Annotated in this window: 55 protein-coding genes, 6 tRNA genes, 3 rRNA genes and 2 pseudogenes (2 of these 66 cut by a window edge); 27 read left to right on the forward strand and 39 right to left on the reverse strand. The window is 43.0% G+C overall.

The features are described from left to right. Together MN200_RS13720 and mnmC are read left to right on the forward strand one after the other, a co-directional pair. Positions 1-294, forward strand: the 3' portion of a protein-coding gene (locus MN200_RS13720) for a hypothetical protein (RefSeq protein ID WP_242759657.1). The gene continues 210 nt to the left of window position 1, outside the view; only the last 294 of its 504 coding nucleotides appear in the window; its start codon lies beyond the left edge, outside the window; its stop codon occupies positions 292-294. 36 nt (positions 295-330) lie between these two features. Further along, complete coding sequence (gene mnmC / locus MN200_RS13725) at positions 331-2,238, forward strand: FAD-dependent 5-carboxymethylaminomethyl-2-thiouridine(34) oxidoreductase MnmC (RefSeq protein WP_242759658.1); 1,908 nt, start codon at positions 331-333, stop codon at positions 2,236-2,238. A 101-nt stretch (positions 2,239-2,339) separates the two neighbouring features. Here mnmC and MN200_RS13730 read toward each other — a convergent pair whose 3' ends face one another. After that, positions 2,340-2,654: a rhodanese-like domain-containing protein gene (locus tag MN200_RS13730; protein ID WP_242759660.1), complete on the reverse strand. Its 315-nt coding sequence runs from the start codon at positions 2,652-2,654 to the stop codon at positions 2,340-2,342. A gap of 91 nt (positions 2,655-2,745) precedes the next feature. On the opposite strand from MN200_RS13730, the gene MN200_RS13735 reads away from it, so the two are divergent. From MN200_RS13735 to MN200_RS13745, 3 genes are all read left to right on the forward strand, one after another. After that, positions 2,746-3,234, forward strand: coding sequence for a YajQ family cyclic di-GMP-binding protein (locus MN200_RS13735; protein ID WP_004697619.1), 489 nt, complete (start codon positions 2,746-2,748; stop codon positions 3,232-3,234). A 28-nt stretch (positions 3,235-3,262) separates the two neighbouring features. Continuing rightward, positions 3,263-3,763 carry a DUF4442 domain-containing protein gene (locus tag MN200_RS13740; RefSeq protein WP_010327555.1) on the forward strand — a complete coding sequence of 167 codons (501 nt, stop codon included), beginning with the start codon at positions 3,263-3,265 and terminating at the stop codon, positions 3,761-3,763. A gap of 137 nt (positions 3,764-3,900) precedes the next feature. After that, positions 3,901-4,398, forward strand: a complete 498-nt coding sequence (locus MN200_RS13745) for an ester cyclase (protein WP_078425652.1) — start codon at positions 3,901-3,903, stop codon at positions 4,396-4,398. Positions 4,399-4,472: 74 nt separating this feature from the next. Here MN200_RS13745 and MN200_RS13750 read toward each other — a convergent pair whose 3' ends face one another. The 3 genes from MN200_RS13750 to MN200_RS13760 are packed head-to-tail and all read right to left on the reverse strand — an operon-like array spanning position 4,473 to position 6,244. After that, complete coding sequence (locus MN200_RS13750; protein WP_004697616.1) at positions 4,473-4,895, reverse strand: acyl-CoA thioesterase; 423 nt, start codon at positions 4,893-4,895, stop codon at positions 4,473-4,475. Positions 4,896-4,912: 17 nt separating this feature from the next. Next, positions 4,913-5,347: a thioredoxin TrxC gene (trxC, locus tag MN200_RS13755; protein ID WP_078425651.1), complete on the reverse strand. Its 435-nt coding sequence runs from the start codon at positions 5,345-5,347 to the stop codon at positions 4,913-4,915. Continuing rightward, entirely contained in the window at positions 5,348-6,244 is an 897-nt protein-coding gene (locus MN200_RS13760; protein WP_004983429.1) for an alpha/beta fold hydrolase, read from the reverse strand. A 124-nt stretch (positions 6,245-6,368) separates the two neighbouring features. Between MN200_RS13760 and MN200_RS13765 the strand changes: the two genes are divergently transcribed. The 3 genes from MN200_RS13765 (at position 6,369) to MN200_RS13775 (ending at position 8,730) form a co-directional block, all read left to right on the forward strand. Continuing rightward, positions 6,369-6,704, forward strand: coding sequence for a TIGR01244 family sulfur transferase (locus tag MN200_RS13765; protein WP_005401736.1), 336 nt, complete (start codon positions 6,369-6,371; stop codon positions 6,702-6,704). Then, positions 6,697-7,122, forward strand: a complete 426-nt coding sequence (locus tag MN200_RS13770) for a sulfur transferase domain-containing protein (RefSeq protein ID WP_078390228.1) — start codon at positions 6,697-6,699, stop codon at positions 7,120-7,122. Before MN200_RS13765 ends, MN200_RS13770 begins: the two co-directional genes overlap by 8 nt. Positions 7,123-7,332: 210 nt before the next feature. Beyond that, the gene (locus MN200_RS13775) at positions 7,333-8,730 is read left to right on the forward strand and encodes a dihydrolipoyl dehydrogenase (protein WP_242760545.1); all 1,398 of its coding nucleotides are present in this window, start codon (positions 7,333-7,335) and stop codon (positions 8,728-8,730) included. A 208-nt stretch (positions 8,731-8,938) separates the two neighbouring features. Here MN200_RS13775 and rrf read toward each other — a convergent pair. The 8 genes from rrf to rlmJ form a co-directional block, all read right to left on the reverse strand. Continuing rightward, a 5S ribosomal RNA gene (gene rrf / locus MN200_RS13780) occupies positions 8,939-9,053 on the reverse strand. 175 nt (positions 9,054-9,228) lie between these two features. Continuing rightward, positions 9,229-12,122, reverse strand: a 23S ribosomal RNA gene (locus MN200_RS13785). Positions 12,123-12,569: 447 nt separating this feature from the next. Continuing rightward, a tRNA-Ala gene (locus MN200_RS13790) sits at positions 12,570-12,645 on the reverse strand. Positions 12,646-12,713: 68 nt separating this feature from the next. Then, positions 12,714-12,790 (reverse strand) — tRNA-Ile (locus MN200_RS13795). A 61-nt stretch (positions 12,791-12,851) separates the two neighbouring features. Further along, positions 12,852-14,389: ribosomal RNA gene (locus tag MN200_RS13800) — 16S ribosomal RNA — on the reverse strand. The 16S, 23S and 5S rRNA genes sit together here with 2 tRNA genes alongside, the layout of an rRNA operon. Positions 14,390-14,825: 436 nt before the next feature. Then, positions 14,826-15,899, reverse strand: coding sequence for a DUF6670 family protein (locus tag MN200_RS13805; protein ID WP_104222156.1), 1,074 nt, complete (start codon positions 15,897-15,899; stop codon positions 14,826-14,828). A gap of 27 nt (positions 15,900-15,926) precedes the next feature. Next, on the reverse strand, positions 15,927-16,757 hold the full coding sequence (pssA, locus tag MN200_RS13810) for a CDP-diacylglycerol--serine O-phosphatidyltransferase (RefSeq protein ID WP_005401245.1): 831 nt from the start codon (positions 16,755-16,757) through the stop codon (positions 15,927-15,929). Between the two features lie 43 nt (positions 16,758-16,800). Continuing rightward, a complete protein-coding gene (gene rlmJ / locus MN200_RS13815) occupies positions 16,801-17,658 on the reverse strand; it encodes a 23S rRNA (adenine(2030)-N(6))-methyltransferase RlmJ (RefSeq protein WP_004691214.1) in 858 nt (285 codons plus the stop codon). Between the two features lie 115 nt (positions 17,659-17,773). On the opposite strand from rlmJ, the gene MN200_RS13820 reads away from it, so the two are divergent. Then, the gene (locus MN200_RS13820; RefSeq protein ID WP_242759661.1) at positions 17,774-18,376 is read left to right on the forward strand and encodes a 2OG-Fe(II) oxygenase; all 603 of its coding nucleotides are present in this window, start codon (positions 17,774-17,776) and stop codon (positions 18,374-18,376) included. Between the two features lie 72 nt (positions 18,377-18,448). Continuing rightward, the gene (locus tag MN200_RS13825) at positions 18,449-18,976 is read left to right on the forward strand and encodes a hypothetical protein (protein WP_004691217.1); all 528 of its coding nucleotides are present in this window, start codon (positions 18,449-18,451) and stop codon (positions 18,974-18,976) included. Between the two features lie 85 nt (positions 18,977-19,061). Here the strand turns inward: MN200_RS13825 and MN200_RS13830 are convergent, their stop codons facing one another. The 5 genes from MN200_RS13830 to MN200_RS13850 all read right to left on the reverse strand — a co-directional run bounded on the left by MN200_RS13830 (position 19,062) and on the right by MN200_RS13850 (position 23,663). Further along, on the reverse strand, positions 19,062-19,319 hold the full coding sequence (locus MN200_RS13830; RefSeq protein WP_004691219.1) for a DUF2789 family protein: 258 nt from the start codon (positions 19,317-19,319) through the stop codon (positions 19,062-19,064). A 105-nt stretch (positions 19,320-19,424) separates the two neighbouring features. Beyond that, positions 19,425-19,685, reverse strand: coding sequence for a DUF2789 family protein (locus MN200_RS13835; RefSeq protein WP_004691222.1), 261 nt, complete (start codon positions 19,683-19,685; stop codon positions 19,425-19,427). 173 nt (positions 19,686-19,858) lie between these two features. Further along, positions 19,859-20,845, reverse strand: coding sequence for a malate dehydrogenase (locus MN200_RS13840; protein WP_004691225.1), 987 nt, complete (start codon positions 20,843-20,845; stop codon positions 19,859-19,861). 169 nt (positions 20,846-21,014) lie between these two features. After that, positions 21,015-21,668, reverse strand: coding sequence for a ribonuclease I (locus MN200_RS13845; RefSeq protein ID WP_242759663.1), 654 nt, complete (start codon positions 21,666-21,668; stop codon positions 21,015-21,017). 27 nt (positions 21,669-21,695) lie between these two features. Further along, a complete protein-coding gene (locus MN200_RS13850; RefSeq protein ID WP_242759665.1) occupies positions 21,696-23,663 on the reverse strand; it encodes a lytic transglycosylase domain-containing protein in 1,968 nt (655 codons plus the stop codon). A gap of 308 nt (positions 23,664-23,971) precedes the next feature. Between MN200_RS13850 and miaB the strand changes: the two genes are divergently transcribed. The 4 genes from miaB (at position 23,972) to MN200_RS13870 (ending at position 27,592) form a co-directional block, all read left to right on the forward strand. After that, positions 23,972-25,429, forward strand: coding sequence for a tRNA (N6-isopentenyl adenosine(37)-C2)-methylthiotransferase MiaB (gene miaB, locus MN200_RS13855; protein WP_010327568.1), 1,458 nt, complete (start codon positions 23,972-23,974; stop codon positions 25,427-25,429). A 38-nt stretch (positions 25,430-25,467) separates the two neighbouring features. Continuing rightward, positions 25,468-26,544, forward strand: a complete 1,077-nt coding sequence (locus MN200_RS13860; protein ID WP_242759667.1) for a PhoH family protein — start codon at positions 25,468-25,470, stop codon at positions 26,542-26,544. A 57-nt stretch (positions 26,545-26,601) separates the two neighbouring features. Beyond that, positions 26,602-27,081, forward strand: coding sequence for an rRNA maturation RNase YbeY (ybeY, locus tag MN200_RS13865; protein ID WP_242759668.1), 480 nt, complete (start codon positions 26,602-26,604; stop codon positions 27,079-27,081). A 151-nt stretch (positions 27,082-27,232) separates the two neighbouring features. After that, on the forward strand, positions 27,233-27,592 hold the full coding sequence (locus MN200_RS13870; RefSeq protein WP_234305135.1) for a hypothetical protein: 360 nt from the start codon (positions 27,233-27,235) through the stop codon (positions 27,590-27,592). 45 nt (positions 27,593-27,637) lie between these two features. Here the strand turns inward: MN200_RS13870 and MN200_RS13875 are convergent, their stop codons facing one another. Then, positions 27,638-28,495, reverse strand: a complete 858-nt coding sequence (locus tag MN200_RS13875; RefSeq protein WP_010327571.1) for a TonB family protein — start codon at positions 28,493-28,495, stop codon at positions 27,638-27,640. A 260-nt stretch (positions 28,496-28,755) separates the two neighbouring features. On the opposite strand from MN200_RS13875, the gene MN200_RS13880 reads away from it, so the two are divergent. The 3 genes from MN200_RS13880 (at position 28,756) to MN200_RS13890 (ending at position 30,965) form a co-directional block, all read left to right on the forward strand. Beyond that, on the forward strand, positions 28,756-29,433 hold the full coding sequence (locus tag MN200_RS13880; RefSeq protein WP_004977854.1) for a hypothetical protein: 678 nt from the start codon (positions 28,756-28,758) through the stop codon (positions 29,431-29,433). A 155-nt stretch (positions 29,434-29,588) separates the two neighbouring features. Further along, on the forward strand, positions 29,589-30,299 hold the full coding sequence (locus tag MN200_RS13885; RefSeq protein WP_010327572.1) for a DUF3108 domain-containing protein: 711 nt from the start codon (positions 29,589-29,591) through the stop codon (positions 30,297-30,299). Between the two features lie 90 nt (positions 30,300-30,389). Then, positions 30,390-30,965 (forward strand): xanthine phosphoribosyltransferase, encoded by a 576-nt coding sequence (locus MN200_RS13890; protein WP_004691243.1) that lies wholly within the window; start codon positions 30,390-30,392, stop codon positions 30,963-30,965. 340 nt (positions 30,966-31,305) lie between these two features. Here MN200_RS13890 and MN200_RS13895 read toward each other — a convergent pair. Both MN200_RS13895 and MN200_RS13900 read right to left on the reverse strand, forming a co-directional pair. Continuing rightward, a pseudogene (locus MN200_RS13895) lies at positions 31,306-31,779 on the reverse strand (IS630 family transposase); the annotation flags it as partial. Positions 31,780-31,796: 17 nt separating this feature from the next. Further along, on the reverse strand, positions 31,797-32,144 hold the full coding sequence (locus MN200_RS13900) for an IS630 transposase-related protein (protein WP_039890557.1): 348 nt from the start codon (positions 32,142-32,144) through the stop codon (positions 31,797-31,799). A gap of 25 nt (positions 32,145-32,169) precedes the next feature. Here MN200_RS13900 and MN200_RS13905 point away from each other — a divergent pair, with 25 nt between their 5' ends. Both MN200_RS13905 and MN200_RS13910 read left to right on the forward strand, forming a co-directional pair. Next, positions 32,170-33,183, forward strand: coding sequence for a sensor domain-containing diguanylate cyclase (locus MN200_RS13905; protein WP_242759670.1), 1,014 nt, complete (start codon positions 32,170-32,172; stop codon positions 33,181-33,183). 212 nt (positions 33,184-33,395) lie between these two features. Further along, positions 33,396-33,770 (forward strand): hypothetical protein, encoded by a 375-nt coding sequence (locus tag MN200_RS13910; RefSeq protein ID WP_029575121.1) that lies wholly within the window; start codon positions 33,396-33,398, stop codon positions 33,768-33,770. A 42-nt stretch (positions 33,771-33,812) separates the two neighbouring features. On the opposite strand, the gene wrbA is transcribed toward MN200_RS13910, so the two are convergent. Next, complete coding sequence (wrbA, locus tag MN200_RS13915) at positions 33,813-34,406, reverse strand: NAD(P)H:quinone oxidoreductase (RefSeq protein ID WP_125280240.1); 594 nt, start codon at positions 34,404-34,406, stop codon at positions 33,813-33,815. 115 nt (positions 34,407-34,521) lie between these two features. On the opposite strand from wrbA, the gene MN200_RS13920 reads away from it, so the two are divergent. Further along, positions 34,522-35,772: a YihY family inner membrane protein gene (locus tag MN200_RS13920; RefSeq protein WP_010327576.1), complete on the forward strand. Its 1,251-nt coding sequence runs from the start codon at positions 34,522-34,524 to the stop codon at positions 35,770-35,772. Positions 35,773-35,853: 81 nt separating this feature from the next. Here MN200_RS13920 and MN200_RS13925 read toward each other — a convergent pair whose 3' ends face one another. Continuing rightward, positions 35,854-36,789: a DMT family transporter gene (locus MN200_RS13925; protein ID WP_029575120.1), complete on the reverse strand. Its 936-nt coding sequence runs from the start codon at positions 36,787-36,789 to the stop codon at positions 35,854-35,856. 104 nt (positions 36,790-36,893) lie between these two features. Between MN200_RS13925 and MN200_RS13930 the strand changes: the two genes are divergently transcribed. Beyond that, complete coding sequence (locus tag MN200_RS13930) at positions 36,894-37,724, forward strand: helix-turn-helix transcriptional regulator (RefSeq protein ID WP_242759672.1); 831 nt, start codon at positions 36,894-36,896, stop codon at positions 37,722-37,724. Positions 37,725-37,758: 34 nt separating this feature from the next. On the opposite strand, the gene MN200_RS13935 is transcribed toward MN200_RS13930, so the two are convergent. From MN200_RS13935 to MN200_RS13960, 6 genes are all read right to left on the reverse strand, one after another. Continuing rightward, positions 37,759-38,403 (reverse strand): fumarylacetoacetate hydrolase family protein, encoded by a 645-nt coding sequence (locus MN200_RS13935; RefSeq protein WP_242759675.1) that lies wholly within the window; start codon positions 38,401-38,403, stop codon positions 37,759-37,761. Positions 38,404-38,445: 42 nt separating this feature from the next. After that, positions 38,446-38,943, reverse strand: a complete 498-nt coding sequence (locus tag MN200_RS13940; protein WP_004691260.1) for a YcxB family protein — start codon at positions 38,941-38,943, stop codon at positions 38,446-38,448. 269 nt (positions 38,944-39,212) lie between these two features. Then, positions 39,213-39,289, reverse strand: a tRNA-Arg gene (locus MN200_RS13945). 276 nt (positions 39,290-39,565) lie between these two features. Continuing rightward, positions 39,566-39,642: transfer RNA gene (locus tag MN200_RS13950), tRNA-Arg, on the reverse strand. A 48-nt stretch (positions 39,643-39,690) separates the two neighbouring features. Next, a tRNA-Arg gene (locus MN200_RS13955) sits at positions 39,691-39,767 on the reverse strand. 14 nt (positions 39,768-39,781) lie between these two features. Then, positions 39,782-39,871, reverse strand: a tRNA-Ser gene (locus MN200_RS13960). 264 nt (positions 39,872-40,135) lie between these two features. Here MN200_RS13960 and rnr point away from each other — a divergent pair. Genes rnr through MN200_RS13985 form a run of 5 tightly spaced genes read left to right on the forward strand, consistent with a single transcriptional unit; the run spans position 40,136 to position 46,304 of the window. Continuing rightward, positions 40,136-42,574: a ribonuclease R gene (rnr, locus tag MN200_RS13965; RefSeq protein WP_242760547.1), complete on the forward strand. Its 2,439-nt coding sequence runs from the start codon at positions 40,136-40,138 to the stop codon at positions 42,572-42,574. A 56-nt stretch (positions 42,575-42,630) separates the two neighbouring features. After that, the gene (locus MN200_RS13970) at positions 42,631-43,512 is read left to right on the forward strand and encodes a VanW family protein (protein ID WP_242759678.1); all 882 of its coding nucleotides are present in this window, start codon (positions 42,631-42,633) and stop codon (positions 43,510-43,512) included. Between the two features lie 52 nt (positions 43,513-43,564). Continuing rightward, on the forward strand, positions 43,565-45,607 hold the full coding sequence (locus tag MN200_RS13975; RefSeq protein WP_242760548.1) for a M3 family metallopeptidase: 2,043 nt from the start codon (positions 43,565-43,567) through the stop codon (positions 45,605-45,607). A gap of 52 nt (positions 45,608-45,659) precedes the next feature. Next, a complete protein-coding gene (locus tag MN200_RS13980; protein ID WP_171054267.1) occupies positions 45,660-45,872 on the forward strand; it encodes a YheV family putative zinc ribbon protein in 213 nt (70 codons plus the stop codon). A 12-nt stretch (positions 45,873-45,884) separates the two neighbouring features. Then, complete coding sequence (locus MN200_RS13985; protein WP_242759680.1) at positions 45,885-46,304, forward strand: hypothetical protein; 420 nt, start codon at positions 45,885-45,887, stop codon at positions 46,302-46,304. 422 nt (positions 46,305-46,726) lie between these two features. On the opposite strand, the gene MN200_RS13990 is transcribed toward MN200_RS13985, so the two are convergent. The 5 genes from MN200_RS13990 to MN200_RS14010 form a co-directional block, all read right to left on the reverse strand. Further along, entirely contained in the window at positions 46,727-49,009 is a 2,283-nt protein-coding gene (locus MN200_RS13990; RefSeq protein WP_242759682.1) for a TRAP transporter large permease subunit, read from the reverse strand. A gap of 182 nt (positions 49,010-49,191) precedes the next feature. After that, positions 49,192-49,764 (reverse strand): rhombosortase, encoded by a 573-nt coding sequence (gene rrtA / locus MN200_RS13995; protein WP_242759684.1) that lies wholly within the window; start codon positions 49,762-49,764, stop codon positions 49,192-49,194. A gap of 71 nt (positions 49,765-49,835) precedes the next feature. After that, positions 49,836-50,873, reverse strand: coding sequence for a hypothetical protein (locus MN200_RS14000; RefSeq protein WP_242759686.1), 1,038 nt, complete (start codon positions 50,871-50,873; stop codon positions 49,836-49,838). A gap of 520 nt (positions 50,874-51,393) precedes the next feature. Beyond that, positions 51,394-51,780 carry a protein YgfX gene (locus MN200_RS14005; RefSeq protein ID WP_242759688.1) on the reverse strand — a complete coding sequence of 129 codons (387 nt, stop codon included), beginning with the start codon at positions 51,778-51,780 and terminating at the stop codon, positions 51,394-51,396. A gap of 5 nt (positions 51,781-51,785) precedes the next feature. Further along, positions 51,786-52,043: a succinate dehydrogenase assembly factor 2 gene (locus MN200_RS14010; RefSeq protein WP_004977895.1), complete on the reverse strand. Its 258-nt coding sequence runs from the start codon at positions 52,041-52,043 to the stop codon at positions 51,786-51,788. Between the two features lie 192 nt (positions 52,044-52,235). Here MN200_RS14010 and MN200_RS14015 point away from each other — a divergent pair, with 192 nt between their 5' ends. After that, positions 52,236-53,408 (forward strand): acyl-CoA dehydrogenase family protein, encoded by a 1,173-nt coding sequence (locus MN200_RS14015; protein WP_242759690.1) that lies wholly within the window; start codon positions 52,236-52,238, stop codon positions 53,406-53,408. A 35-nt stretch (positions 53,409-53,443) separates the two neighbouring features. On the opposite strand, the gene MN200_RS14020 is transcribed toward MN200_RS14015, so the two are convergent. From MN200_RS14020 to rpoA, 6 genes and pseudogenes are all read right to left on the reverse strand, one after another. Next, positions 53,444-54,127, reverse strand: a complete 684-nt coding sequence (locus MN200_RS14020; RefSeq protein ID WP_242759691.1) for an alpha/beta hydrolase — start codon at positions 54,125-54,127, stop codon at positions 53,444-53,446. A gap of 44 nt (positions 54,128-54,171) precedes the next feature. Then, a pseudogene (locus MN200_RS14025) lies at positions 54,172-54,645 on the reverse strand (IS630 family transposase); the annotation flags it as partial. Between the two features lie 17 nt (positions 54,646-54,662). Continuing rightward, on the reverse strand, positions 54,663-55,010 hold the full coding sequence (locus tag MN200_RS14030) for an IS630 transposase-related protein (RefSeq protein ID WP_242759693.1): 348 nt from the start codon (positions 55,008-55,010) through the stop codon (positions 54,663-54,665). A 251-nt stretch (positions 55,011-55,261) separates the two neighbouring features. After that, positions 55,262-56,752, reverse strand: coding sequence for an NAD(P)-binding protein (locus tag MN200_RS14035; RefSeq protein ID WP_242759696.1), 1,491 nt, complete (start codon positions 56,750-56,752; stop codon positions 55,262-55,264). Between the two features lie 195 nt (positions 56,753-56,947). Further along, positions 56,948-57,313: a 50S ribosomal protein L17 gene (rplQ, locus tag MN200_RS14040; protein WP_004691290.1), complete on the reverse strand. Its 366-nt coding sequence runs from the start codon at positions 57,311-57,313 to the stop codon at positions 56,948-56,950. An 18-nt stretch (positions 57,314-57,331) separates the two neighbouring features. Continuing rightward, on the reverse strand, positions 57,332-57,671 hold the end of the coding sequence (rpoA, locus tag MN200_RS14045) for a DNA-directed RNA polymerase subunit alpha (protein WP_004691292.1). It continues 668 nt past the right edge of the window; the window shows 340 of its 1,008 coding nt (coding positions 669-1,008); its start codon lies off the right edge, out of view; its stop codon occupies positions 57,332-57,334.

A 57,671-nucleotide genomic window follows, 5' to 3' on the forward strand; every position in this document is an offset into this window, starting at 1 on the left:
CTCACCGCTGAACAACTGGCTAAGAACAAAGCATTGCAAGATGCCAAAGTCAAAGCACTGGTCAAAGACCAAGCTTCACGTCTTGCACAATTGGAAAAAGCTAATCTTGATGCTTTGGCGCAAAACCAAGAGCTACAACTCAAAAATGACAGCCTCGGTGTACAAGTGCAAGTCTTACAAAGCGAACGCAGTGCGCAAATGTTCCTCTACGGCGCGGCGACCATCGCTGTTGGCGTATTACTGGGTTTCTTAATTGCCAGTTACGTTTATACCAAACGTCGTCGTCAGTGGTAAGCTAAGCCCTATTGAAAACAATAGGGTGCTGTGGTTGTGTCGCGTGCAATTCAAACTGCCGATTTAGAATGGCAACAGATTGATGGCATAGATGTGCCAGTCTCAAAACAATTTGGCGATGTCTATTTTTCCAAGGACAATGGTCTACTCGAAACTCGCCATGTGTTTTTAAATGGCAATGATTTACCTGAGCGTCTGTCCAATCTTCAGCCCTTTGAATATTTTAGTGTTGGTGAAACAGGCTTTGGCACAGGGCTCAACATCTTGGCGCTTTGGCAACTTTGGCAACAGGTTCGCCCAAATAACCACAGCCACCTTCATGCCATTTCAGTTGAAAAATTTCCGCTGTCTAAAACGGATCTGATACGTGCACTCAATGTCTGGCCTGACCTCAAACCGATCGCCAATCAACTGATCGCACAGTACCCGCACCCAATTGCGGGTTGTCATCGCCTGAGCTTCCCTGAGGAACGTTTTAGCCTTGACCTTTGGTTAGGCGATGCCCACGATGTTTTCCCCAGTATGGCAAAAACCAGTAGCGTTAAAGCATGGTTCCTCGATGGTTTCGCGCCTGCCTGTAACCCAGACATATGGGAAGAGCAAGTACTGAATCACATCGTTCGCCTATCTGGTATTGGAACGACATTTTCTTCATTTAGTGTCGCAGGCGTACTCAAACGTGGTTTAACACAGCATGGTATTTCTATTTCACGTCCGCGCGGCTATAAGCATAAACGCGAAATGCTCAAAGCCATCTGGTTACCTGCTGAGCCTGAAAATACATCAGACGCTGTAGATACCAAATCAGTATTGAATCAAAATCAACCTGATCAAGTACTACACGCTTTTAAGCAACGCCAAATTGCTATCATTGGCGCAGGGATTGCAGGTTTAACTAGCGCATGGGCCTTTGCTGAGCGCGGACACCAAGTCACGCTCTACGACCAATCTGAGCCACTTGCAGGAGGTTCAGGCAATCCGCTCGCCTTACTCAACCCCAAACTTTGTCCGATTGAACAAAGTCATGAACATTTAATGACTTTGGCTTGGCAACATGCTTTACAGCACTATCCCAAGTTTCAGGCTTTTCGCCCCATTCAAGTACATCAACTGGCGCTGAAAAAAGCCGAAGACTTACTCGATCTCGAACAACAATATCCTGCAGGTCTTCTGACAGCCGAAACCGCTGCTGATTGTACGTTAATTACTGAATATCCAAGTCTGAATCTAACTGAAGCCGGCGCTGTCTCACCACATCAACTCAAAGATCAAATCTTAGCGCATCCGCTCATTCAATTCGTACAAGCCAACATTACTCAAATCCATCCAGAGCACAATGAACTTTTCAATGAACAAGCCCAATCTCTCGGTCAATTTGATCACGTGATTGTCTGTTGTGCACGCCACACAGCTGCTTTCTTTGAGCAATATCCTGTGCTGAAGCCCATTCGCGGACAAGTCAGTTGGGTGGAGAATACTGCACAACCTTTGGCCCTCGATCAAGCCTATAGCTATGGCGGCTACTGTATGCAGCTTGATGCTCAACAGTTAATTTTAGGTGCATCCTTCTATCCCAATCGAGACGATAGCGATGTTTTGCTTGAAGACCATGTGCATAACTACGAGCTTATCCACAGTGTCTTTCCACATTATGCACAATTACTTCCTGATGTGAGGACTTGGCAAGGCCGTGCATCCGTTCGCGCACAAAGTTTGGACTATTTTCCAGTCCTTGGAAAAATGTCTGAACAGACTGAAATTTATAGCTTTGCTGGCTTGGGTTCTAAAGGCTTTTTGTTTGCCCCTTTATGTAGTGAAATTTTAGCGGCGCAGATACTGAAAGAGGCCTGTCCCGTTCCTGAGTCCCTGCTACAAAAGCTCAGTCCGACCCGATTCCATAAAAAGCTCAAAGCCAAAAAGCCTTATTTTAAAGCGCAGTCTTAGTTCTGCTTATGACTCAAGTACAGCATATGGCGCTATAAATAGAGAAATGTAAATTTCTAAGACATTAAAAAAGCGCCTTACGGCGCTTTTTTTGCTTCTGCTTAATTACTTTGTTCTAAGACTAAACCAGCAGCACGAGCAGCACGGGTACCACCCATTAAAATCACATACTCACGCTCACTGTCAAAACCTTCGAGTAACTCTGCAGCACGTGGCGCTTTACTACCGCCACCACATAAAATGTAAATCGGTTGATCCGTCGACACTTGAGTAAGGCTCTGTGCTGAAAGTTCTGTGATTGGCTGATTAATCGTCCCTTTCACGTGTGCTTCAGCATAAGCACTTGAATCGCGTACATCCCAGATGATCGCATCCTCTGGGAACTCAAATGTTGTAATTTCTTGTTTACGGATCATTGCGCACTCCTTTGATGTAAACAACACTTGGCAAATGAAGAAAACATCCCTAGCATCTCAGATATTCTTTCCATTTGTAAAGGTTTAATCCATGCCATCTTTTGATATTGTTTCAGAATTAGAAATTTTTGAAGTAAATCATGCCGTTCAGAACACCCAAAAGGAAATCGCAACTCGTTTCGACTTCCGTGGTCAGGACGTTTCAATTGAACTCAATGAAAAAAACAAAGAAATCAAAATCTCAACTGAAAGTGATTTCCAGTGTGAACAAGTTTATACCATGTTAGAGAACCATTTCTTTAAGCGTAAAGTCGATATTCAAGCGCTTGATCCACAAAAAATGACTGCTTCAGGTAAAAATGTACTTCAAGTGGTGAAATTAAAAGACGGACTTGACTCAGATACCGCAAAAAAAATTAACAAGGCCATTAAAGAAAGCGGTATTAAAGTGCAATCTTCAATTCAAGGCGACAAAATTCGTGTGACTGATAAAAAGCGCGATACATTACAGCAAGTAATGACCTTTTTAAAAGAACAACAATTTGGTCTGCCTTTACAGTTCAATAACTTTAAAGACTAATACTCTTGTTTGATCATTTGAGGTAACTATGCCAAAGGCCAATCGCTTATCAAAACTTGTAAAAACCACGTCACGCTTGCCGAAAGCATTACGTACGCGATTATGGAGTCAAGCTTTTGGTCGCATAGTTCCCATGGTCGGCAGTGCCAATATTCGTTATTTGCAAGTCAGTCACAGCGAAGTCGTAGTCAAAATCGAAAATCACCGTGCCATGCAAAACCATATTGGTCAACTGCATGCCTGTGCCATGGCCTTAATTGCTGAAACGGCAACGGGTTTTGTAACAGGGATGAATGTACCTGATCATTGCATCGTTCTGATTAAAAGCATGCACGTTGACTTTAAACGTCCGAGTAAAGGTGCCATGACAGCGACAGCCACCTTAACACCAGAACAACAGCAGCTGATGCAAACCACCGCTAAAGGTGAAACTTTAGTTTCTGTGACAGTAATGGATGAATCGGGTGAAGCACCCGTTCAATGTGAAATGTTATGGGCGTGGCTCGACAAAGCATCATTAAAAAAGTAAAAATGTAAATATAACTTACTGTTTAGTAAGTATAAAATTTACAACATTACGCTAAAGCTGCGACTAAAATTTACTATATCTTTACTTCGACTCAGCTCAAAATCATGCTACATAACATGAATATTTGAGCTGACTTAATGAAAAAAAGACTAATTTTAGCGACTGCCTTATTTTCTTTAGGGCTGGTGGCCTGCCAACAGCACAATCCCGCCAATACATTGGTTTCAACAACGCCGAATGACTATTCGACCCCTGCCCTGACCGAACAAAATAAAAAAATTGTAGTGGACTTCTATGAAGGGGTTTTTAGCAAACATCAGGTTCAAACCTATTCTGACCGCTATATTGGTACACAATACATTCAACATAATCCCTATGTGGCAGACGGCAAAGCACCTTTTGTAAACTACTTCACCCAGTACTTTAAAGAACATCCAGATGCAAAAAACACCATCAAGCGTGTCGTAGCCGAAGGTGATTTGGTGGTGCTCCATGTACATTCCACTCAAAATGCACAAGATCGTGGTGAGGCCGTTGTCGATATTTTCCGCGTCGAACAAGGCAAAATTGTAGAACATTGGGATGTGATACAAAGCATTCCCGCGGAGTCCGCCAACCGCAATACTATGTTTTAATCCATCGGACTGCATGGAATAGCAAAAAAAAACCAGTGATTACACTGGCTTTTTTTTGCAGACCAACTCAAGCTTTAGTTGGATTGGCTCGCCAAAAACTTTTCTTTAACATCCGCTGGAATCTGACGTTTATTGCCTTTGACATCAACCGCAACAAAGGTAAATACACCTTCAGTCACACGTACAGGTGGACGTGAACTGTCATGACTATCCCACACTTCAATTTCCATCTGAATAGACGTATTGCCCACTTTTAACAGTTTGGTATAACAACTGATGACATCACCAACTTTCACTGGGACTAAGAACGTCATCTGATTAATTGAAATCGTTGCACAGCGTCCCTTACTAAAACGCTCTGCGTGAATTGCACCCGCCAAATCCATTTGTGACACAATCCAACCACCAAAAACATCTCCACTCCAGTTGGTATCGGCTGGCATTGCAATTGTCTGAAGAGACAACATCCCTTCTGGTTTCACATGAATCTCTGACACGTTGACTCCAATTTTCGTTATGACTGGGCGGCTTGCAACTGTTGATCTAACCATTGTTGCAATTGTGGCGCACGAAGCGCACCGCTTATTCTAGCAATTTCGGTGGTTTTATTCATTAAAACTAAGGTCGGAATGCTGCGTACGTTAAACGCACTGCTCAAGCGCGGAGATTCTTCGGTATTAATTTTGGCAAAAATAACCTGCGGATTTTGCTTAGCCACTTCAGCAAAGTGCGGAGCCATCATTTTACATGGACCACACCACTCTGCCCATAAATCAATAAATACAGGCAAATCGCTATGGCTAATGAACTGGCTAAAATTTTGCTCATTCAATTCAATCGGTACCGCAGGTAAAAGCGCTGCGTGGCATTGACCACAGCTCGGATTAGCACTCAATTTCTCTTCAGGCACACGATTTTTGGCCAAACAAGTAGGACAGACGATAATCATTTAGTTGACTCCAATATGTTGATGTAAGAATTCTAATTGGGTCGAAATGGCTTTTTCAAACCAACTGGCATGATAAATATCAAAATGCTGCATTTCCCACTCATGATATTGAACAAAAGGGGCAATATTGGTCGCGGCTTCACGACTGGATTCAATCGGAATTAAACTATCATGCTTGGCGGCAATGAAAAGTACAGGAATATTAATTTGTCTGACATTTTGAATGGGACGATAACGAATTAAATTAAAAAATAATCGGGCAGGTATCTCACCACTCCAATAATAATCAGGATTAATAATCGAACGATACCCCAAATAGGCATCTTGCGTCGGTAAAAAACATAACTCTCGTGGATCAACCACAGGTAAAGTGGTCGGGGACATCCCCACTTTTCCACCCATATAATCTTGGCTGGATAGTTTTAAGGCTTTGGGGAACTGTTGCAAAGGATATAACTTAGCACTGGCTGCCCCATCCACAAAAGGCACTTGCGCCATCACGGCCTGTACATTTTTGAACTCTGCCGCTATATCGAGCACATAACCACCACTGAGCGCCGTCCCCCACAACACGATCCGTCGACTATCGATCGACTTACGTTCTTTGAGGTGGTTAATCATGGTCCGCCAATCTTCAAGCTGCTTCTTAATCGAGACCAGTTCTCGTGGACGTCCGGTACTACCGCCCCAATAACGGTAGTCAAATAACACGACTGCATAACCCGCTTGTGCAAAACGTTGTGCAAATTGGATCAGTTTGAATTGGCGAAGCCCAGCCAAACCATGGGCCATCAAAATCACTGCTGGCTTTTCTTCGGTTTTCGGACGATAGAAATCCGCAGCAATGACCTCTTGGCCACTTTTGACATATAGCGGTTCAACGGTATAGGCGTGCATACCTGCTCCATTGCGTTATTTTATGGTTGTAATCGCTTATAAATATTTCAACAGCATAGGCTGAACTTTCAGCTTAATGCTATCATAAAGCATATCTCGATTAGTTTAATTTTGGAGTGACAGCATGAGCGAAAATGTAGGCTTTGCAGGTCAAATTGGCCCAGAACATTTGGTTCAAGTGGTTGAAAAAGGGTTTAAATCTGTGATCAATAACCGTCCAGATATGGAAGGTGGCCCAGAACAACCAACCAGCGCTCAAATTGAAGAAGCAGCACGTGTTGCAGGCCTCGATTATGTCTATCAACCTGTGGTTGCAGGGCAAATCACAGAAATGGATGTACGCACTTTTGCTAATCATTTCAATGAGCTACCAAAACCTGTTTTAATGTTCTGCCGTACAGGCAATCGCTCAAACAACTTATACCAACTAGCGAAGCAAATGGACCTGTTAGATGACTAAACGGTTGTTTAAAAGTGTTATCTGCACTGCTCTAATTTTAACGAGCAGTGCATTATGGGCGACAACGAACAACCTGAGTCAAGCACTCAGCCCGCAGCTCAGCGTTTCAGGGGAAATGACCCAAGACAAGTTTCAACAGTTGATAAAACAAGGTTTTAAGTCGGTCATTGTCAACCGACCAGATCAAGAACAAGGCAACACCGTTCGCGTTGATCAACTGCGTAATATTGCGGAACAGTCCAAAGTCAGCGTAATTTACCAACCGGTTACCAGCAGTAAAATTTCTGAAACAGACGTGGTCGAATTTGCTAAATATTATAATGAATTGCCCAAGCCTATTTTAATGGTCTGTAAGAGTGGTGCTCGCTCTAGTCTGCTGTTCAATCAGGCAAAACAACGAGGATTACTCCATGAATAAACTGTTGCTGCTTTTAGTCTGCTGTACCTTAATGACAGCATGTAGCTCAATGAATGTCCGTCCTACCGTTGGGGTAAGCATTGGCACTAGCTTATAAGTCAAATGAAAGTGAAGACGGCATCTAGTGCCGTTTTTTTTACAAAATATAATCATCTACAGCCGTGAATATGTTAACTATAGAGTATGTCTCGCTTAGATAAACGTTTGCTTATGTATGATCTGATTATTATTGGGGCTGGAACTGCGGGTATCGCAGCCTACCAACAAGCCGTGAAGTCCACACAAAATCTATTAATCATTAATGATGGGCCATGGGACACCACTTGTGCACGTGTTGGCTGTATGCCGTCAAAAGTGCTGATTTCTACATCAAATCGCATGCATGATATTCAACATGCGGATCGTGTCGGATTGCAAGTAGAGTCAAAAATAGACCGCAGTCAGGTCATGCAACACGTACAAAAACTCCGTGATCGCTTTACTCATAGTACCCTTAAAACCGTAGAGAGCTGGCCTGAGTCTCATAAAATACAGGGCCGTGCTCGCTTTGTCGATGAAAAAACGGTCGAAGTTAATGGGCAACACTACCAAGCCAAAAGCTTTATTTTAGCTGTAGGCTCCACACCTATCTTTGACCCAGCATGGAAGAATGAACTCGGTGATCGGCTCATCACCTCCGATCAAATTTTTGAACTCAATACTTTACCCAAATCTTTAGCGGTGATTGGGAGCGGAGTCATCGCGATTGAACTTGCGCAAGCCATGCAACGACTTGGCGTAAATACCACAGTCTTTGCACGTAGTCGTAAAGTCGGTGTTCTGACCAGTCCGAAATTACAGCAGTTGGCACAAACAGAAATTAGCGCTGAACTTGAGATCAAGTTCGAAGTTTTACCCACTAAAGTTAAGTATATAAATAATCAAGTTGAAATTAGTTTTATTGAAAATGGTCAGCCTAAAACACTCAACGTCGATTATTTATTGGTCGCTACAGGACGCAGCAGTTTTTTAAACACCCTTAAACTCGAAAATATCTACACCTCATTCACAGACTTAAAACATTTACCTGTTGATCCTGAGACCAAACAACTCGCCGACTATCCGATTTTTATCATTGGCGATGCACATACTGATACTCCACTACAGCATGAAGCCGCACACGAAGGTAAAGTCTCGGTCAAAAATGCATTAAATTTCCCTACTATAGAATCATGTAAGACCCTAATACCCTTAGGCATCGTTTTTAGTAGCCCAGAAATGGCAATGGTTGGACAAAACTTTAAGCAACTACAAAGTGCACCTATCAATTTTGTCATCGGCGAAGTCTCTTATGTCAAACAAGGGCGCGCATTAGTTTTAGGTAAAAACCATGGAGCTATCGAAGTGTATGTGGAGAAAAGTAGCCGTAAGCTACTAGGTGCTGAATTACTCACAGAGTCTACTGAACATTTGGCCCATTTACTGGCATGGATGATTGCAGAACAACTGACCGTCGATGAAATTTTGGAAAAACCGTTTTATCACCCAACCCTTGAAGAAGGTTTAAGAACAGCATTAAAACATGCACGTCGACAGCTAGATACGATACCTAAACTGCGAAACTCATGATGCATGTTCTTTTCATAAGGTTTTCTGTGTGCAATTAAATGACTTCATCAAGTAAGATATAAAAGCCAGAAAATGCTGGCTTTTATATCTTATTACCTCTTAGGCCCTTATTAAATGGCGCATTCTCCGCTCTACTCTTTTTATTTTTAATCTTTTCAGCATAAAAAATCCCCCTCTGCTTTAAGCGGAGGGGGATTTAGAATTAATGAGCTGGCGATGACTTACTCTCACATGGATAACTCCACACTACCATCAGCGCTAAGAGGTTTCACTTCTGAGTTCGGGAAGGGATCAGGTGGTTCACTCTTGCTATTGTCGCCAGCACAACTGTTTATGACTATTCGTTGGGTCTAACCTCAGAGCAGTGCTCTTCGTGCCTAACTTTCATCAAATGAGTTATTAACAGGTATATTTGAGTTGGATATTTTATCTAGCTTTATAACTAAATCAAGTTGTTTGCAGTGATTTGAACCACAACACCAACTGTTTGGGTGTTGTATAGTCAAGCCTCACGAGCAATTAGTATTGGTCAGCTTCACATATCACTATGCTTCCACATCCAACCTATCAACGTCGTAGTCTTCAACGGCTCTTTAGAGGACATAAAGTCCTAGGGAAATCTTATCTTGAGGTAGGCTTCCCGCTTAGATGCTTTCAGCGGTTATCCCTTCCGAACATAGCTACCCGGCGATGCGACTGGCGTCACAACCGGTACACCAGAGGTTCGTCCACTCTGGTCCTCTCGTACTAGGAGCAGATCCTCTCAAATTTCCAACGCCCACGGTAGATAGGGACCGAACTGTCTCACGACGTTCTAAACCCAGCTCGCGTACCTCTTTAAATGGCGAACAGCCATACCCTTGGGACCTGCTTCAGCCCCAGGATGAGATGAGCCGACATCGAGGTGCCAAACACCGCCGTCGATATGAACTCTTGGGCGGTATCAGCCTGTTATCCCCAGAGTACCTTTTATCCGTTGAGCGATGGCCCTTCCATACAGAACCACCGGATCACTAAGACCTACTTTCGTACCTGCTCGACTTGTGGGTCTCGCAGTTAAGCGCGCTTTTGCCTTTATACTCTACGCGTGATTTCCGACCACGCTGAGCGCACCTTCGTACTCCTCCGTTACTCTTTAGGAGGAGACCGCCCCAGTCAAACTACCCACCAGACATGGTCCTCGTCCCGGATAACGGGACAGAGTTAGAACCTCAATATTACCAGGGTGGTATTTCAAGATTGGCTCCACCGAAACTAGCGTCTCGGTTTCAAAGCCTCCCACCTATCCTACACAAGTAAGATCAAAGTTCAATGTCAAGCTGCAGTAAAGGTTCACGGGGTCTTTCCGTCTAGCCGCGGGTACACCGCATCTTCACGGCGAATTCGATTTCACTGAGTCTCTGCTGGAGACAGCGCCCCCATCATTATGCCATTCGTGCAGGTCGGAACTTACCCGACAAGGAATTTCGCTACCTTAGGACCGTTATAGTTACGGCCGCCGTTTACTGGGGCTTCGATCAAGAGCTTCGCTTACGCTAACCCCATCAATTAACCTTCCAGCACCGGGCAGGCATCACACCCTATACGTCCACTTTCGTGTTTGCAGAGTGCTATGTTTTTAATAAACAGTTGCAGGGGCCTGGTTTCTGTGGCTGCCAATAGCTCAAGGAGTAAATCCCATCACCGTCGGCAGCGTACCTTCTCCCGAAGTTACGGTACCATTTTGCCTAGTTCCTTCAGCAGAGTTCTCTCAAGCGCTTTGGTCTACTCGACCTGACCACCTGTGTCGGTTTCGGGTACGATTCCTATGTAACTGAAGCTTAGAGACTTTTCCTGGAAGCATGGTATCAGCCACTTCACTGTACAAGTACAGCTTGCTATCAGTTCTCAGCATAGAGTACCCCGGATTTGCCTAAGATACATGCCTACAACCTTCCACCTGGACAACCAACGCCAGGCTGACTTAACCTTCTCCGTCCTCTCATCGCATTACATAGAAGTATTGGAATATTAACCAATTTCCCATCGACTACGCCTCTCGGCCTCGCCTTAGGGGTCGACTCACCCAGCCCCGATTAACGTTGGACTGGAACCCTTGGTCTTTCAGCGTGCGAGTTTTTCACTCGCATTGTCGTTACTCACGTCAGCATTCGCACTTCTGATACCTCCAGCATACTTCTCAATACACCTTCATCGGCTTACAGAACGCTCCCCTACCACTTGCAATAAATTGCAAATCCGCAGCTTCGGCATATAGTTTTAGCCCCGTTACATCTTCCGCGCAGGCCGACTCGACTAGTGAGCTATTACGCTTTCTTTAAAGGGTGGCTGCTTCTAAGCCAACCTCCTAGCTGTCTATGCCTTCCCACATCGTTTCCCACTTAACTATAATTTTGGGGCCTTAGCTGGCGGTCTGGATTGTTTTCCTCTTGACTACGGACGTTAGCACCCGCAGTCTGTCTCCCGGATAGTACTCATTGGTATTCGGAGTTTGCATCGGTTTGGTAAGTCGGGATGACCCCCTAGCCGAAACAGTGCTCTACCCCCAATGGTATTCGTCCGAGGCGCTACCTAAATAGCTTTCGGGGAGAACCAGCTATCACCGAGTTTGATTAGCCTTTCACCCCTATCCACAAGTCATCCCCTGGCTTTTCAACGACAGTGGGTTCGGTCCTCCAGTTAGTGTTACCCAACCTTCAACCTGCTCATGGATAGATCACCCGGTTTCGGGTCTACACCCAGCAACTAAACGCCCTATTAAGACTCGATTTCTCTACGGCTCCCCTATGCGGTTAACCTTGCTACTGAATGTAAGTCGCTGACCCATTATACAAAAGGTACGCAGTCACCGAACAAGTCGGCTCCCACTGCTTGTATGCATGCGGTTTCAGGATCTATTTCACTCCCCTCACAGGGGTTCTTTTCGCCTTTCCCTCACGGTACTGGTTCACTATCGGTCAGTCAGGAGTATTTAGCCTTGGAGGATGGTCCCCCCATATTCAGACAAGGTTTCACGTGCCCCGCCCTACTCGACATCATCATATAAGCCCTTTCGTGTACAGGACTATCACCCACTATGGTTGCACTTCCCAGAGCATTCCACTAGAACTTATATGACTTAATGGGCTTTTCCCCGTTCGCTCGCCGCTACTGAGGGAATCTCAATTGATTTCTTTTCCTAAGGGTACTGAGATGTTTCACTTCCCCTCGTTCGCCTCGTATGACTATGTATTCATCATACGATACCTGCCTTATGACAGGTGGGTTTCCCCATTCAGAAATCTCCGGATCACAGGATATTTGCCGCCTCCCCGGAGCTTATCGCAGGCTATTACGTCTTTCATCGCCTCTGACTGCCAAGGCATCCACCACATGCACTTAATTACTTGACTATACAACCCCAAACAGTCGTTAATCCCTACAAGTAGGATTAAGACAGTCTATGATGATTTCTCATCACTTCCTTACAGTTTGTTGTTCTGTGTACTTAAACACTGTACAGCTTCAATTCAATTCACATACCAAAACGCTTGATTCAGTTAATTTCGCTAGTAACTCATTTCTTTAATCTTCATCAATCAGTAATAAATCACTGTTAATGTCGATCTTAAAAACGAGTATGAACAAATTATTTCAACTCAAATATATTCTGTTAATGATTTTTCCAGCCTTCGTCAGGTCAGGAAACTGCGATAAATCACAGAAGTTAATAAGTTATCTACTTACTAATTTCTGTAATCCAACTTCTTAGATTAAGCTTCGTTCTATGTGTGCCTGCGCACAGCATAGCTGTTTGCTTAAATTCTCGGACAAAGCGCTGCTTTGTTTTTCCTCGAATTTGGTGGAGACTAGGAGAGTCGAACTCCTGACCTCCTGCGTGCAAAGCAGGCGCTCTACCAACTAAGCTAAGTCCCCAGCTTATCAATAAGTCAATGTCTCTGTTTTTCTGTATTCAGCATTTAACAATGCTTGTTAGTCAGATTTGGTGGGTCTGACAAGACTTGAACTTGTGACCCCACGCTTATCAAGCGTGTGCTCTAACCAACTGAGCTACAGACCCTCAGATACATCGTCATGAAGAACAACTTGTTGTGGATTCTTACCAATCGTCAATCTTTCGTTAAGGAGGTGATCCAGCCGCAGGTTCCCCTACGGCTACCTTGTTACGACTTCACCCCAGTCATCGGCCACACCGTGGTAAGCGTCCTCCTTGCGGTTAGACTACCTACTTCTGGTGCAACAAATTCCCATGGTGTGACGGGCGGTGTGTACAAGGCCCGGGAACGTATTCACCGCGGCATTCTGATCCGCGATTACTAGCGATTCCGACTTCATGGAGTCGAGTTGCAGACTCCAATCCGGACTACGATCGGCTTTTTGAGATTAGCATCCTATCGCTAGGTAGCAACCCTTTGTACCGACCATTGTAGCACGTGTGTAGCCCTGGTCGTAAGGGCCATGATGACTTGACGTCGTCCCCGCCTTCCTCCAGTTTGTCACTGGCAGTATCCTTAAAGTTCCCGACATTACTCGCTGGCAAATAAGGAAAAGGGTTGCGCTCGTTGCGGGACTTAACCCAACATCTCACGACACGAGCTGACGACAGCCATGCAGCACCTGTATGTAAGTTCCCGAAGGCACCAATCCATCTCTGGAAAGTTCTTACTATGTCAAGACCAGGTAAGGTTCTTCGCGTTGCATCGAATTAAACCACATGCTCCACCGCTTGTGCGGGCCCCCGTCAATTCATTTGAGTTTTAGTCTTGCGACCGTACTCCCCAGGCGGTCTACTTATCGCGTTAGCTGCGCCACTAAAGCCTCAAAGGCCCCAACGGCTAGTAGACATCGTTTACGGCATGGACTACCAGGGTATCTAATCCTGTTTGCTCCCCATGCTTTCGTACCTCAGCGTCAGTATTAGGCCAGATGGCTGCCTTCGCCATCGGTATTCCTCCAGATCTCTACGCATTTCACCGCTACACCTGGAATTCTACCATCCTCTCCCATACTCTAGCTTCCCAGTATCGAATGCAATTCCTAAGTTAAGCTCAGGGATTTCACATCCGACTTAAGAAGCCGCCTACGCACGCTTTACGCCCAGTAAATCCGATTAACGCTCGCACCCTCTGTATTACCGCGGCTGCTGGCACAGAGTTAGCCGGTGCTTATTCTGCGAGTAACGTCCACTATCCTAGAGTATTAATCCAAGTAGCCTCCTCCTCGCTTAAAGTGCTTTACAACCAAAAGGCCTTCTTCACACACGCGGCATGGCTGGATCAGGCTTTCGCCCATTGTCCAATATTCCCCACTGCTGCCTCCCGTAGGAGTCTGGGCCGTGTCTCAGTCCCAGTGTGGCGGATCATCCTCTCAGACCCGCTACAGATCGTCGCCTTGGTAGGCCTTTACCCCACCAACTAGCTAATCTGACTTAGGCTCATCTATTAGCGCAAGGTCCGAAGATCCCCTGCTTTCCCCCGTAGGGCGTATGCGGTATTAGCATTCCTTTCGGAATGTTGTCCCCCACTAATAGGCAGATTCCTAAGCATTACTCACCCGTCCGCCGCTAGGTTAGGTAGCAAGCTACCCTTCCCCGCTCGACTTGCATGTGTTAAGCCTGCCGCCAGCGTTCAATCTGAGCCATGATCAAACTCTTCAGTTAAAATCATTAGTAGCTTATGGCTACAAATCTTGGCTCATCAATTTTCTGACAAATATTTCTCAAATAAACTTCGAGTAATTTCTACCATCAATCAATGAAATATTTTCGATCGATCAATCAGTAAAAATCCACACAAGTTGTTCTTCATAATCTCTTAATGATCTTCTTGCTGATTCGTCATCAGCAAGCTAGGTCGGCTATACTACTCTCTTTCAAGAAGAAGTCAACTGGTTTTGTTAATTATTTTTAAACTTATTCAAGACTTTCAGATTCTACCGCCTGGGCTAAATCCTTGTTTCTCAACAAGTTTTTATCAACATCACCGCCGATGGATGTGCATTCTACAGTATTTCACACCCAACACAACCCCCTTTACTCAATTATTTATAAAAAAACTCCCGCTTGTTTATTTATTCAGCAAAATGATGCTTTTTTCTTATTTTTTGAGTGAAAACGGGACAATTTCTCCAATTTCATTTCGATTTTTTTCGTGCGATTTTTTTTCTTGCCACTTTAATGCACGACAATCCACATATTCACAATAACCACTTTCGCCCTGTTCCTCATAATTATCCATTTTGAGTTGATATTTAAAGCTACCTACATAACCCGCAGCTAAACCAAATTTAAAATCACCACGACTTTGTGCGTAAAGATGAATGTAATGCCCCTGCTCATCTTGATAATGCCATTCAAACTCTCGCGGTAAATACATTTTTTGCCCATTGGGAGTTTTCACAGCAGGATAAACACGATGAACTTGAAAGCGAACCATCCGATCAAACATATGGGTTTGTTGTTTTTGCAAATCACGTATGTAGATACGTGACTGCACAATTCGATTAAACGAATCTCGAATTTGTTCTAACAATAATTGACGCTGATCCACCAAATTAATGACTTGATACGTGAAAAAGGCTAAAGGCAAATAACTAAAGTCGATACTTCGCGCGTATTCAAAAGCCCCTAATTGGTCAATGAAATAGCGCTGTTCTTTATATTTAACTTCTCCCTGACATCGACACAATAGCGACCAATGCTCAGCAAGACCAAAACGTAATTTGGTGAAATGTGAAATCAGCGGCGTTGTTGTAATTTCAATTTCAAAACTCAATTCTGTGTCTTTTCTTTGAATTTGAAATTTTGGGAACGTTCCCATGAGTTGTTCTTTGTTAGCAAATTTAAATGTTTTTTCTTGAAATGAACATTCCGCAGAAATTGAATAACGGTTCAGCTGCCCTGCCATATGTGGACTGCTGCTGGCCAATACCGTAGCAGTATCTAAGGGTGTAGTTCTGATTGCACTGTTATTGCGAAACATGGGCGTATTGGGCTGACCAATCATGCTCAAAAAATTTAAATAATGTAATGGTGCAGGAAGATTAGGAATGGTTAAAGCTTGATGAATAATTTTATATTTTTTATTGGGTGGGTGATAAGCAGGGAGTGACCGTGAAGGAGTCTGATTAAGTTGTTTAGACTGATCGAGAAAATCTTGAAACAACCACATATCATACTCCTTCTACATATCATTAACTCATGATGGGCTGTGCTGACGTCGTGCTAAAAACGTAGTAACAAAGCCAGATAATGCATAAATCAAGGAAATGACTAAAATACCGACAGGAATATTGTAAGTCATTGCAGCAAAAATAAAGACCGCGATAGGAAGGACAAAAAATGGAACGCGCTTACGATCTACCGTTTTAAATGAATAATATTTAATATTCGAAATCATGAGGAGTCCGACAGACACAATCACTGCTGCACTAATGGCTTGAATACCCCGCTCACGAATATCAAAAATTTCGGGGAAATCGAGTCCGACCCAAACCAATGAAATAATAATAATGGCAGCAAGTGGACTAGCTACACCAATAAAGTAACGCTTATCGACCACACCGATTTGCACATTAAAACGTGCTAAACGGAACGCAGCACAGGCGGTGTAGACAAAGCAACATGCCAAACCTATACGACCGAGCGAATCCAAACTCCAGCTATACATCAAAATAGCGGGTGCAACGCCGAACGCCAATAGATCCGATAAAGAATCATACTGCTCACCAAAAGCGCTCTGTGCACCAATTGCTCGTGCAACGCGACCGTCCAAGCCATCCAACAACGCTGCCAAGAAAATGGCATAAATCGCTTGCTGGAAGTTGCCATTCATACTGGCAATGATGGAATAAAAGCCTGACAACAACGCTGCCGTTGTAATAAGGTTCGGCCACAAATAAATACCTCGACGTTTTACTTTTTGACCTTCCTGTGTGTGCTCTTCTTCTTCCACCTCGAAAGTAATCCCATCAAAAGTAGGCGTACTGCGGGGTGAAGATTCGCTTTCAGGTTTATTTATATTTGTCATTCTCTGTCGATCCTAATGTAGCCTTTTCTCTTATAGTCTATCTTTATTCGCCAACTAACCAACGAACAGCAGCATGACCACCATTTTCACTCATACGCAAATGCGGGAATAACCATTGTAGCGCTTCATCTGCATCTTCAGAAAACTTCCAAGGTGGGTTAATCACCAACAGACCACAACCATTTAAGCCCACTGGGGTATCATCTGGCCAAACACATACTTCACAGATCAACTGACGGCGAATACCGGTTTTAATCATTTTCTTTTCAAAACGGTCAATCATGGCGCGGTCTTTAATTGGATACCAAATTGCAAACACACCCGTTGGCCATTTTTTATATGCAGTCGCTATGAGATCAACCAATTGAGGGAAATCTTTACGCTCCACTTCGTAAGGTGGATCAATCATCACCAAACCGCGTTTTTCTTTGGGTGGAATAACCCCAAATAGCCCTTCATACGCATCGCGCTCATGTAAGCCCGCGCGTTTGTCACGAACGTTGTAATACAACTGTTGAAATACATCACGTTGCATTTCAAAAATGGTGGCTTTATCGATTTCGCGCATGCCTTCCAATGCAAACCACGGTGAACCTGGATAAGCGCCTTTACCTGAACCTTCACGCATTTTTTCAACAATTTTTAAATACTGCTGAACACCTTCAGGCGCATTACGCTTAATCGAGTCATCAAGTTTTACTAAACGGTGAATACCATTTAAAAATTCACCCGACTTTTGTGCTTCTGAAGTCGATAAATCATATTTACCAGCACCGCCATGCGTATCAATATAACGATACGGTTTATCTTTTTGATTGAGGCGAGTCAAAATCTGAAGCAAAAGGACATGCTTCATGACATCTGCAAAGTTACCTGCATGGAAGTGGTGACGGTAATTCATGTTTCTATCATTCCTAAAATCAATGAGTATTTTAGCATGAAAAATAGTTTCGTTCAGATTGCTTTCATACACTAGAATAACCGTGGCTTTTCTTTGTCTTTTTTAGGTTAATGTAATGGAAGCAGTTCTTCTCCCAAAGTCTTGGAATGTTGATCAAATCCTAGATGATTTAGATCAACATGGTTTTGCCATCATTGATGACGCCTATTCTAATGACTATGTACATCAACTCATTGAAGAATGTACTTCGAACTTAAACCGCTTTCGTGAAGCCGCTATTCAAAACGGTGTCATTAGCAAGATCCGTAGTGATCACATTTTATGGCTCAATCCCGAGCTCGTTATTTCCAATCATCATGTTCAAGCCCTTTATAGTTTGGGTCAGGAACTAAATCGTGCCTTTTATCTTGGTATTCGAGACGTCGAAGCACATTTTGCTTGCTATAACGCTGGCGAGTTTTATGCCCTACACCGTGACAACCCTCAAGGCAAAAATGGCCGCATGATTTCTACGGTTTATTATTTACACGAAGATTGGCAAGACGATTGGGGCGGTGAACTTCATCTGCAAGATAAAAATGACATTTGGCATGTGCTACATCCCAAACCGAATCGTATTGCATTGTTTCAAAGTGACTTGCTGCATGAGGTCTTAGAAGCTAAACATCAGCGTTTATCAATTACTGGATGGTTACGGAGTGACAGTACAATCCTATGATTCAAGCAAAAAGACTTTAAATTGTAAAAAGTATCCTCATATACTGAACATCAATTGATGAGGATGTAACCGATGCGTGCCAGCAGTCAACAAATTATTCAGCGTATTGGTGAAACAGATCAACTCTACCTACAAGGCAATAGCCCTGAATTAGCCCTTGAGCGCGCTGATTTGCGCTTACAGTTAGTCACACTGAGCCAACTGCGCCAAGAGCAAGTCCACTTTTTACAAGAAGCGGTGGTATTACTTGAGCAAGGCCGAATTGAGTTTGAGGAAATGCCTCTGTCTTTGTACCTCAATTTGTCTTTGCACCTTGCAAAGGCTTATATGCTGTACTTTGAAATCACCAAAGAAGATCGCTTTGCGTTGATTACACAGCAAATTTTAAAACCGCTGACCAGCTATGGTCAGGGCGATATTTACCTGTTTTTGGCCTATGCTTCGGTCAGTCGAAAAGAGTCGGCATTGGCACGACACTGGCTTGGTAAATATGCGAAAAGCACCGAGTTTGATTTCGTTTTACTGCGTGAACATGCCGCTTTTGTTGACCTTCATCAAGAAGATTGGTTTATCAAGCTGATGCAAAGTAAATTGCACTAAAATGCACAAATAAAAAAACGCCTGAAATCAGGCGTTTTTTTATGGGTCAATTCCAATCTTCAAATGACAACAGCATAAAATCAATTTAGGCAGTTTGAAGTTTATAAGCATCGAGGTGTAGCTGTTGATTGAGCTCATCAACCATAATCGCCCAATCATCATCTTGAACCAAATGACTGATTAATAGCGCACGTTGTGCGGAATTCCAAAACGGTGCATCGTGTAAAGATTGATGAGCAGGAAGTTGGTGCGTACGAATATATAACTCGATGGCAGCCGCACTATTGGCGAGTCCCAGTTGCGAAAATAAAAGCTCTAAGGATGGTTTATGTTGACTGAGCATCTCGGCCTCCTTATCAATACTACTGTCAATTATTATTGAATTAACTTATATGTATTTTCTAAAAAAACCTAGTCATAAAACTAGGTTTGTTGTTTCAATTTGTGATTATAAATGACACGATCCTGAAAGCGTATGTTCTGTATGCAATTGTTCATTTAACAGGTCGACCACCATTGCCCATTCATCATCTTTTTTCCAATTACTGATAATGAAGTCATGCTGTGCTTTTGACCAAAAGGGTGCTTTATGCAATGGAACGTCTGAAGTAAGTTGGTGTGTTTCAATAAACTGATCGATTGCTTCCGCACTCGCATCAAGCCCCAATTGTTCAAATAAAAGTTCTAAAGTCGGTTGTTGGTCAAACATCATTGTTCTCCTCAAGCTCTGATCATGCCCTTTTAGAATAAACCTTTGGCCATCTATGCTCAGTTGTATCTACATCACAGCATGTTATTTTTTGTTCAATAAATACCCCATATAAAAAAACACCCCAAATGGAGTGCTTTTTCAAAACAGATCTTGAACAGATCAGTTTTTAATTATTTAAGCATGTCAGCAATTGCTGCGCGCTCTTCTTCAAGTTCTTGAAGAGTTTTGTCCATACGCTCACGGCTGAACGCATCGATTTCTAGGCCTTCAACACGTGTGTATTCGCCATTTTCGCAAGTTACAGGAACACCGTACATTACGCCTTCAGGAATACCATAAGAACCGTCAGAAGGAATACCCATCGTTACCCATTCGCCATTTGTGCCAAGAGCCCAATCGCGCATATGGTCGATAGCAGCGTTCGCAGCTGAAGCAGCTGAAGACAAACCACGCGCTTCGATAATCGCAGCACCACGTTTACCAACAGTTGGAAGGAATACATTCGCGTTCCAGTCAGCATCGTTGATTTTGTCTTTTAAGCTTTCGCCGTTTACAGTTGCAAAACGGTAGTCAGCATACATCGTTGGAGAGTGGTTACCCCAAACAGTCATGTTTTTGATGTCTGCTACAGCAACACCCGCTTTTTGAGCAATTTGAGTCAACGCACGGTTGTGGTCAAGACGTAACATTGCTGTGAAGTTTTTCGCTGGAAGATCTGGAGCAGATTTCATTGCGATGTAAGCATTTGTATTTGCAGGGTTACCTACAACAAGCACTTTAACGTCACGGCTAGCAACTTCGTTTAGTGCTTGACCTTGACCGATGAAGATTTCACCGTTCACTTTCAATAAGTCAGCACGTTCCATACCAGGACCACGTGGACGTGAACCAACCAATAACGCGTAGTCAGCATCTTTAAATGCAACTTTTGGATCATCAGTACCGATCATGCCAGCCAATAATGGGAAAGCACAGTCGTCTAATTCCATCATTACGCCTTTAAGCGCAGCTTGAGCTTTCTCAAAAGGAACTTCTAACAATTGCAGAATAACTGGTTGGTCTTTACCTAACATTTCGCCACTAGCGATACGGAATAATAGGCTATAACCGATTTGACCAGCAGCGCCAGTAACGGCAACGCGAACAGGTTGCTTCATGTACTTATCTCCATTTGAGGAACGTTATATGATTAAATAGCTGTTCTATCTAATCTTAATAATCATAAACGGCAAAGATTGTACTCCAATACTTTGGCAGATGCATGTAAAAGAGAATGAATTCCAACAAAAGTATGATAGGAAATATAAATTAATTTAGGGAAAGAGATTAGTAAGAACCCTTGATCGCAAAAGAATTTGGGCAGTTTTCTTGTATATTCTCTGCACAACCTTTGTACTGACCATTGGGTTTATAACAGACCTTGACTTCGGTCAAAATATTGGTTTGACGGTGAGTACGGCAGCTAAAACGCAGCCCGCTTGCAGGTAGTCCAGGATTCAAACGTTGGAACTGTCCACGTAAGCTATGCAGTTGCGCGGTTTTATTTTCAGATGAAGTCAAATCTGCGGGAATTTTTAAACGTTCTGCATAATTAATCACGTTACGAAAATATTGACTGGCAATCATCGGCACACACCCCCCAATCTCTGCCCACAATTGGCGACGTGCATGCTCATCGGGCATCACCCTAGCCACCACTTTGGCCTGAAGTGGTGACAGCACTGCTGAGGAATTGGTCTGACACTCTCGTGTTGTAGTTTCAGGATACAAGCCAGTGATGTTGAGCGAATAGCCTTCCAAACATTTCCGTTTCTTTGAGCCTTGGTTATCGAACAAACACACGGCGGGTGTCATTTGAACTTCCATCACATAGCCAAACACGGTCGGTGTTGCATGGGCTGATGTCGCAAAAAATCCCATAGCAATTCCGCTGCTGATCAATAGCAGAAGCTTTTGCGTTAAGACTGATTGGGATGACATCAAAACCATAAAATGCCTAGGCCTTTATTATTGATTTCTAAAAGGAATATTCTGCATACGCTGGGTGATCGACTGTGGCCCCTGTCCAAGCAGCACACCATAATGGGTCGCATTACTCATGACATGCTTAACGTAATCGCGAGTTTCAGTTAGAGGAATACTTTCTGTGTATTGATCCGCCGCAATCGGCTGATTTTCAGGCTGCCAACGGCGCGCACGATTAGGCCCTGCGTTATAACCTGCTGTGGCAAGTACAGGACTGTTACTTAATTGGCTTTGAATCATGGACAAGTAAAATGTGCCATAACGTACATTGGTATTCATATCACTCAGTGCAGCAGGATTATAGGTTTCACCCAATTGTCTAGCGACCAGTTTTGCCGTATCCGGCATGATTTGCATCAAACCACCTGCCCCGACATGCGAGCGAGCATGGGTGACAAATCGGCTTTCTTGGCGCATTAATCCATATGCCCATGCAGGATCTATGCCTGCATTGCGACTATGGCTGACCACATAGCTTTGATGCGGCATGGCATAACGATAACTGTAATTATGTTGCTTGACGGTTCGATCGGCTGCATAAATCGCGCGGTCATACCATCCCATTTCTGTTGCACGTTTGGCAGCAGCCAAAATTAAGCCATCATCTTGTTTTAAATAAGCTTGTCGAACAGCCCAGTTCCATTCACGGTTGACATAATTGTCTGGCGCATTGACGTTGCGCAGTGCAAAAGCGCGGCTAAAGTGAATATCTTGACTCAAACGCTGCGCATCCGCATTGCTCGGTTGGGTATTGGCTGGAATTGTTTGATAACGCTGACCAATACGATCTTTTGCCAATAAGTTATGATAATCGTCACCTACTGACAATTTTTTGAAGATCTCGCGCGCCAGTGCTTTTGATTTTGCATCACCACGCTGTTCTGAAGCGCGGGCTAGCCAATATTGCCAGCGATCTTCTTGTTTTTGCGTCACACTCATGCCATCAATGGCACGAATGACACTCTCCCATGCGCCGAAACGAATGGCTTGGCGTGCATAGATTTCAGCTTCTTCTTCACTCAGTGCTAAACCATAGCTCCGATCGAAGGCTTGCAACACTTCCACATTAAAATTGTTTTTCATAACGGTTGTGCCACCGATATACCCCACAGCGCGGTACAACGCTTTTTGTACAGACTCAGGTGTCCCCTCAGCAGCTCGCTTGACCGACGCCAGTGCAGTATTTAGATCTCTGTCGGCTAAACGGCCAATGGCATAAATTAAATATGCTTGATCTGCCGCCGACGCTTTCGGTGCGGACCAGAGATAGTTCAGTGGATCGGCTTGAATACTGTTCAGCTGAGCCAAAGACAGATTCATGCCAATGGTTTGTGCGGTTGCAACTGCTTGGCCTGACTGCCCTGCACGTAACTGTGACCATAGGCGTTGTTGTTTGTCTTGTTCCGTCATCAGTGGACTAGACAACATCATGCGCCCCAGCCCTGTACAAGATTCAGGTTGTGAATTGGTCGTGAGCCAAACATCTTTATATTCGGCAAAAACCAAAGGATCGCCTGACTTGGCACGGACTTGCGCCATGGCACAGCTTTCTGCGCGATCTGCATTGGACACATAGGCCAATACCGGCTGCGCGGAAGCAAAATCAGCCATTTTGACTTTTTCTTCGATGTAATCTGCTGCTAACTTCTCAGCCATGGCAGATTGCGGATAGCGCTGTGCAAATCCAGCAATATTCGCCGCAGGTTGCAATGCCAAATTACTATTAAGTACCCAGTATTCAGGATAATAGCCCAGCACATCACCCTGCATACTGCTTTGATATTGCTGTAATAAACCAACATTGCCTGCATTTGCTGCACGCAAAGCATCATTAAACTGTTCATCTGCGGCATGTGTCGCTGCCGATAGACCCAAGGCAGCCACACCCAACGCAAACACTTGATAATATTTATTCTGTAATCGTTTTAACATGGGTTTGCCTTCAGTCATCTTTGGATTGCCTAGTCTCGTATCATCATTTTCATTAGTTTAATAACTCATAACAGACTCTATTGTTCTCTTATGTAACCTTATGATTAGACAATATTAATTTTCCTGCATTTTCACTTCACAAATCAATCTTTTTAGCTTCAGATTTAAAGCTATAAGTTTATTCAGATTTCCTGCTAAAATATGCGCCTTTCGTAGATTTCACATGGTGTTTGATCGACCTTTTTTGTCGCCAGCCAAGCTCTGCTTTCGCCGCCACAGATACCGATCAGACACAAAAACCTAGATTTATCCCCTTAGGAGCCTACATGACGGTTCAAACCTTCATTCCAAATGGTGCCCAAGCTGCCTCAGAAAACACTGTTACCCAGCCACAGCACACCCCAGCCATCGATGGATCAGTTAAAAAACTGTATATCGAAACGCAAGGGTGTCAGATGAATGAGTATGACAGTCACCGTATGGCAGACTTACTTGGCGACTCGCACGGTTATGTGCTGACCCAAGATCCGAAAGAAGCTGATATTCTACTCATGAATACCTGCTCGATTCGTGAAAAAGCCCAAGAAAAAGTGTTCTCTGAATTGGGTCGCTGGCGCAAGCTGAAAGACAAAAATCCAGACCTGATCATTGGTGTCGGTGGTTGTGTAGCTTCGCAAGAAGGCGACAACATTCAAAAACGTGCCAACTATGTCGACATGATTTTTGGCCCACAAACCTTGCACCGTTTGCCACAAATGCTGGATCAGCACTTCGATCAAATCGAAAAACCCAAGAAAGAAAAAATCAAATTGGTCGATATTTCTTTCCCAGACATTGAAAAATTCGACTTTTTACCTGAACCGCGTGTTGAAGGTTACAAGGCTTTTGTTTCAATTATGGAAGGATGTTCAAAATATTGTTCATTCTGTGTGGTGCCCTACACCCGTGGTGAAGAAGTTTCTCGCCCACTGGATGATGTTTTAGCAGAAATTGCGACCTTAGCCGAAAAAGGCGTCCGTGAGATTTCTTTATTGGGTCAAAACGTCAATGGTTACCGCGGTGAAACATTCGAAGGCAATATCTGTACTTTTGCAGACTTGTTACGTCTTGTTGCAGAAATTCCTGGTATTGGGCGTTTGCGCTACACCACCTCACACCCGCTTGAATTTAATGATGACTTGATTGAGTGTTACCGTGACCTTCCGCAAATGGTGTCGCATCTACATTTGCCCGTACAAAGCGGCTCAAACGATGTATTGCAAGCCATGAAGCGTAACCACACCATTGATGTCTATATCGACAAAATTGCCAAATTACGCAAAGTCCGTCCAGATATGCATTTATCCAGTGACTTCATCATTGGCTTCCCGGGTGAAACCGATGCACACTTTGAAGAAACCTATCAGTTTATCAAAGACATGGACTTCGACCATTCCTACAGTTTTGTCTATTCAAAACGTCCGGGTACACCTGCGTCTGATCTTGAAGACACCACCTCTGAAGAGGTGAAAAAAGAGCGTCTCAGTAAAGTCCAAAAGTGGATTAAACGCTCAAGTATTGACAAGACCGATGCCATGCTCGGCACCATTCAACGCGTTTTGGTCGAGAAAGTTTCGGATAAAGATCCAAACCTACTGATTGGTACAGCTGATAACACTCGTTATGTGAGTTTTATTGGGGATGCAGCATGGGTCGGACGTTTCGCCGAAATCGAAGTGACAGAGATTAAAACTTTGAATTTTGTTTATGGTGAACTCTTGAATCTTGAGCCTGACGTGGCGTAATGTAAGGGAATAGATTCTGACTACTTAAAGGAATTCTCTTGACTGCAGCGATTCGACGTACAGTAACTTTTCCTGGGGTTTCAATAGAACGGTTAAAGAGCATGCTCGGTGCTTATAACGGTCATTTGAAACAAATCGAACAGCGTTTAGATGTCACTATTTCCCATCGAGGTGATGCATTTTATGTCGATGGTGAAATGGATGCAGTTGAGAGAGCCGAAGGTCTGCTCCATCGCCTGCATGAAGAAGCAGAAAATACGGCACAAATCAGTGCCGACACCTTACACCTTATGATTCAAGGCAGTCAGACTGACCGTGAATTGCAAGAAGACCTCGACGGACAAGAGCACACTGGTTTAGATGAAGTATGGCTCCAAACCCGTAAAGGTCGTATCAATCCACGCGGTGCCAACCAAAAGCGTTATGTGCAGCGTATTCTACAAAGTGATATTTCTTTTGGTATTGGGCCTGCAGGTACAGGTAAAACCTATCTCGCCGTTGCAGCCGCAGTCGACATGCTAGAACGCAATGAAATTCAACGGATTTTATTGGTTCGTCCTGCCGTTGAAGCAGGTGAAAAACTTGGTTTTCTGCCGGGTGATTTAAGCGAAAAAATCGACCCCTATTTGCGCCCACTCTACGATGCCTTGTATGAAATGCTTGGTTTTGAAAAAGTGGCCAAACTGATTGAACGTCAAGTGATTGAAGTCGCACCACTGGCGTATATGCGTGGTCGAACTTTAAACCACTCTTTCGTGATTTTAGATGAAGCACAAAACACCACGCCTGAACAAATGAAAATGTTCCTCACACGTTTAGGCTTTGGTTCTCGTGCGGTGATTACAGGCGATATCACACAGGTCGACTTACCACGTGGCCAGCAATCTGGTCTGGCGCATGCTTTACGTATTATCGATAAGATCAAAGAAATTCATATTACTCGCTTCCACTCTCGTGATGTGGTACGCCACCAATTAGTACAAAAAATTGTTGAAGCTTATGAGGGATGGGATGCAGAACAACATCGCTTAACGGCTGAAGCGCGTGCTGAACGCAAAGCGCGTCAAGAGGCCTTAGTGGCTGAAAATGATGCCGCTGCCGATGCTCAGCATTAAGTTAAAGTCTGCGGGCATTTTAAAATGCCCGCAGATATCATTATTTAAGGATCTATTTTGAAACTGAGTCTTTCTCTACAACAGGACTTTCAAACACCTGAGTTGGTCTTGAAACGTGGCTATATCAAAAAAGTTGTAGAAACTGTTTTACGTCATATTGGCACGCAGAGTAACTGTGAAATTGGCATTGCTTGTGTCGACCATGATGAAAGTCATAAACTGAATTTGGAATATCGCGGCAAAGATAAATCAACCAATGTGTTGTCTTTCCCGAGCGACTTACCCGATGAAATGGCACAAATTCTTGACTCATTTCCTATTGGCGATTTGGTCATTTGCATTCCTGTAGTACTGTTGGAAGCGAAAGAACAAAACAAAACGCCACTGACGCATTTCACTCATATGTTGGTACATGGCACTTTGCACCTCATGGGCTATGACCATGAAACGTCAGAAGCAGATGCTGAAGAAATGGAAGGTATCGAAATTGAAATTTTGGCTAAACTCGGTTTTGAAAACCCTTATTTAGAACAATAATTATTAGATTTGAAACAGCTCACCCGATTCATCTCGATGTGTCGGGTTTATTTATGCTAAAAATAATACAAGATGAAAAATAGATGAAGATATTATAAAAATGCATACATCGATTTCAAAACTACTCTGCATTATCGCCCTATCCTTCACAATGCCACTTTATGCCAATAGCAATACTGAAAATCAAACATCCTGTCAGGAAGTGAAGTTTCAAGACGCAGATCAGGCGTGGGCTGGACATTATTATTTAAACGGCGTTATGGAGGTCGGTTCCGAGCTTTTACTAGAGCCCAACGGTAAATTTAAATGGTACTTAGCTGTCGGCTCTTTAGACCAATATGCCGAAGGAACATGGTGGAAAAACGGCAACTGCATTGGTTTAAAAGCATTACCGAAATATAGCAAGCACTTAGAAATTTTTCCTACCCGCCTAGATGTGGAAGAGTCTCATTTAACTGTGACTTGGATCGGTGGACGTCAAGACGGTGCCTATGTACGCGCAACCCAATAATCCGAAGTAAGCAAAATCATCAAAGTACACTTAAAAGTGCACAGCTCAGTGCACTTCAAACTCTGCCTCTGCTGGGTCAAAACGCCATGTACGCACAATGCGTAACTCAGAAATATCCTTCATTTTGGTATCAAATCCACCGAATGGTGCAGCCTTACGCACCGAGGCTTTTGCAGCCTCATCGAGCATCTCATGGCCTGAACTATCAATCAGGCGAATGGCACGGATACCTCCTGATGCATTTAGAATCACCATTAAACGCACTTCACCCGCCAGCCGCTGCTGTTTAGCTGCTTCTGGGTAGTAACGGTTGCCATAAAACTCCACTTTCTGACGGAACTTTTCAAGATAGGCTGCCGAAACATCTTGCTTGGCTTGAATACCATCGACTGTTTTAATTTTTTGCTGACGGCTAAAGTTTTGTTGGCGTTGCAAATATTGCGCTTCAAGGCTGGCCACCATTGCTGCTTTGGCTTGAAACTGGCTGTTCATCTCTTCCATGGCTTTTTTGCGCTGGTTATCCTCAGCTTGTTTTTGCCAACTCAAAGTCGTCATCAACAGTTTTTCTTCAAAATTCAGCTCACGTTTTTGTTGGATCTGTTCTAAAGTTTCAGGCTGCTCTTCGCCTGTACTTTGCTCAAGCATCGGTGCGGGCATGTCACTCGACATGCGATGTGACTCACGAAAAGTCCCTGAACCCTGTTGATCGGCTTGCGCTAAAAAATCTGCATTTTCAATTTTTTTATCTGAAGGACGCAAAGTCACCGCAATTTCTTTCACTGCCGCATCATTTTCTTGAGGCATCGCAAATTGCAAAGTCAAAATTACGAGATGCAAAAATACCGCCAACACAACAGTCGCTGTAAAAATTGGGTCTTTCCACCAATCATGAGCCAAAGGCATTACATTTATTTTTCTAAGCATCACACCAAACCGACAATTTGTCTTGTTCCCCAAAGCGCAGGCGCGCAGTATAAAATAGACACAGTCTTCATTTTATTGCGTAGAATGAGACCTTGTGCCATTTAGATTCACTGTTTCATAAAATCATGAAAATGGTGCAATGAATTTTGCTAAACTGCAAGGTTCATGAGCAGTATTTTTCAAACACTTCGACCAGAGATCTGATCGCTTAAACACGTTGATTCGCTAGGACGCCTCTTATGCAAACGCTTATTTCCAACATTTCAAATCGTTTACGCCAAGTTTATCAAAAGGCGGAAGGATTTATTGAGGATGAGCGCGAGTTTCCAATGTCTCAAGTCTTTTTAAATGCCACTTTTCAACGTTTTGTGACCGACAACGTGAGAATGTTGAAAGACTTGCATGCCGACTTACATGATGATTGGTTACGTTTATACGCCACGCTCGACTATAACGGACTCAAACTCACGCTTTCGGTAGATTTGAAACTGGCACAAATGGAGTTAAATAAAAAAACGCAGTTGATCGTATTTGAGCAAATCAGTGACACCAGTGTGCTGGATGCTGAATACCCAACGGTATTTCATAAAATGGGTGTGCGCTGTGCCCTATTCTTTTATCAAAAAGTCCTGAACCAAGACCCCTTAGGCATGATTTTAGAAAAACTAAATGTGATTAAAGTCAAAGATGATCTGCTGCATTTGGATTTGAATCGCTGGTTAGGGAAAAACCGTTCCATTATCGATACTTTAGGTAAAGTCCATGTCAATCATGCCGTGTTGCGTGAAGCAGAATTGGTAGTGATCGGTAATGTCAACTTAACGGCATTGTTCAATAAGTTTTCGCAAACCTCGATCGATGACTTGATTGAACCTAATCTAGACGAAAGCACGGTCTCGCCAATTCGACAAAAATAACTCGGGATGCTGCTACTAAAATGTGACTTAAGGTGGGTAAAAGAAACATAAAACTACAGTTTGCCCTATGTTTCGAATTTTTTCTTCATAATCAACGTGCATAATATTTCTATGCAAAAAATTTGTGCCTACAACTGAATAGGAAACTTTTTCTTATGGCTAAATCAATGTTGAAAACAGTCGCAATGGCAACAAGTGTCAGCACCTTGCTCTTTGTCGGTTTCTCCAGTCAAACCTTTGCCATGAGTCCATTCCAAGCCAGTTATCAATTTAACTATAATGGCAAAAACATGGGCTCAGCGACACGTACGTTATCGAAATCGGGCAACAACTGGAACTATGTCTTTGCAGCCAAAGCTGGTGGTATCGCCTCTGCAACCGAAAGTAGTCGCTTTAGTTTTAATGGTAAACAAATTCAGTCCAGCAGTTTTAGTCGTAGCAGTAAAATTTTGGTGCATAACAACACCATGAGTATTAACTTCAATCCAGCGGCAAAAACCATCAATACCAAGAAAGACAAAGAAGCGCGTTCTTTCGCTTGGAAAGCAGGCGTACTGGATGAACTGAATGCTGAATTACAACTTCGGGAAGACATCAAAAATGGCGGTTTAAAATCGACTTATTATTTGGCCGATGCCAAAGAAGTGGAAGCACGTAAATTTGTGAAGCAAGGTTCTGAATCAATCAAAACCGATTATGGCACCTTTGATACCATTAAAGTGGTGATGAAACATGACAAACCTGGTCGCGAAACTATTTTCTGGTTAGCACCTAAATTGGACTACCTTCCAGTCAAAGTCAGCCATGTGGATAAGAAAACATCCTATGGATTGCTATTAACGGGTTATAAAGGTGCAAGCAATTAGTCATTTTGACGAATTTTACTTGCATTTTTTCAGGTGCTTCCTAAAATACGCTTTTGCTTGAAAAAGCACCTGCCCCTAGAGGATTCTCCCGTGTACGCACTAGAACAGAAAATCTTAAGCGAAGGTATCGTTCTATCTGATGAAGTTCTGAAAGTTGATGCTTTCTTAAACCACCAAATTGATCCGGTTATGATGCAATTAATCGGTAAAGAATTTGCTGCTCGTTTTAAAGATGCAGGCATCACTAAAATCATCACGATTGAAGCATCAGGTATCGCACCTGCAATCATGGCAGGTTTAGAACTGGGCGTGCCCGTTATTTTTGCGCGTAAATACCAATCTTTAACCTTAAAAGATGACCTTTACCGCTCAAAAGTCTTTTCGTTTACCAAACAAACCGAAAGCACGATTGCAATTTCAAATAAGCACATCAGCTCAGCAGACAAAGCCCTCGTGATTGATGACTTCTTGGCCAATGGTCAAGCGGCATTGGGTCTGATTGACTTAATTCACCAAGCGAAAGCAGAAGTTGTAGGTGTCGGTATTGTGATTGAAAAATCATTCCAACCTGGTCGTGACATTTTGCTTGAAAAAGGCTACCGCGTTGAATCTTTGGCACGCGTAAAGTCATTGGCAAATGGCACTGTTGAATTTGTTCGTGACTAAATCACGGCGTTTAACTTCAAAAAAGAGCACTTCAGGTGCTCTTTTTTTGTCACTCAGATGACCCGCGGGTCATCCACATGTAAATGCCACATTTGCGCTGTAGGTTATTTTTAATTTAAAGTAAAAATATATCGTTTTTTTTCAATTTAATTACACATTGAAGTTGGAGAAATGCGATTTATATAGCATGATCAAATCTAAAAGGTAATGTCCACTTTCTAAGAGTAAAACAAACAAAGACTAAATTGGATACTATTTTATAGAGATACCGAATTGAATGATAAACAAGAATCAATTAACTGAACGATCATTTACCCCAAGCCAATTATAGTCAAACCGCTTAATTACCCATACACTCGTTAAAGAAACGACTAAAAAGCTTATCTATTGAGTTAACCAACCATTTTTTCCTTTTTGCTTTCACCCATGCCCACATTTTTTCAATAGGATTAAGGTCAGGACTATAAGGTGGTAACCAAAGTATTTGATGCCCATGTTGGCTTAATAGATCTTGTATATCTGGTCGTTTATGGAAGGCTGCATTGTCCATGACAATTACACTATTCGAGGGTAGTTCTGGTAATAAAAACTGATCTACCCAAAAATAAAATACATCCGAATTTACTTTGCTATCAAATAAACCCACTGCAAATAACTTACCCTCATGGATTGCTCCTATTGCATTGGTTTGATTTTTTAATTGCCAATTATATGTTCCATAACAAGGAGTTCCCTGTTTTGAATAACCATGAGGTCTATGTTCATGAGATTTAAATCCACTTTCATCAAGATAGATGATCGGGTGTTGATACCTTAATCGGTTTAAATCTTTTAAATACTGCTCTCTGAGTTCTGTTTTTGCTTTCGGGTGCCGTAAGGTCTTTTTTTAACTGTAATATTTAGACGCTTGAGCGCATCTCCAATTGTAGAAGTAGCACAACCAAAACGAGCAGCGCGTTCATATTGATAATCATCGGGATATTGCTCAACATCTGCACGTAAGGCATCATCATCAACTTTAGATGGTTTTCTTGGTCGAGTTCTTTTTATTTCGATTCGCTTTTTCCATTCGACAATTGTATTTTTATTAATTTCGAAGTGCTGAGCAACCGCTCGGATAGATTGACCTTCTTCAAGCTTGGCTAATATTTTCTTTCTAAAATGTATTGGATAACTCATATCGGTATTGTATTGGTTTTTTGGCGTGCGGACTATATCTGGCTTTGATGGCGCGCACTCCATTCAACTCCCCGTAGACTTCATTCACGACTTGAGTAAAGCAGACTCCTTGCAAGCTGTTTTAGATACCATTGCTTACTGGATTTCTCACGTGTTTGATGCGGATCGGGCCAGTATTACCCTGCAAGATACTGAAGAATATCTCAAGCTGTATTCGATCTCAGGCAATCATGCGATTCCAATGGATTTTAAAATTCCGATTGGGCAGACTTTTGTCGGACGAGTTTTTGCCCAATCTCAACTGATCATTTGCGATGACCTTGCTCAGTCGGATGAGCTGGATTGTAAAATGCTTTCCGAGCATGGCATGGGCACCTGTATGGATGCGCCCATGATTCATAATGGTGTGTGTATTGGCACCTTAAATGTGGCAGATCAACGTAAACATCACTACACCCTACAACAAGCGATTCTTTTACAGAGCCTCGCTACATGGTTAGCTTTAAACATTAAACTGCATTTACAAGTGCAAGAAATGGCGGTCTTAGCATCTACAGATGAACTCACAGGAACCTTTAATCGTCGAGTATTTGTGCAAGAAAGTAATCAAACCATGCAGCACTTCAGTCATACTCGCGTGCCCTTTACGATAGGTATCTTAGATATTGACCATTTTAAACAGCTGAATGACTGTTATGGGCATACCGCAGGTGACCATGTGCTGAAAAAGATGGCCAAACAAATCCGTAGCATACTGCGTGACGAGGACTTTTTAGCTCGTATTGGTGGTGAGGAATTTGCGATTATTCTACCCGCCTGCTTAGGTGATGAAGCGATGCAGGTCTTTAAACGCATCTGTTCAACGATTGAAGCGATGGAAGTGCACTATGAACAAGAAGTGCTGTGTTTCACGGTCAGTATAGGGGTTGCTGAAGTCGGTAAATATGATGCAGATGCAGAGGATGTCTTTAAACGCGCAGATAAAGCATTGTACTGTGCCAAACAAGCTATAAGAAACCCAATTCACTTTGCCAACTAAACCATATTTAAAAACTCAGCATAAAGTACTCAAGAAAATTACAAGTTTAATAAATATTATTGCTGCAAGTTCAACTAAGATTTACTCTAGATTCAGTTGTTTAGATCTGTCAAATTCAAGCGCAAAACTCGGTTGTTCTGCGCAACGTATCATCCACACCGTAAAACGGCTGCCAGCTTCAATCACTGGTCACCCGAATAGGCCAATAAACTATGGAAAATACAATTCTCTGCCCAAAATGTGGCTCTAGTGAGGTTGAAAAACGCAATCACGAGCAACAACTGACTAAAATTGGGGGCGTATTGCTCAGTTCTGCAGGTGCAACCGCTGGTACTGTCGGTGGTGCAGCATCTGGAGCCTCTATTGGCGCAGCGATCGGTGCAGCGGCTGGACCTCTTGGGGTGATTATGGGTGGCACCATTGGCACCTTTGTGGGTGCGGTCAGTATTGGTGTGACAGGTGGTTTTTTAGGACATCGTTTTGGTAAAAAAGCGGGTGTCATTGTCGATAAAAATGTATTTCTTGACTATAAATGTCTTAAGTGTGGTACAAAGTTCAAAGAACAGCATCTGACGCCAGCCCAATAATAAAAAGCCCATCATGGATGGGCTTTTTTCATGTCTCAATGACTAGGCCTGTAATTTCTTCACAACTTCCCCAAGACGCTTACCTTGAGCTTCGCACAGCACTTTTTCATCTTGGCTTAAGCTCTGATCATGTCGAGGCCCGCTGACATGGCTCGCACCATACGGTGTTCCACCTGTCTTCGTATGTGACAATGCGGGACTGGCATTGTTCAACCCTAAAATCATCATGCCATGATGAAACAATGGTGGCAGCATGGTCAATAAAGTACTTTCTTGACCGCCATGCATCGAACCTGACGAGGTAAACACACAAGCCGGCTTGCCATGCAAAGCTCCATTGAGCCAAAGACTGGTGGTTTGATCAAGAAAATATTTCATTTCAGAAGCCATGTTGCCAAAGCGGGTTGGTGAACCTAGCGCCAAACCAGCACAGTTTGCCAAGTCCTCTAAACTACAATAAATATCGCCTTCTGCAGGAATACTCGACTCTGCTTCCTTCACCACAGCCGCAATATTTGGCACCGTTCGAATTTTAACTGCAACACCACTGGCTTCAATTCCATTTGCAATCAGATGCGCCATTTCACGGGTACTGCCGTATTTGCTGTAATATAAAACTAAAACATAGGTTTGCATGAATAGAGTTCGGTGACAGAAAAAATAAAACTATACGGTATTTTTCCTACTTTTTGGTTAAGCTTATGGTGAAAAATGTAGAAAAGATGAAGAAAACAAGAGAGATACTTTGCCTATGTTAGAACAGTACTTAAGAAAACTTCCTTTCTATGAGAAAACTTGGTTTCAGTTCATTTTATTTGTACTGCGCCGCTTTGAGGCCGATCGATGTCGTGAACAAGCCGGTTCACTAACCTATACGACCCTGTTTGCCGTCGTTCCGATGCTGACCGTTTTTTTGGTGATCATTTCCTCAATCAAAGCGCTTGAGCCTGCACGGCAGCAATTACAACAATTGATCTATAGTAATTTTTTACCGAAAACCACGATTGCTTTTGATAAGGCCTTAAATGCGTTTACCGATAAATCCAGTAATTTAACCATTATTGGGATCTTATTTTTATTCGTCACTACCGTCATGATGTTAACCAGCATTGAAAAAGTCTTTAACCGTATTTGGCGAGTCCGCGAAACCCGCGGCGGCATTATTGGCTTTATGCGCTATTGGACCATTATTTCTTTGGGCCCTATTCTACTCGGTAGTGCCTTTGTTATTTCGTCGACGATGGCTTCCCTCAATGTTTTGAGCAATAATTTTGCAGGCTATGAACTCAATGGCGCATTTGTCCTGTGGTTGATTTCTTTCTGTCTAACGGTTTTAGGATTTTTTATCCTGAATTGGACTATTCCAAACCGAAGTGTCCCAATTAAATCCGCTTTTATTGCAGGCTTATTTAGTGCTGTAGTGTTTGAACTCCTGAAAAATTTGTTCGGCTTTATCATGTCAAACTTCACCAGTTATGAAGTCGTTTATGGTGCCTTTGCTGCGATTCCTATTTTCTTATTATGGATTTTTTTGTCGTGGAATATTGTCCTGATTGGCGTTGAAATCAGCTACGCACTCACCGCATTTACTTCCCAGAAAGAGCAAAAACGGCACCCTGTCATTATGCTACTAGATTTGCTGGAGCTGTTTTATAAAAAGCAACAGCAAGGACTCAGTGTCTCTGATGATGAAGCTTTGGATGTTTTAGGAAGAGATGAATTGGGCCGTTGGCCGAGTTACGTGTTTATGCTTGAACAGCAAAACTTAGTCAAACGTACCGATGACAACCAATTTGTACTAGTACGTAATTTATCTCAAGTCGATTTTTGGAGTTTTTACAGCAGACTTCCTTACCCTTTACCAAAACGTAAAGATTTGGGTAATGTGCATCCTGATGATGTCTGGATACAGAAAATTGGCCCAGCGTTAGTTGAGTCGGATGATTACTTGGCGGCCAAACTCGCCATTCCGCTGTCTACAATTTTTGATGATAAATCTTAAAACTTCATTATAAAAAACGTGTCCAAGACACGTTTTTTATATGCTGAATCAAAGCAGTCTGAGCTCAAGCTTACTCTGTATTTATTGCAAAGCCACTTTAAATGCCTGCGCATACTGCTTAATTTTGTGATGCAAACTCACCACCATCACACCCATCAACACAAAGCATGTACCTACCAAAAAGTTGAGTTCCAACTGTTCATTGAGTAACACCACACCAAAACACATCCCAAAGATTGGGGTCAAAAAAGAAAAGACACCCAACTGTGAGGCCAAATATTTTTTCAACAGCCAAAACCAAATCAGATAACTGGCAAATGACACGACAACGGTATGGAAAAGTAAACTTGTAAGGGATAATACAGACCAGTGAATCGTCGCTTGTCCCATGAAAAAAGCCACAGGCAATAACACTAAAAATGCGATAAAGAGCTGATAAAACAAAGTTTGGGGGGCAGGTGCTTCTGCTAGTTTCGTCAGCCGCACTGCAATAGTTGTGGCTGCCCATAATACCCCTGCCAAAAGTGCTAAAGCATCGCCCCAAATTGCCGAACTCGCAGCCGCTTGTGAAGCTGCAGGACGAAATAAAAATGCAATCACAATCCCGAAAAATGCACATGCAATGCCCAACCACTGGATAAGCGATAAACGTTCAGAGGGTAATTTCCAGTGCAGACCCAATGCTACAAAAATAGGTGCGGTATACAGCAAAACTACGGTATGCGCCGCGGAGGTAAAACGTAAAGCTTGCGCGACCAGAAAAAATTCAGCTGCAAATAAAAGCCCGACTAAAACTCCTGCGGGTAAGTAGTCTCGCCCCCATAAAGATGTGCCCTTTGCCAGCTTGATCATGGGGTAAACCATCAACGCAGAGAGACCTGAGCGCAGTGCAATTTGCATCACTGCAGAAATATCGGGGGCAGCAAGCTTTAACACCACTTGTTGTAATCCCCACAAAATACACAGCCCAAACATAATCCCTGAAGCTTTACTGTCTAGCGCTTGACGACTACTCACGACCTGCTCCACTGAAAAAGATCAAAGCTCACTATAGATTTGTCTGAAATAGAACATATAATTTAAAACAGACAAGATATCTTCTTATTCAGGCAATTTCAGCCATGCCCCAACGACAACAAAAAAAGAGCGCACCACTCAAACAATTACCGACCAATGATGATATTGATAAATTATTGTGGATCAGCTTTCGCGAAGACCCCGCGCAGTCGGTTTATCCCGTGCATGGACATGCATGGGGCGAATTTGTATATGCCTTTAATGGCGTGATGGAGGTGAATATCAACCAGATTGACTACCTTACCCCGCCACCTTATGGCATTTGGCTTCCACCCAATGTAGCCCATAGCAGCTTAAATCACACTGATGTTTCTCACGGTACGCTCTATATCCATGAAAGCTTATGCACTCATCTGCCTCAACAGGCAGGTATTATGCTCAGCTCACCTTTGGTCTCGGCACTATTCAAACATTTGAGACAACATAGTCTGCCAGATGATTCACCTGAGCACATGCGCTTACTCTATGTCTTGCTTGACCAATTACATCATGCAGAATTGGTCAGCAGCTATTTACCGCACTCTGAACACCCTACCCTGAAAAGCATTTTAGATTTTTTACATCTGCACCCTGCGGACAACAGTTCTTTGCAACAACTGGCAGTACAGCACAATATGACTGAACGCACACTGGCACGTTATAGTCAAAAAGAACTTGGCATGTCCTTGAATGAATGGCGACAGCGTTTAAAAGTCATGAAAGCCATGAGCATGCTGACAGAAGGAAAAAAAGTCGAAAGTATCGCGCTGGATTTGGGCTATGCCAATGCATCGGCCTTTATTAATATGTTTAAACGCTGGATGGTGTATACCCCCGATCAGTTCCGCAAACTGTACCATAGTCATCAACAGCGCTCAAAAAGATCACCGAAGTGATCTTTTTGAATGATGGGGTTTGAAAGCCTGTAAATTAAGCTTTAACAAAGGTATTCCAAGAATAGTCTTGGTTTTTGCCTTTTAGAGTCATTTTCAACTGCTCACCCGCCTGTAGTGCAGCAACCCCAGCAGGTGTACCTGTCATGACTACATCGCCCGCTTCCAAAGTGAAGACTTGGCTAATGTCGGCCAACAAGGTGCCAATGTCAAAAATTAAGTGTGCAGTGTTGCCCGCTTGGCGCAGCTCATCATTGACATGAAAACTGTAGTGCACATCATCCCAGTCCTGTACCACATCGGAAACAGCAACCCAGTCTGCCAACACACACGAACCATCAAAGGCTTTGGCACGCTCCCAAGGCTGACCTTTGATTTTCAGATCATCTTGTAAGTCACGCAAGGTTAAGTCCAAACCTAAAGTCACAGCTCCCACTGCTTGCAGGGCTTGAGCTGGATCGACTGCTTTACTTAGGCGATGGTCAATGCGTAAAACCAGTTCACACTCATAATGGCAGCTGCCCCATGCAGGATTCCAAGAGATGCCCTCATCTAAACTGAGCAAACTGCTCGGTGGCTTGATAAATAAAACCGGACGATCAGGAATCGCATTGCCTAATTCTTTGGCATGGTCTGCATAACTACGACCGACACAGACAATTTTAGATGGACGTGTACTCATGATCTTCCTCTGATTTTTTGATGGTGTTATGGAACAAAATGCTTATTTTTTGAAAGTGTTTTCAAATTTTGCTTGATCCGCACTATCGGCCAACGCACGCTTAGGTACAATCACCACAGTACGGTTTTTCAGCTCAAGCATATAGGTCAACTTGCCACTGGCAAACTTTTGCACTTCATTATAATGGACCACTTGCTTGCGGCCATTGGCATAAATTTCCGCATAATCTTGGTATAAATCGATGCCTTGCTCACTTTTACCAAATTGATATTTCACAAATTGGCGCTTAAACATCATCGGCAGAAACCAATAGCGCATGAGAATTTGTAAAACTAAGAAAAATATACCCAACGCCACATAGTAGCGACCAACACCTGAAAAGCCGAGCATAAAGCCCCACACAATAATCCCGACACTAATCAACGGCGTGATAAAACGCGTCATTTGCTTTTTACCAAAGGTTGCCAAGGCAAAACCATCTTGGGATTCTTCTAAAGTGAGGAAATAACGTGTCGATAATGCAGGCTTGTTCTCTGACATAGGGTCATATCAAATAGCTAAAAATATTGTGCTCAATACTACAACACAATCGGTCATTTTTTTAGGACTTTAGCAGATCGATGTTGATTAGTGGCGATCCACTTAAGCCAAGGCCATACCGATATCAGAACCACATCATAAAACTGAGATGCAAAAAACAACTGAATAACTACGGCAAAAAATCCATCCCTGCTATGAATTTCTACTGAACAAAAAGTGCAGGCACAAAAAAACCGCAACATGTGCGGTTTTTTCAATATTGATCAAGTTGGTGCGCTCAGAGAGATTCGAACTCCCGACCCCTTAGTTCGTAGCCAAGTGCTCTATCCAGCTGAGCTATGAGCGCGACGTCTTGATGGGGTGAATTATACGTGAATCTTATTTTTTGTTAAGTCTTATTTTCATAAAAGCCGATCAACTGCCCAGTTATTAAGCATAGTGGGTATAAAACGCTGCATAAACCAACAGATTGAGCATTCCATACGAACATAGCTGGGGAATCACGCAAGAGTAGCGCTTTATTTATATCGAATCTTTCTTGAGGAATCACTTTCTCAAGCGAAGCACTTCATTTTTTTACAGACACAAAAAAACCGCAACATGTGCGGTTGATTGTTCAAGTTGGTGCGCTCAGAGAGATTCGAACTCCCGACCCCTTAGTTCGTAGCCAAGTGCTCTATCCAGCTGAGCTATGAGCGCATTACTTGTGTGCCAATTCAGGCGATACGTTACATACAGTTTACTTATTGGTGCGCTCAGAGAGATTCGAACTCCCGACCCCTTAGTTCGTAGCCAAGTGCTCTATCCAGCTGAGCTATGAGCGCGACATAAGTAAAGTTGGCGGTGAGAGAGGGATTCGAACCCTCGGTACAGTTACCCGTACGCATCCTTAGCAGGGATGTGGTTTCAGCCACTCACCCATCTCACCGTAACGTGCGGCCATAATACAAACTTCATGCTAGCACTGCAAGCACAGACACTCAATTTTTTGCATATTTTCGTTCAATTAAATACTTTTTAAACAATTTAGGGCGGATTCATCCGAATTTATTCTTTTCTCTACATCTGCATGTTGAATAAAACAGCAGATATTCTAAATTGCCGACATAAAACACAATATTGCAATCATTTGCGTGCAGTCTGTCTTCGCATGACTTATGCTAATCCTATCTACTGACATACAGCCAAAGACATTATGAAAAATTGGGTCGATCCTGAAGCAAAAGCTGAAGCTGAACGTTATGACAACCCTATTCCGAGCCGCACGCTCATTTTAGAAACCATCGAAGAAAAAAAGACGGCTTTATCGCATGCGGACTTGGTCGAAATTTTTGAAATTGCAGATCAAAAAAGCATTGAAGCGCTCAGCCATCGCTTAATTGCGATGGTTCGTGATGGTCAACTGATGAAAGATGGCTTTAAGTTTCAAATTGCCGAAGAGCAACCTGAACATGAAGCAACGGTTTACATCAATAGTAAAGGCTTTGGCACGGCGAATATTGCAGGTCATGAAGACTTACTTTTACCTGAACGCGAACTGCGCCAAGTGTTTAATGGTGACCGTGTTAAAGTGCGTCAAACCTCAGTGGACCGCAAAGGTAAAGCTTGGGGCTTTATTACCGAAGTGGTGCAACACCGTGTGAAGCAAATCATTGGTAAAGTATCAATACATGACGGTGAATACTTTATTCAGCCAGCAAATCCGAATGCGCACCAACCGATTACTTTAGAAAAAGAATTAATCGAACACGCACAAGTCAAAGTGGGCGATTCGGTTCGTGTTGCAATTGATGACTACCCAACCAAAGATGAGTTGGCGACAGGTCATATTGTGCAATCGATGGCAGACAAGGCCGATACTGAAATTATTATTCCGCAAACCATTTTAGAGTTTGGTTTGCCGTATGAGTTTCCAGAAGAAGTCATTAAAGAAGCAGAGAGCTTTAAAGAGCCTTCAGCGCAAGACCGTGAAGGTCGTATTGACCTACGTGATTTAGCCTTAGTCACTATTGATGGTGAAGATGCACGCGACTTCGATGACGCAGTCTATGCAGAAAAACGTCCAGGCGGCGGTTACCGTGTGGTGGTGGCCATTGCAGATGTGAGTCACTATGTCCGTTCAGGCAAACCACTAGATGATGAAGCTCAAGAACGGGGTACATCGGTGTATTTCCCTCACTTTGTTTTACCGATGTTGCCTGAAGCTCTATCGAATGGCTTATGTTCACTCAATCCGCATGTGGACCGCCTATGTATGGTCTGTGATTTAAACCTGTCACGTGCCGGTCGCGTCACCAAGTTTGAGTTCTATCCATCAGTCATGCATTCAAAGGCACGTTTAACCTATACCAACGTTGCTCAATACTTTGAAGGTGACAGCAGTGCCATCTCAGAAGACCGTGATGTACGCAAATCCTTAAATACCCTGTTCCAACTCTATCAAGTCCTCAAAGGTTTACGTGCTGAACGTCATGCTATGGAATTTGAAACTGTTGAAACTTACATGACATTTGATGAGCTGGGCGGCATTAAGGAAATTTTACCGCGTACGCGTAATGATGCGCACAAACTGATTGAAGAATGTATGTTGTTGGCAAACGTGGCAGCGGCTGAATATGCGCTACAACATGATGTGCCAATGTTATACCGTATTCATGAACCACCTGAGTTTTCACGTATCCAAAAAGTACGCGACTTTATCAAACTGTTAGGTCTACCGTTCCCAGAGCAGCCGACTCAGAAAGACTACCAAGCCGTGATTGATGCAACCAAAGACCGTATTGATGCTCCAAGTATCCATGCCGTGCTGTTACGTTCGATGATGCAAGCCTACTATGGTGCGAATAACGCGGGTCACTTTGGTTTGGCATATGAAGCTTATACGCACTTCACCTCTCCAATTCGTCGCTACCCAGACTTGTTGTTACACCGTGCGATTAAAGCCAGGTTAAAACATAAACCTGCACCTCTTTCAGGGGCTGCGCTAGATGATGCTGGTCAACATTTCTCGGCGACTGAACGTCGTGCAGATGAAGCGTCTCGCTCTGTCACCACATGGTTGAAATGCCATTATATGCAGCAGCATTTGGGTGAAGAGTTTGTCGGCACCATTTCTGCAGTGGCAGAATTTGGTCTGTTTGTGACACTCAAAGACTTATATGTTGACGGCATGATCCATGTCAGCCAACTGGGTGATGACTACTTTGTCTATGACCAACCAAGTCAGAGCTTGATTGGGCAGGCACGCGGTCAAAGCTTTAGCTTGGGCGATGAAGTGAAAATCAAAGTTGCAGCAGTGAATTTAGAAGACCGCAAAATTGATTTTGAATTATTGCAGCAACTCTCACATGGTGGTCGGCCCATACGTAGTCGAGCACCCCGTGTTGGTAAAGCCAAAACAGCACGAAGCGAAAGTAAAGAAGAAGTCTTCAGCGAGTCGACAAACGCCTCTCCCAGTAACAGCGGAGACCAGCCCATACGACGCAAAAAAGATAAATCCCAACCTAGCTCCTACAGCAAAAAGCCTGGTAAAAAATCTTCATCAAAGTCTGAAACAAAGGTTAAAGATAAAGTGAAGAAAAAGGCTAAACTGAAAAAGAAAAAATCAAATGCAAAAGCGAAAACTGAGTAAATGATGTAAAAGGTGCTAGGGCTTAATGTTCTAGCACCTTTTTTCATAGGGCCAACATGAACTTTTTGCGTTTATTTTTAAGCAAACCTATCAGCCAATACCATCCCCTGCTTTATTTCATGGCCACGCGTAGCCGACGTATGATGCGCTATTGGCAATGGAAAACAGATGGGAAAGACTACGCACATTCATTTTCTGACGTCCCTTTGGCATTTCGCGTCAAAAAGCATCAGTCCGTTCTGATTCGTAAATTAGGCGGCAGCGATCAGCACTGGCAACACAATAAAGTCATCAATCTTAAAATTGCCAGTCCGTGTATTTCTGGGATTTTAATCCATCCACAACAAACTTTTTCTTTTTGTCAGTTGGTGGGACAACCAACAACTCAAAAAGGCTATGTCGAGGGAATGGAACTCAGCTTTGGGCAAGCACGCGGTGGTATTGGCGGCGGGATTTGCCAAATTGCCAATCTCATTCACTGGCTTGTCTTGCATAGCCCACTACAAGTGGTACAACGTTCACAGCATTCCTTTGACCCTTTTCCAGATCATGGTCGTGTACTTCCATTTGGTAGTGGCGCTGCAATTTTTTATAACTATATCGATTATCAATTTTACAATCCCACCCCGCATAGCTTTCAAATTCGGCTGTGGTTTAGTGAGAAATGCCTAGAAGGTGAACTCCGTTGCTCCGCCGATTTAGGCTATGTCTATCATGTATTTGAACAACAACATGCCTTCCTAAAAATCGGGACGGATTACTACCGACAAAACGAAATTTGGCGACACCGTAAAGAAAAATATAAAAGCGGTGAAATCTTAGCAACTGAATGTATGACCCGTAACTTTGCCAAAGTGCTTTATCAGCCCTCACGCATTGATCAGCACTACCCTTCATGGGCTGAATTTCAAGCGGCGCAAAACATCAAAACCAATTAAAACTTGATTTCCCACGGCATCACCCTTACATCTAGTGATAACTGAACATTTAATTTGGCTTAAACGCATGACATTAGAAAAAGCAACCTTGCCTGTTCCACAGTTTGATCAAATCACCTTAGTACAACTCCAACAACAGATCGAACAAGCCATTCAACAGGGTCAAAGTTTTTTAAAAGACCTGAGCGAAGTCCCTGAATCGATTCAGGCACAGCTTGCGGTCTTAGAACAAGTCGATCATTTAGAAAATAATATGAGTGAAGCATGGGGCGTACTGTCTCACCTCAATGCGGTCATGAACAATGCCGAGACTCGTGAGGTGTACCAGTCACTATTACCAAGCTTAAGTGAGTACTATACCGAACTGGGTCAACACACAGCGCTGTATCAAACCTATCAACACATTCATGATGCTGCGCAATTTGATCACCTCCCTGAAGCCCAACAAAGTGCGATTAAACTTGCACTGCGCGACTTCAAACTGTCAGGGGTGGCTTTAGAAGGTGAAGCAAAAAAACGATATGCAGAAATCTCGGCACGCTTATCACAACTATCGTCCGACTTTTCCAACCATGTTCTGGATGCCACCCAAGCCTATTTCAAACCTTTAGCGGAACATGAACTGGCAGGCTTACCACAAAGCAGTATTGAGCTGTTAAAACAATATGGTCAGCAGCGTGAACTTGATCAACCCGTTGCCACTTTAGACTTTCCATCGTATCTGGCAATTATGACCTACGCGGAAAACCGTCCTTTACGCGAAGAACTGTATCGTGCCTATACCACACGTGCATCTGATCAGTCTGAACATGCTGAGTTTGATAACACCGCGGCGATGGAAGAAATCTTAAGCCTGCGTCAGGAAATGGCTGCATTGTTGGGTTTCAACAACTACGCCGAGCTTTCATTGGCCAGCAAAATGGCACCAAATGTAGCAACGGTAGATCAATTCTTACGTGATTTGGCTGAACATTCACGCGCCCCTGCACTCAAAGAAGTGGCGGAGCTGAAAGCTATTGCTGCTGAAGATGGCATTGAGAATTTAAAACCGTGGGACAGCACGTATTATTCGGAAAAATTGAAAGTCCAACAGTTCAATTTATCTCAAGAAGCACTCAAGCCCTACTTCCCTGCACCCAAGATTTTGCAGGGCTTATTTAGCATTGTGAACCGTCTTTATGGGATTCAAATTGTGGAGCGTGAAGCCCCTGTTTGGCACTCAGATGCACGCTATTTTGAACTAGAAGATCAAGGTGCAGTGGTCGGTGGATTCTACTTTGACCTCTATGCGCGTCAGGGCAAACGTGGTGGCGCATGGATGAGTGGTTTCCGCTCTCGCACCAAAACAACGCAAGGCCTACAAAAACCGATTTGCTATATGGTGTGTAACTTTACGCCACCTGTGGGGGATCAAGCAGCGTTGCTGACTCATGATGAAGTGATCACCTTGTTCCATGAATTTGGACATGGTTTACATCATATGTTGACAGAAGTTGATAATATTGCGGTTGCGGGGACACACGGCGTGGCATGGGATGCGGTGGAGTTGCCAAGTCAATTCATGGAATTTTGGGCATGGGATACTGAAAGCTTAGACCTGCTCAGTGCACATATTGACACCCAAGAAACCTTACCAAAAAGTCTACTGAAAGCCTTGCTGGACGCGCGTTTTTTCCAATCCGGCATGCAAAGTTTACGTCAAATTGAGTTTGCTCTGTTCGACCTCAGCATTCATAAAGCAGCTCCTGCTTTGAAAGCGGATCAAATCCAAGCCACCTTAAATGACATCCGTGCACAATACGCTGTTTTAGAGACCACGCCTTATAACCGCTTCCAACATAGCTTCAGCCATATTTTCGCAGGCGGCTATGCAGCGGGTTATTATTCTTATAAATGGGCGGAAGTTTTGGCCAGTGATGCCTTCGATCGTTTCGAAAATGAAGGGATTTTTAATACTGCCACTGGAAAAGAATTTCGCCAGTTTATTCTAGCAGTTGGCGGAAAAGATACAGCGCTTGATGCATTTATCAATTTCCGTGGGCGCGAGCCAAAAATAGATGCTTTACTTCGTCATCAAGGTTGGACGAACCGCTAAAAAAGTGAGTAAACTAGGCGCCTAAATTGTTCAGAAGGTAAGTCTAATGACTATTAAACGTCGTTTCATTGCAGGTGCAAAATGTCCTAAATGTCAGGCGATGGATCGAGTTGTTATGCTTACCTCGAATGACGATGAATGGATTGAATGTATCGACTGTGGTTATTCTGAGAATCGTCCGACTCATGTAGATGAGCCTCAGATCCCAGCTATCCCCGACGAGGTTGGGGTCATTCAATTTAAACCACGTCAATCCAAAGAATAAAGGTTGAGTCGAATGTCGTCCGTACAACACAACAACCCTAAATTACTCTGGGGTATTACAGCAGGTTTAGTCGCAATCATTGCGATTTTTGCACTTTATCAATGGTTGTTTACTGCACAAGAGCCTACAACACCGGTGCACCAAGCGGAGTTGATTCAACCGACCGTCAAAGCGCTTCCAGAAGCTGAAAAAGCAGCTTCGACCGCCATGGCTGACAACACCATTAAATTGGTCGAAGAAGAAATTTTAAAAGCCCCTGTCCCTGAAAATGCCTCACTTGCCAAAGAAGAAGTGGCGAAACTGGATGATATTCAAAGTCAGTTAAAGGAACAGGAAAAAAGCTTGCAAGCACAGCACAAAGATGCCGATGAACTGGTAAAACTCAAAGAAGAACAAATTAAACTGTTAGAAGCCCAATTGGCTGCTCGGTAAAATACGGTTGTTATTTTTAAAGACGTTAGCTTATCGACTGATACGCTAACGTCTTTTTTTGCCTGCTGATTCACCCACCTTTTCAATCAGCACTAAGCTATTACATAACTCATCATCTCTTTTGAACCACCTCCACTAATAAAGTCTCTAGTCGCTATACATCACAGCCCCTAGCTCATACCAAAGATATCTTTTAGAAGGACTTTATTTGTCTATTGGCTCTTACCATTGAGCTTAAGTACGGGCTGATTTTTTAAGATAGGATGCTTAACAATATCGTTGTACTTTGTTTTGATATCAGTGGCAATTTGAGTGGGTAAATCCTAAAAAAGAGCTATTTTCTTCAGAAGTATCTCCAATAACTCCAGACCATAAAAAAGCATCCGAAGATGCTTTTTTATGGTCTAACTCAAGTTCACATCTTAGTGATACCAGCCAAATAACTTAAAGAAGTATGGAACATAAGCAATGATCAGCATCGCTGGGAACAACACGATCAAGGGTAAAATCCAACGCTCATAACGATAATAGAAAGACAAATGACGCACTTCCTCATCGGCCTCATTCACCTCGGCATCACCAATGGATTGTCTTGCTAAAAGATGATTAAGGGCCACAGGTGGTGTCACATAGCCCAACTCAAAGCCAATCAAGGTGATCATCCAAAAATGGACAGGATGAATACCATATTGATAGGCCACAGGCGCAACCGTCGCAGAAATCAAGATCACGGCGCCAAACGGATCCATAATCATCCCAACAAAGACCATCAATCCCACAATCAGACTAATAACCAAGAACGTACTGCTAATATCGGTCGGGAAGAAACTCATCACCTCCGTACGTTCAAGCAATCCGCCCACGCTGACTGACAGTGCCATTAAAATGACCAAAGCACCAATGTGTCCAACGGTTTCACTGGTCGAGATATGCATCGACTTCCAAAAACCGACTTGGCGTAACACGTCCATGGAACTGGATTGAATCACCCCATGATTCACCACTTGTCCATCATCTGCAGCATTGCTATGTAGCCCTTCACGGTATTCCGCATGGGCAACTTGCGCACCCGCTAAAGCAGGCTCAGCATTTGAATTATAATTTGCGCTAAGCGTCTCATCCCAATGCCCCACAGCAGGCAAAGGCGCAGGCTGATGACGTAATTTATCAAACAACACGATCATCAATAAAATCACAGGCATCATCACGGGTGCAGTAAATTCATTTAGGTCAGTGTCTAATAAGAATTTATAGAACATCCACGTGAGGACAAAAATCACGATATAAGGTACAACCGCTAAGAAAGCACGCCCTGATTTCGGTACGGCCAAACTCGGTGCCGCAATGCGGAATTTACTCTCTGCAAAGAAGAGTGAAACCACTAAAAACAGTGTTGAGGTCAGTAAGAACGTGTAAACACCATATTGATAAAGTAAGTCCGTCGTGACTTCTTTATTTAAAGATGCCACCACCACAATCAATAAGCATGGACGCAAAACTACACCCAGCGAACCCGACATTGCCGTTGCAGCCAAAGCAAACTGACGACGTCCACCTGCATTCCAGACTTCTTTATAAATAATCGCCCCTGCTGCAATCACAAAGATCCCCGATGCACCCGTATATGCGGTCGGTAAAGCCGCAGCGATTAAAATCAACCAGGTGAGCGTTTCAGGCGCCAAATTCCATGGACGCAAAATATTTAAGAACAGGTCCACGACACGGGTTTGTTTCAACAACATACCCGCCCAAATAAATAGGGCTAAATTCAGGAAAATACTTGAGAACTCAACCAGCTGTCCCAAGTAAATCCCTTGCCCCATGGGGTAGTCCATGAAGAAGATAAACGCCACACCCGTAATCACCGCCATGTAGGCATACAGAGGCACACTCAGGAAAGCAAAGCCTAGACGCCCGCCAGCTTTGGCCTCTTTCGGTAGGCTAAACAGCTGCCACACACTTATCAAGGTAAGTACCGAAAACAGAATCATCCACAGCCAATAAATCAGCTGGGTTTCGCCATTCATTGGTACACCCGAGTCTTTGACTGAGTTAAATTGGCTAATGCTCGAGTAAGTTAATAAACCATTACCCAGTGTCATCAGTAGGCTATAAACACGATAATCCAGCTTGGTTGCAGGGCCACGCAAACCAATATGATGGATTTTTAAGGTCGCGCTAATCGCAGCTAAAACCACCATAAAAATTAATAGAATGGCGCGATTTTCTGTTCCGAATTTAAAAATACCGAAAAAAGTGGTTTCAAAATTACGATAGGCTCGAATACTTGGATGTGCCTCCATATGTTGCATGGCTTTATCATAAAACTGATACTTTTCTTCACACTGCTGCACACCCGCCAAAATGGATGCACGCACATCAGCTTCCGAAGCCGTACCAAAGAAGTCAGCGAACTCATCGGCAGCGTTGGCTTGCATTTGGGTTTTGACCATAGCATCCACATTCGGCTGACGATTACACTCTGGCTTGGCTGGCTCTGCCCTTAAAAAAGAATACTGCATACCTGTGGCTGGATCGCCATATAAGCGCTCACCCATACGCAGCAACTGGCCATGGATCATTTCACCTGTACCAATTAATAGCGTAAGTAACAGTAAAATCAGAATGAAAAAAGTAGAAATCCACTCGGTCCATATATACTTCAGCAGATCGAGTCCGGATCTGCGCTGTCCATGATTCTGCATGTTGTTTCCTATTTTTATTACCGTTCTGTCCAGCGCAATACACCGTAGAACCTGTCGTTTTAGTCGGCTCGAGCTTGTCCTTTCTCTCTGCCTTTAGATTTTTGTTTTGTTTATCTTTGCATCAAATTTATATTTTTGAATATGACAATCTGGATTTTCTTTTTAGAATTTAGGTCAATACTTTATTCATCAAATAGATTCACCCCGATTAAATACACAGCTGCAATCACAATTCCCCAGATCACGCCCAACAAATGTGCTTCGACCAAAACTGGACTCCCGATCAGTTCAGCCGTAGCACTCTCGCCAAAGGTATTTTCCCAAATCAATTTGCCTAAAATAAGAAACAACACCAAACTCGCAAACATCCGTTCTTTACGGTATAGCAAATGGACAATGGCTATGGCAGTGAACATTCCATGCAGCACACCTGACAGCCCTGCATAAGCTTCAATATCCGCCAGAAAATAATAAAAACTCAGACTAATCAGCGGCGGTAAAATCAGCAAGAAGGCCACAAAATGCCAGACACGGGCCCGTGGAAAAATAAAAGGCAAACACATAAAAGCCAGCATATTGAGTGCAAAATGAATCCATCCCACATGTACCCAATGCGCGGTCCACAAGCGCCAAATTTCAGGAAAAATATCCACTCGCCAATAAATAAATTGATCTTTAAAAATCTGTAGGCATGCCGAGATCGACACGACAAACGCAATCAAAATGATTTTTCGATTCAGAAATTGATCATGCATCACATGTCCTTATCGTGTTGCTCATTTATTTATTGTTATTTTTTCTGCGCTTCGGCTCAGTTTAAAATTGGTTAACTTTCACTAAACAACTCATCTAGCTCAGAACGGTCTTCTTTTTCATCCCAGAAATGCGCCATACCACCATCCCCAGTTCGTGTCCCGGTATGTTCAGTCCAATAACGATCCGAAATCCCCTGAACCATACTCGAGGCCATACTATCAATCAGTTTAAATTGTGGATTACTCTGTTTTTCATCGCTATAAGAGGCCGCATAACTTTTCAATGCATCACGAATCTTGGCATCGTCACCACTGGCTTGAGCCGCTATAGCATACATTGCATGAGATAAACGAACCCCTTTTTGCTCCCCAATTTGCATCGATTGTTTCAAGGTCAGATATGGATCAGGTTTACCTTCACCCGCACCTGGCAATAAGGTCCAAATCACCGCACGTGTTGCATTCGGCGCACCCCAAAACTTTTCATTGTCTAGACATACCATCCCACGTTCAACAATAGCCGCAATGTCTTTAGGAACATTGACTGCACCGCCTGAGTTAATATCATTGGTCATGGCTTGTAACCCACTCAACATCCCCAGCATATATACAGTTTGATCCAAATCACTGTTCATTTTTGGGCAGCCTTCGCCCAATGGTTTCTTATATTTCTTTTCCCAGCGGTTTTGAAAAAGTTGATAACCTGTATATTGCCGTTGTGCTGCAGTCGCCGCCCAACGCTTTTGTTCAATTCGAGCATCCTGTGCTTCAGAAACATTGCCTGCTTTCGAGGCACGCAAATAGCGTAACTCTGCCTCAAGCGCCTGATTCTCCGCACAAATACCTGATGCTGAATACAGTAAAACTGCCACACGCGTTGGATCTGCCCCCATGTCTTTGGTCGACATAATCGCTGGAGTCAAAGCATTGCCTGAGTTACACACCATCTCAGCGTCTTCCATGGCTAAAATAGGCGGTACTATATGTTTTTCACTAAACCCGAGCGCAACATTGGCGCCTGTTTTAACCACTTGTGAACAACCCGAAAATAATAAACTTGTAAGCGCTACAACAGCCACACCTTGGCCTATTTTTTGGACTTGCGACATTTTCCTGTCCTCTATTTGTATAATTGTATGTGTCCATGCTGACAAACATAGCAGAAGCATTTTCCGAAGAAAAGAGTATTTACTCTAAATCAGACCGCTACTCTGCCATGAAATAAAAAGCGGAAAATTGACTAAAATGACGCCTCAACTTTTTTTTAGGCAAAAAAAAGTAGCATAGCGACGGTTCGGCACATGCTACTTATCAACTGGGAAGCCTAGCTAGGCTTTGTTTGGTGCAAATCGTTCCTTCAGCACAGTTCCTAATCGTCCGATAACAATCGCTAACACAATTGCTACCACTAGAAACATCCAAGTTGGGATCATCATACGATTTTCCTTGTTTGCTGTTGGTGATTTGAATGTACATTTTAAGATCAAAAAACTGCAGGAAAGTTGTCTGACAATCCAAAAAAGTACATCAGTTTCTTCAGATATGTCAGACAAAGTAAGACTTTTTATATTTATACTTATTATTTTTCAATTACTTAATTAAATTTCGTGAATTGAAATTGTCTAACAATTATTGCATTTTAGTGAGTATTTTCAGGGCTTTCCATTGCGTGATGGGCAACTGATCACACCAAACTAACATCGGTTTTGCTCTAAAGTTTTGAAAATAAATCACAATATAAGCACGATGATCCACAATATGGCTGATTTGTACTCGTTGCACATTGGTTTGTTTCTGAAGTGACAAAGACCAATCACGGCCGTCTAAATGCTGAAGCTGCAAATGTTGCGGCCCACGTAGAAAAAACAAATACAGCACAAAGCCAGCAACCAAAGCGATCAGCCACAGTCCTAAAGGAAGTAGCTGATACAAGACCAGCATCAGAACGGCATAAATCGACAACTGAAACACATAAGCCAAACGACTGGGTTTAAGTTGAAAATGACGATGTTCCATTGCACTTATCCGTGTACATAATGCTTTAATTTTTGAATCAAGGTTTTCATTTCAGGGCGTGGCGGCTCAGAGACTTCCATAAACCAATCCAGCAAATCTGGATCTTCCTGTTCAACCAAGGCCGCAAACATGGCCTTTTCCGCAGGATCCGCCTGAAGATAATAATTTTTCACATAAGGGTCAAAGTACACATCAATTTCTTTTAAACCACGACGTGCACGGTAGATTACTTTACGTTCCTCTAGGCTCATTTCTTCAGTCATTACATTCCCCAAATTAATTGAAACGGCTTAGTTTAACCGATCACACCGCCCTCGCCACTAGTTAAATGTCGTAATTTTAACAACTGGCAAAACTCATCAAAAAATCAAATAGATTTGAGCATTCAGTCCATTGTCGCATGTCCTGCTTTTCACTAATCTCTTAGCAAAATAACAACATCAGGATGAGCTTCCATGCAATCAGGCGCAATTCGCCCGTTACACAATATGCTGCCGCGTAACTTATTTAATGCTGAACATGAGGCATTTCGAGAAACTGTTCGAAAGTTTTACGCCAAAGAAGTCGTTCCGAATATTGAAAAATATGAACAACAACAACATGTCGATCGTGAACTATGGAATAAAGCAGGTGCCATGGGACTACTGTGTGCCACTATGCCTGAGGCTTATGGTGGCTCGGGTGTAGACCGCTTGTACAGTATGATTTTGATTGAGGAACAAGCCTATGCCATGGATTCCTCGACAGGGTTTTCACTACACTCTGACATTGTCGCGAACTATATCAATAACTTTGGTAGTGAAGCACAAAAACACTATTGGTTAACGCGGATGGCTTCGGGTGAAACCGTAACAGCAATTGCTATGACTGAACCTGGCACAGGCTCAGACTTGCAAGCGGTACGAACAACAGCTGTTTTAGACGGGGATGACTATATTATCAATGGCTCCAAAATCTTCATTACCAATGGCTATCTCTGCGATATGGCGATTGTGGTCTGCAAGACAGGCGACAGCGAAAAAGGTTCAGCCAATCTCTCATTAATCATCGTTGAAGCTGATCGTGCAGGTTTCAGTAAAGGTAAACCGCTCAATAAAATTGGAATGAAAGGGCAAGACACCTGCGAATTATTTTTTGATCATGTACGCGTGCCCAAAGAAAATCTGCTGGGTATGGAAGGCATGGGCTTTATGATGCTGATGAAAGAACTGGCTTGGGAGCGCATGTTGGTGGCCATTATCTGTCAAGCGGGTGCAGAAGCAGCTCTGGCGCATACCGTTCAGTACACCAAAGAGCGTAAAGCCTTTGGAAAAACGATTTCAAGCTTTCAAAATACCCGTTTTAAACTGGCAGAGTTACGTACAGAAATTGATTTTTGCCGCGCTTACCTCGACCGTTGTATGGAATTACAGCTCGAAGATAATTTGGGGATTGATGCGGCGGCAGCAGCGAAATACAAAATTTCCGAAATGTTTTCTAAAGTTGTGGATGAATGTCTACAACTGCATGGCGGTTATGGCTATATGCTAGAATACCCGATTGCACGAGCTTATCTAGATAATCGAGCCAATCGCATTTATGCAGGAACCAATGAAATTATGAAAGAATTAATTTCCCGTTCACTCTAAGATCAAAAAGCCCCTCTTTGGATGGGCTTTTACTTTTAACAATATGCTTGATGAAACTCCGCAATCAAAGCAACCACCAATTCTGGCTGCTCTTTATGTGGCATATGGTGTAGACCTTCTAAAATATGCAGTTCAGCCTGTCCAGACACCCCTTCAAAAATCTGCTGGGGTTGTGCCGTACTGCCGTATTCATCCAGTTCACCATGAATAACCAACGTTGGACAACACACACCATCAATCACTCTGGCCAAATTCCAATCTTGAAAAATGGGCGATAGCCATGTTTCAGTCCATGCATCAAGTACCCACTGCGCCTTTTCAGGGTGATATTTCTCCAAACGTTCCATTTGTCCCGCTTGTTGAAAGCCAACTTTCGCTTCACTTATCCCCTTTAGTGTCAGTGCTTCAACCGCATACTGTGCAGAGATTGAAATTAATCCTTGGCAACGCTCTGGATACGCCGCAGCAATCGCAACAGACATCCCCCCGCCCACGCTATGCCCTAGGATGATAAAGTTCTGTATCGAAAAATAATCCAATACAGCTTTAAAGGTTTGTTCTGCTTCAGTGATGACAAAACTATGTGCCAAGGGCTGCGTACTCGGATCGGATAAACCAAAACCTAAACGATCATAGGCATAAACCACCCGCGCGGTCGCTTGTGCCAGTTGAGCAGGAAAATCCCGCCACAAAGCCACACAACCTAATGAATCGTGCATTAAAATAATCGGAGCTAATGCATGATCTACTATAGTCAAACCGCTTAATTACCCATACACTCGTTAAAGAAACGACTAAAAAGCTTATCTATTGAGTTAACCAACCATTTTTTCCTTTTTGCTTTCACCCATGCCCACATTTTTTCAATAGGATTAAGGTCAGGACTATAAGGTGGTAACCAAAGTATTTGATGCCCATGTTGGCTTAATAGATCTTGTATATCTGGTCGTTTATGGAAGGCTGCATTGTCCATGACAATTACACTATTCGAGGGTAGTTCTGGTAATAAAAACTGATCTACCCAAAAATAAAATACATCCGAATTTACTTTGCTATCAAATAAACCCACTGCAAATAACTTACCCTCATGGATTGCTCCTATTGCATTGGTTTGATTTTTTAATTGCCAATTATATGTTCCATAACAAGGAGTTCCCTGTTTTGAATAACCATGAGGTCTATGTTCATGAGATTTAAATCCACTTTCATCAAGATAGATGATCGGGTGTTGATACCTTAATCGGTTTAAATCTTTTAAATACTGCTCTCTGAGTTCTGTTTTTGCTTTCGGGTGCCGTAAGGTCTTTTTTTAACTGTAATATTTAGACGCTTGAGCGCATCTCCAATTGTAGAAGTAGCACAACCAAAACGAGCAGCGCGTTCATATTGATAATCATCGGGATATTGCTCAACATCTGCACGTAAGACATCATCATCAACTTTAGATGGTTTTCTTGGTCGAGTTCTTTTTATTTCGATTCGCTTTTTCCATTCGACAATTGTATTTTTATTAATTTCGAAGTGCTGAGCAACCGCTCGGATAGATTGACCTTCTTCAAGCTTGGCTAATATTTTCTTTCTAAAATGTATTGGATAACTCATATCGGTATTGTATTGGTTTTTTGGCGTGCGGACTATACATCAGTGTGCCATTTTTTGGCATGAATCATATTTGATGCAAATGGGACTTGGTAACTTTGTTCTAAGATATTCAAAATATTCCCTATTCATTATCTTTTAAGTTTTTAAAATCATCCAACAGTCCTACAGCTTAAGAAAGTAAAAACAGAACACCCTAAAGTCATTTCCATAAAAAAAGGAGCGTTACGCTCCTTTTAAATCAACTACTCAGCCTAAGACACCAGTTTAGGCTTCTGGTCCAATGTTGTATTACGTTTAGCAAATTTCAGTACTCCATCCTCAAAAGAAGCACTTTTCAATGTCTTCCGATCCGCAAGATAATTATTGCTAACTTTCCATGGCGCATGTTTACCCTGTTTTGGCATCACATTGGCAGCACGTGCAATATAACCCGAACTTAAACTGCCCATGACCGTATCATCCATCAGCTCTGTCGCATCCCCTTGCGGGATCACTTCAGCCCACTGCTTTTGATCCATATAGTTGAGTAAGCGGCAAATATATTCAGCTGCAATATCCACTTTCAAGGTCCATGACGCATTAATATAGCCAATAATCATCGCCATATTCGGTACATCACTCACCATCACGCCCTGATACAACATATGTTTAGAGGTATCTAACGGTTTGCCATCAATGGTTGCTTGAATACCACCCAAGATTTGAATTTCTAGACCAGTGGCTAAGACGACAATATCGGCCTCTAAATACTTACCAGACTTTAATTGGAGACCCGTTTCAGTAAAGCGCTCAATCTGATCTGTCTCAACACTGGCTTGGCCTGAACGAAGAATTTTAAATAAATCACCGTCTGGCACCACACATAATCGTTGATCCCAAGGATTATATTCTGGGGTGAAGTGCTTCATGTCCACTTTACCTTTGAGCTGCATCTTAATCGACTGTAGCAGGAGTCGACGTAGCAACTTCGGTTGTTTCTGCGCGAGTGCATAAATCCCGCGTTGCATCCCAATATTACGCGCACGAGTCAGTTTATAAGCCACATCTTCAGGCAATACTTTACGCATTTTGTCATATACAAAATCGATCGATGGTACCGAAGCAATATAGGTTGGAGAGCGTTGTAACATGGTGACATGCGCCGCCCCACCTTTGGCCATTGCTGGCACCAGCGTGATCGCTGTCGCACCACTGCCAATAATGACGACTTTTTTACCTGTATAATCTAATTTTTCAGGCCAAAACTGTGGATTTACAAACTCGCCTTTAAATACTTCTTTATTTGGAAAATCAGGTTGGTAGCCTTGGTCGTAGTTATAATAGCCTGTACAGCCAAACACAAAATTTGCAATCCAGTTTTCTTTTTTGCCTTTTGCATTCTCAATCACTATCTGCCACTTTTTCTGAGCAGAATCATAATTGGCGCTGAGTACGCGATGCTTAAAATGAATTTTTTCTTTGAGTTTCTGTTCATCAATGACTTCCGCCAAATAGCCCTTAATTGAAGAACCATCTGCCAAAACGCTGGCTTGTTGCCACGGTTTAAAATTAAAACCAAAGGTCGACATATCTGAATCAGAACGAATACCTGGGTATTTAAACAAATCCCATGTTCCACCAAAGCTGTCACGACGTTCAATAATTTCAAACGAACGTTGTGGACAATGCTTGGTTAAATGTGCCGCAAGGCCAATGCCTGAAATACCAGCACCTACAATGAGCAGATCTACGTGCTTATCCATGTTGTTTTTATCCTGTCTTATATTCTGTTCTTATTAAACCATAAAACTGACAATACACAATGTCAAGTTTAAGCAGATCTTTCGTAAAATATGTCACTACAGGCCAAAAGACAAAGATTGTCGAACAAAAACCCATAAAAAAAGACCAGTGAAACACTGGTCTTTTTCTAAGAACAACTGAATAGTTCTACGAAATTATTTAACTTCGCGATCTACTAGTTCAACGTAAGCCATCGGCGCAGCATCACCTGCACGGAAGCCCGCTTTAAGAACACGTAGATAACCGCCGTTACGTTCTTTGTAACGAGGGCCAAGAACGGTAAATAATTTACCAACAGTTGCTGCTGAACGAGTACGAGCAAACGCTAAGCGACGGTTTGCAACAGTATCGTTTTTAGCTAAAGTGATTAAAGGCTCAGCTACACGACGTAACTCTTTTGCTTTAGGTACAGTTGTTTTGATCAACTCGTGCTCAAACAAAGAGTTAGCCATGTTTTGAAACATCGCTTTACGATGGCTGCTTGTACGGCCTAATTTCACACCACTATTACGATGACGCATGGTGATAGTCCTACTTAATTAACGGCTACGATAGGCGAAACGATCGTCCATACGGAGACTAGCTGGTGGCCAGTTCTCTAAACGCATGCCGAGTTGTAAGCCTTTTGAAGCCAGAACATCTTTGATCTCAGTAAGCGATTTTTTACCAAGGTTAGGAGTTTTGAGTAACTCAACCTCAGTGCGCTGTACAAGATCACCAATGTAGTAAATGTTTTCTGCTTTCAAACAGTTAGCAGAACGAACAGTAAGCTCTAGATCATCTACTGGACGAAGCAAAATCGGATCAACTTCTTCACGAGGTTCTTGAGCAACAGGAGCTTGATCTTTCTGAAGGTCAACAAAAATTGCAATTTGTTGT

Source organism: Acinetobacter sp. LUNF3 (genome assembly GCF_022699605.1).
GTDB lineage: Bacteria > Pseudomonadota > Gammaproteobacteria > Pseudomonadales > Moraxellaceae > Acinetobacter > Acinetobacter johnsonii.

Bases quoted from the DNA above. Each gene is read 5' to 3' on its own strand.
- MN200_RS13730 (WP_242759660.1), bottom strand. From the start codon at position 2,654: ATGATCCGTAAACAAGAAATTACAACATTTGAGTTCCCAGAGGATGCG.
- MN200_RS13735 (WP_004697619.1), top strand. From the start codon at position 2,746: ATGCCATCTTTTGATATTGTTTCAGAATTAGAAATTTTTGAAGTAAAT.
- MN200_RS13740 (WP_010327555.1), top strand. From the start codon at position 3,263: ATGCCAAAGGCCAATCGCTTATCAAAACTTGTAAAAACCACGTCACGC.
- MN200_RS13745 (WP_078425652.1), top strand. From the start codon at position 3,901: ATGAAAAAAAGACTAATTTTAGCGACTGCCTTATTTTCTTTAGGGCTG.
- trxC (WP_078425651.1), bottom strand. From the start codon at position 5,347: ATGATTATCGTCTGTCCTACTTGTTTGGCCAAAAATCGTGTGCCTGAA.
- MN200_RS13760 (WP_004983429.1), bottom strand. From the start codon at position 6,244: ATGCACGCCTATACCGTTGAACCGCTATATGTCAAAAGTGGCCAAGAG.
- MN200_RS13765 (WP_005401736.1), top strand. From the start codon at position 6,369: ATGAGCGAAAATGTAGGCTTTGCAGGTCAAATTGGCCCAGAACATTTG.
- MN200_RS13770 (WP_078390228.1), top strand. From the start codon at position 6,697: ATGACTAAACGGTTGTTTAAAAGTGTTATCTGCACTGCTCTAATTTTA.
- MN200_RS13775 (WP_242760545.1), top strand. From the start codon at position 7,333: ATGTATGATCTGATTATTATTGGGGCTGGAACTGCGGGTATCGCAGCC.
- MN200_RS13805 (WP_104222156.1), bottom strand. From the start codon at position 15,899: ATGTGGTTGTTTCAAGATTTTCTCGATCAGTCTAAACAACTTAATCAG.
- pssA (WP_005401245.1), bottom strand. From the start codon at position 16,757: ATGACAAATATAAATAAACCTGAAAGCGAATCTTCACCCCGCAGTACG.
- rlmJ (WP_004691214.1), bottom strand. From the start codon at position 17,658: ATGAATTACCGTCACCACTTCCATGCAGGTAACTTTGCAGATGTCATG.
- MN200_RS13820 (WP_242759661.1), top strand. From the start codon at position 17,774: ATGGAAGCAGTTCTTCTCCCAAAGTCTTGGAATGTTGATCAAATCCTA.
- MN200_RS13825 (WP_004691217.1), top strand. From the start codon at position 18,449: ATGCGTGCCAGCAGTCAACAAATTATTCAGCGTATTGGTGAAACAGAT.
- MN200_RS13830 (WP_004691219.1), bottom strand. From the start codon at position 19,319: ATGCTCAGTCAACATAAACCATCCTTAGAGCTTTTATTTTCGCAACTG.
- MN200_RS13835 (WP_004691222.1), bottom strand. From the start codon at position 19,685: ATGTTTGACCAACAACCGACTTTAGAACTTTTATTTGAACAATTGGGG.
- MN200_RS13840 (WP_004691225.1), bottom strand. From the start codon at position 20,845: ATGAAGCAACCTGTTCGCGTTGCCGTTACTGGCGCTGCTGGTCAAATC.
- MN200_RS13845 (WP_242759663.1), bottom strand. From the start codon at position 21,668: ATGTCATCCCAATCAGTCTTAACGCAAAAGCTTCTGCTATTGATCAGC.
- MN200_RS13850 (WP_242759665.1), bottom strand. From the start codon at position 23,663: ATGACTGAAGGCAAACCCATGTTAAAACGATTACAGAATAAATATTAT.
- miaB (WP_010327568.1), top strand. From the start codon at position 23,972: ATGACGGTTCAAACCTTCATTCCAAATGGTGCCCAAGCTGCCTCAGAA.
- MN200_RS13870 (WP_234305135.1), top strand. From the start codon at position 27,233: ATGCCACTTTATGCCAATAGCAATACTGAAAATCAAACATCCTGTCAG.
- MN200_RS13875 (WP_010327571.1), bottom strand. From the start codon at position 28,495: ATGCCTTTGGCTCATGATTGGTGGAAAGACCCAATTTTTACAGCGACT.
- MN200_RS13880 (WP_004977854.1), top strand. From the start codon at position 28,756: ATGCAAACGCTTATTTCCAACATTTCAAATCGTTTACGCCAAGTTTAT.
- MN200_RS13885 (WP_010327572.1), top strand. From the start codon at position 29,589: ATGGCTAAATCAATGTTGAAAACAGTCGCAATGGCAACAAGTGTCAGC.
- MN200_RS13900 (WP_039890557.1), bottom strand. From the start codon at position 32,144: ATGAGTTATCCAATACATTTTAGAAAGAAAATATTAGCCAAGCTTGAA.
- MN200_RS13910 (WP_029575121.1), top strand. From the start codon at position 33,396: ATGGAAAATACAATTCTCTGCCCAAAATGTGGCTCTAGTGAGGTTGAA.
- wrbA (WP_125280240.1), bottom strand. From the start codon at position 34,406: ATGCAAACCTATGTTTTAGTTTTATATTACAGCAAATACGGCAGTACC.
- MN200_RS13920 (WP_010327576.1), top strand. From the start codon at position 34,522: ATGTTAGAACAGTACTTAAGAAAACTTCCTTTCTATGAGAAAACTTGG.
- MN200_RS13930 (WP_242759672.1), top strand. From the start codon at position 36,894: ATGCCCCAACGACAACAAAAAAAGAGCGCACCACTCAAACAATTACCG.
- MN200_RS13935 (WP_242759675.1), bottom strand. From the start codon at position 38,403: ATGAGTACACGTCCATCTAAAATTGTCTGTGTCGGTCGTAGTTATGCA.
- MN200_RS13940 (WP_004691260.1), bottom strand. From the start codon at position 38,943: ATGTCAGAGAACAAGCCTGCATTATCGACACGTTATTTCCTCACTTTA.
- MN200_RS13970 (WP_242759678.1), top strand. From the start codon at position 42,631: ATGAACTTTTTGCGTTTATTTTTAAGCAAACCTATCAGCCAATACCAT.
- MN200_RS13985 (WP_242759680.1), top strand. From the start codon at position 45,885: ATGTCGTCCGTACAACACAACAACCCTAAATTACTCTGGGGTATTACA.
- MN200_RS13990 (WP_242759682.1), bottom strand. From the start codon at position 49,009: ATGCAGAATCATGGACAGCGCAGATCCGGACTCGATCTGCTGAAGTAT.
- rrtA (WP_242759684.1), bottom strand. From the start codon at position 49,764: ATGCATGATCAATTTCTGAATCGAAAAATCATTTTGATTGCGTTTGTC.
- MN200_RS14000 (WP_242759686.1), bottom strand. From the start codon at position 50,873: ATGTCGCAAGTCCAAAAAATAGGCCAAGGTGTGGCTGTTGTAGCGCTT.
- MN200_RS14005 (WP_242759688.1), bottom strand. From the start codon at position 51,780: ATGGAACATCGTCATTTTCAACTTAAACCCAGTCGTTTGGCTTATGTG.
- MN200_RS14010 (WP_004977895.1), bottom strand. From the start codon at position 52,043: ATGACTGAAGAAATGAGCCTAGAGGAACGTAAAGTAATCTACCGTGCA.
- MN200_RS14015 (WP_242759690.1), top strand. From the start codon at position 52,236: ATGCAATCAGGCGCAATTCGCCCGTTACACAATATGCTGCCGCGTAAC.
- MN200_RS14020 (WP_242759691.1), bottom strand. From the start codon at position 54,127: ATGCACGATTCATTAGGTTGTGTGGCTTTGTGGCGGGATTTTCCTGCT.
- MN200_RS14030 (WP_242759693.1), bottom strand. From the start codon at position 55,010: ATGAGTTATCCAATACATTTTAGAAAGAAAATATTAGCCAAGCTTGAA.
- MN200_RS14035 (WP_242759696.1), bottom strand. From the start codon at position 56,752: ATGGATAAGCACGTAGATCTGCTCATTGTAGGTGCTGGTATTTCAGGC.
- rplQ (WP_004691290.1), bottom strand. From the start codon at position 57,313: ATGCGTCATCGTAATAGTGGTGTGAAATTAGGCCGTACAAGCAGCCAT.